This is a genomic window from Variovorax soli NBRC 106424 (assembly GCF_001591385.1).
Lineage (GTDB): Bacteria > Pseudomonadota > Gammaproteobacteria > Burkholderiales > Burkholderiaceae_C > Variovorax > Variovorax soli.
This window is the reverse complement of sequence record NZ_BCUU01000021.1, coordinates 1-55,069: the sequence shown is the minus strand read 5'-3', so window position 1 is coordinate 55,069 and position 55,069 is coordinate 1. Positions and strand designations below refer to the sequence as shown.

Below are 55,069 nucleotides of genomic sequence, written 5' to 3'. Positions count from 1 at the left end.
GCACCTGACGCAGGCACCCATGGAGCCGCCCAGCGCCACCGCGCGCATCAAGGACGGCGCCTGCGAGGTGTGGGGGCCGTTCCAGAGCCCGCAGGCCGTGCGCAACGACATCGTCAAGCGGCTGGAGCTGCCGCCCGAGAAGGTCACGGTCAACGTCACGCTGCTGGGCGGCGGGTTCGGGCGCAAGAGCAAGGGCGACTTCGCCACCGAGGCCGCGCTGCTGGCCAGGGAAACCGGCGGCAAGCCGGTGAAGGTGGTGTGGACGCGCGAGGACGACATCCACCATTCCTTCTATCACACGGTCTCGGTCGAGCACCTGGAAGCGGGGCTGGATGCCAAGGGCAAGCCGGTGGCCTGGCTGCACCGCAGCGTCGGGCCCACGCTGCTGTCGATCTTCATGCCCGACCCCAAGCTGGAGTCGCCCATCGAACTGGGCATGGGGCTGACCAACGTGCCCTTCGCGGTGCCCAATCTGCGCATCGAAAACCCGGAGGCGGCCGCGCACACGCGCATCGGCTGGTACCGGGCGGTGTCGAACATTCCGCATGCCTTCGCCATCCAGTCCTTCGTGGGCGAGATGGCGGCGGCCAGCGGGCGCGACCCGAAGGACTTCCTGCTCGAGCTGCTCGGCCCGCCGCGAAAGATCGATCCGCGCGAGATCAACGACACCTGGAACCATGGCGAGGACCCGGCGGCGTACCCGGTCGACGTCGGCCGCCTGCGCCGCGTGACGGAGCGCGCGGCCAAGGAGGCGGGGTGGAGCAGCAAGCCCCTGGGCAAGGGCCGTGGCCGCGGCATTGCCGCGCACTACAGCTTCACCACCTATGTGGCGGCGGTGGTGGAGGTGCAGGTGGACGCCAAGGGCGAGCTCAAGATTCCGCGCGTGGACATCGCGGTGGACTGCGGCGGCATCGTCAACCCCGAGCGGGTGCGCGCGCAGATGGAGGGCGGCTGCGCCATGGGCATCGGCAACGCGCTGTCGGGCGAGATCACCTTCAAGGACGGCCGCGTGGAGCAGGACAACTTCCACCAGTTCGAGGTGCTGCGCATGAACGCCGCGCCCCAGCGCATCGTGGTGCATCTGATCGACGGCAGCTACGACGCGCCGCTGGGCGGCGTGGGCGAGCCCGGCGTGCCGCCCATGGCGCCGGCGCTGTGCAACGCCATCTTCGCCGCGACTGGCAAGCGCATCCGCAGCCTGCCGATTCGCGACCAGCTCAAGGCCTGAGGAAGATCAGGCGTTCGAGCCGCGGTGCGCCCAGGCGGTGGTGCGCTTCTCGATGGCCGAGAAGAACTCGTACATCGCCATCGCCATGGCGCCCACCACCACCATGCCGGCAAAGGCCAGGCCCATCTGCATGGCCGAACCGGCCGAGATGAGCAGGTAGCCGATGCCTTCGTTGGCAGCCGTCATCTCCGACACCGTGGTGCCGACGAAGGCCAGCGTGATGGCGACCTTGAGCGAGGCGTAGAAGTAGGGCATGGAGCGCGGCAGGCCGATCTTCACCAGCACGTCCCAGCGCTTGGCGCCCAGCACCCGCAGCACGTCTTCCAGCTCGGGCTCCAGCGTGGCCAGGCCCGTGGCGATGTTCACCATGATCGGGAAGAAGCTGATCAAAAAGGCCGTGAGAATGGCCGGCCCGATGCCGATGCCGAACCACACCACCAGGATCGGCACGAAGGCCGCCTTGGGCAGGGCGTTGAAGGCCGTCATGAGCGGATAGACCGCCGCATAGGCAATGCGCGAGCTGCCGATGACGAACCCCAGCAGCACGCCCACCACGATCGCCAGGCCGAAGCCCGCCATCGTCACCCAGAAGGTGCGCCAGGCATGGCCGGCGATGACGGCCTTGAATTCCCAGAACTGGGTCCAGATGCGCCAGGGGCTCGGGAAGATGAACTCCGATACCGCGAAGGCCGAGCACACGATCTGCCACAGCGCCACGAAGGCCACCAGCAGCAGCCAGGGCGCCCAGCGTTCCATTTGCTTCTTGTCGTATTTCATGGGGCAAGCACCGGTGTGGTGGCAGCGCCGCCGCTTCGGATGGCACCGATGTGGCCGCGCAGCTCGTGCACGATGTCGGAAAACTCCTTGGTGTAGGTCACTTCCAGCTCGCGCGGGCGCGGCAGCTCGATCTCGCGCTTGACCACGAAGCGGCCGGGGCTCTTGCTCATCACGTACACCGTGTCGGCCAGGAACACCGACTCGCGCAGGTCGTGCGTCACCAGGATGACGTTGAAGCGCTGCTCGGTCCACAGGTCGCGCAGGATGCACCACAGCTCCTCGCGGGTGAAGGCATCGAGCGCGCCGAAGGGCTCGTCCAGCAGCAGCATCTTGGGCTCGTGGATGAGCGCGCGGCAGATGCTGGCGCGCTGCTGCATGCCGCCCGAGAGCTGCCACGGGAACTTGTCCTCGTAGCCGCCCAGGCCCACCTTCTGCAGCAGGCGCCGGGCGCGCTCTTCGTATTCCTTGCGCTTTTGCTTGAAGCTGGAGCGGTAGGGCTCCACGATCTCCAGCGGCAGCAGCACGTTGTCGACGGTGGTGCGCCAGGGCAGCAGGGAGGGCGCCTGGAAGGCCATGCCCGAGATCTTCAGCGGGCCGGTCACCGGCTTGCCGTCGATCAGGATCTTGCCCATCGAGGGCATCTTCAGCCCCGTGGTGAGCTTCATGAACGTGGACTTGCCGCAGCCCGAGGGCCCGACGATGGCGATGAACTCGCCCTGCCGGACCTTCAGGTCGATGGCCTCCACCGCAAAGTGATTGGCCCGCAGCAACTCCTCGTTGTAGGCGAGCCAGACGTCCTGGAAATCGACGAAGGATGCCGCCTCGCCAGCGGGTACCTGCGCCATCACTTCCTGGGCAGGATGTTCAGTTCGGCCGCCGGCGGCAGCATGGCCGAGGTCCACACCGCATCGGGGTTCACGCGCGACTTGGTGCCGAAGGCGTCGGACACCTGCGAAGCCATGAGCGACAGGCGCCCCGGGTTCACCGTGCCGAAGCCCTCGGCGCGCGCGTCGGGGCTGTTGATGACGGTGTCGATGGCCATCTTCAGGCGGCGGGTTTCCAGCGCCGTGTCGATGATGCCGTCGCGCGCCTTGACCGTGGCGATGCCCTGGGCCGGGTCGGCCATCACTTCCTTCGCGCCCTTGGCGAAGGCCGAGAGGAATGCCTTCACTGCCTCGGGCTTTTCCTTCAGCAGCTTGGGCGAGGCGATGACGACGTTCCCGTACAGCTTCACGCCGTAGTCCGGGTACTGCAGCACCACGATGTCGCTGGCCTTGACGCCGCGCGCCTCCAGGTTGAGCACCGAGGTGAAGGTGAAGCCGGTGATGGCGTCGATGTCGCCGCGCGCGAGCATGGTCTCGCGCAGCGTCGGGTCCATGGCGGTCCAGTTCACGCTGCCGATGTTGTTGGCCTTGGCGAAGATCGGGAAGGCGCGCCGGCCGGCGTCGAACACGGGCGCGCCCAGCTTCTTGCCGGAGAGGTCGGCCGGCTTGGTGATGCCGCTCTTCTTGAGCGCCATGACCGAGGCCGGCGTGTTGTTGTAGACCATCATCACCGCCACCGGCTTGTTCGGCGCGTCGGGGTTGTTGGCGTGGAATTCCATCAGAGCGGCCATGTCGGCAAAGCCCATGTCGTAGGTGCCCGAGGCCACGCGCGTCACGGTGCCGCCCGAGCCGCTGCCGGCGTCGATGCTCACGTCCAGGCCCGCGGCCTTGAAGTAGCCCTTGGAGGCCGGCAGCAGGAACAGGGCGGCCGGGCCTTCGAAGCGCCAGTCGAGCTGGAACTTGATGGGGGTCTGGGCATGGGCCGAGCCCAGGCCGAAGGAAAGTGCGGAGGCGGCAAGGAAGGACTGCAGCAGCTGGCGCTTGTTCATTGTTCGTACCTGAAAAAATGGTGACGAATTCAAGCAATTAGGGTGCCTGCACGCCATTGGTGCGAATCCGGAGGGAAAGTCCAACTCCGGTGCCTGTCGGACCCGGCATTGCACCGAGGCGAGGCGACCCCACGCGGGTCGCGCACCGTGTTGGGTCGCAGGCGGCGGGCTGCAGGCCGCCCGGCTTCCGCGTCCAGCGGCGGCGAGGACCGCCGCCGCTGCGCCTGGACGCCTACTTGGCTTCCAGGTTGGCGTTGGCCACTGCCAGCGCCGTCATGTTGACCACGCGGCGCACCGTGGCCGAAGGCGTGAGCACATGCGCCGAGCTGGCCGCGCCCAGCAGGATCGGGCCGACCGTCACGCCGTGGCCGCCCGTCATCTTCAGCACGTTGTAGAGGATGTGGGCCGAATCCAGGTTCGGGCACATCAGCAGGTTGGCATCGCCGGTCAGCGAGGTCTCGGGCAGGGCGGCGCGGCGGATGTCGGCCGACAGGGCGGCGTCGCCATGCATCTCGCCGTCGCATTCCACCTCGGGCGCCCTCTGCACGAACAGGTCGCGTGCCTGGCGCATCTTCTTGGCGGAGGCGCGGCTGGAGCTGCCGAAGTTGGAGTGCGACAGGAAGGCCGCCTTGGGCGGCAGGCCGAATCGGCGGATTTCCTCGGCGGCCATGACGGCGATGCTGGCCAGCATCTCGGCGCTGGGGTCTTCGTGCACGTTGGTGTCGGCCACGAAGAGGGTGTGCTTGTCCAGCGTGAGCGCGTTGAGCGTGGCAAAGCCCGAGGCGCCGGCCTTCAGGCCGATGATGTTGCGGATGTGCTCCAGGTGCGCGTCGAAGCGGCCCACCAGCCCGCACAGCATGGCGTCGGCATCGCCCAGGTGCACCATCAGCGCGGCGATGGTGGTGTTGGAGCGGCGCACCATGATCTTGGCCGCCTCGGGCGTCACGCCCTCGCGCGCCATCAGCTTGTGGAAGGCTTCCCAGTAGGTGCGAAAGCGCGGGTCGTCCTCGGGGTTGACGATCTCGAAGTCGGTGCCGGGCTTGATGTGCAGGCCGGCCTTCTTGATGCGCGCCTCGATGACGGCCGGGCGGCCCACCAGGATGGGCTGGGCGATGCCTTCGTCCACCGCCCACTGCGCGGCGCGCAGCACGCGCTCGTCCTCGCCCTCGGCATAGGCCAGGCGCTTGGCGCCGGCCACCTTGGCGGCGCTGAACACCGGGCGCATGAACATGCCGGTGTGGTAGACGAAGCGCGACAGGTGCTGGCGGTAGGTGTCCAGGTCCTCGATGGGCCGGGTGGCCACGCCCGAGGCCTTGGCCGCCTTGGCCACCGCCGGGGCGATGCGCAGGATCAGGCGCGAGTCGAAGGGCGTGGGAATGAGGTAGTCCGGGCCGAAGGACAGTTCCTGGCCGGCATAGGCGTTGGCCACTTCCTCGCTGATGTCGGCCTTGGCCAGCTCGGCGATCTCGCGCACGCAGGCCAGCTTCATCTCTTCCGTGATCTTGGTGGCGCCGCAATCGAGCGCGCCGCGGAAGATGTAGGGGAAGCACAGCACGTTGTTGACCTGGTTCGGATAGTCCGAGCGGCCGGTGGCGATGATGCAGTCCGGCCGCGCGGCCTTGGCCACCTCGGGGCGGATCTCGGGCTCGGGGTTGGCCAGCGCCAGGATGATGGGCTTGTCGGCCATGGTCTTGACCATGTCGGCGGTGAGCACGCCCGCGGCTGAGCAGCCCAGGAACACGTCGGCACCCTTGACCACGTCGCCCAGGGTGCGCGCGTCGGTGTTCTTCTGCGCGTAACGGGCCTTGGATTCGTCGAAGCCGCCGGCGCGGCCTTCGTAGATCAGGCCCTTGGAGTCGCAGGCGAAGATGTTGGCCGGCTTGGCGCCCAGGCCCACCATGACGTCCAGGCAGGCGATGGCGGCGGCGCCGGCACCCGAGACGGCGATCTTCACGTCGCCGATCTTCTTGCCCACCAGCTCCAGGCCGTTGAGGAGGGCGGCCGCCGAGATGATGGCGGTGCCGTGCTGGTCGTCATGGAACACCGGGATGTTCATGCGCTCGCGCAGCTTCTTCTCGATGTAGAAGCACTCGGGCGCCTTGATGTCCTCCAGGTTGACGCCGCCCAGCGTGGGCTCCAGCGCCGCGATGATGTCCACCAGCTTGTCGGGGTCGCGCTCGGCCAGCTCGATGTCGAACACGTCGATGCCGGCGAACTTCTTGAACAGGCACCCCTTGCCCTCCATGACCGGCTTGGCCGCCAGCGGGCCGATGTCGCCCAGGCCCAGCACGGCGGTGCCGTTGGTGACCACGCCCACCAGGTTGCCGCGGGCGGTGAACTCGAAGGCGGTGGCCGGGTCGGCCTCGATGTCCAGGCACGGGTAGGCCACGCCGGGCGAGTAGGCCAGCGACAGGTCGCGCTGGTTGATCAGCGCCTTGGTCGGCGTGATGGAAATCTTGCCCTTGGTGGGCGAGCGGTGGTATTCGCGGGCTGCATCGCGCAGCGCTTCTTCGGCGGGTGACAGGTTCTTGGACACGGTCTCTCCTTGTTTGTTGTTGGGTGAAAGAAAAAAGCGGAAAAAGAAAAGCAAAAAGAGAGGCTACCGCAAGCGGTGCCTCTCTTCGAGTGTGGAAGCTACGAAAAGGTGAATCAGGATGCGTCGGGCGCCACCTGGTGGTTGGCCAGGGCTTCCAGGGCGCGCACCAGCGCGCTGTGGTCTTCCTGGCCGTAGCCCAGGGCGGCGCAGGCATTCATCAGCTGCGCGGCATTGGCCGTCTGCGGCAGCGCAACACCCAGGCTGCGCGCGCCTTGCAGGGCCAGGTTCAGGTCCTTCTGGTGCAGCGCGATGCGGAAGCCCGGGGCGAAGGTGCGCTTGATCATGCGCTCGCCGTGCACTTCCAGGATGCGGCTGGAGGCAAAGCCGCCCATCAGCGCCTGGCGCACCTTGGCCGGATCGGCGCCGGCCTTGCTGGCGAACAGCAGCGCCTCGCCCACGGCCGCGATGTTCAGCGCCACGATGATCTGGTTGGCCACCTTGGTGGTCTGGCCGTCGCCGTTGCCGCCCACCAGGGTGATGTTCTTGCCCATCTTCTCGAGCAGGGGGCGCACGATGCCGAAGGTGCCTTCGTCGCCGCCGCACATGATGGTCAGGCTGGCCGCCTTGGCGCCCACTTCGCCGCCCGAGACCGGTGCGTCGATGTAGCCGCAGCCCAGCTCGATGATGCGCTTGGCGAAGCCCTTGGTGGCGATCGGGTCGATGGAGCTGCAGTCCACCACGATCTTGCCCTTGGACAGGCCCGCGGCCACGCCGCCTTCGCCGAACAGGACCTTCTCCACGTCGGGCGTGTCGGGCACCATGATGAAGGTGATGTCGGCCTTCTGCGCGACCTCGGTGCCGTTGGCGCACACGGTGGCGCGGCCTTCCAGGCTTTGCGGCACGGGGCCGATGGTGTTGACGAACAGCGTGTGGCCGGCGTCGGCCAGGTGCGTGGCCATGGGGGCGCCCATGATGCCCAGGCCGATGAAGCCGATTTTTTGTTGAGTTGTCATGAGAGATTCCTTGTAATGATCGTGAATTCGTTCAGTGCCAGGACTCCCGCGGAACCGGCTTTGCCGGGTCGCAGGGAGTGCCCCCTGCAAGGGGGGTGGCGGCCACACGAAGTGGGCAAGCCTGGGGGTGTGCTTATGGTCTCCAGCCCAGGCCTTCGGCCGTGGTGGCGCGCGGCTTGTATTCGCAGCCGATCCAGCCGGCGTAGCCCAGGCTGTCGATGTGCTTGAACAGCCAGGCGTAGTTGATTTCGCCCGTGCCCGGCTCGCCGCGGCCCGGGTTGTCGGCCAGCTGGATGTGGCCGATGCGCGCGAACTGCTTGCTGAGCGTGTTGCCCAGCTCGCCTTCCATGCGCTGCGCGTGGTAGATGTCGTACTGAACGAACAGGTTGCTCGAATCCACCTCGTCGAGAATGGCCAGCGCCTGGTCGGTGCGATTGACGAAGAAGCCGGGGATGTCGAAGGTGTTGATCGGCTCGATCAGCAGGCGGATGTTGGCCGCCTGCAGCTTCCTGGCGGCAAAGCGCAGGTTCTCCACCAGCGTCTTGCGCGCGTCGGCTTCGCTCACGCCGGCCGGCAGCTTCCCGGCCAGGCAGTTGACCTGAGGGCAGCCCAGGGCGGTGGCGTATTCGATGGCGCGGTCCACGCCGGCGCGGAACTCCTCCACCCGGTCGGGGTGGCAGGCAATGCCGCGCTCGCCGGCATCCCAGTCGCCCGCGGGCAGGTTGTGCAGCACCTGCTTCAGGCCGTTGGCCTGGAGCGCGGCGACCAGCTCTTCCTTGGTGAAGGGGTAGGGGAACAGGTACTCCACCGCTTCGAAGCCGGCCTTGGCGGCCGCCTCGAAGCGCTGCATGAACGGCAGCTCGGTGAAGAGCATCGTGAGGTTGGCAGCAAACTTGGGCATGGCGATCAGTCCAGCAGTGCGACGGCGGCGATCGAGGTGGGGGCGTCGGACGCGTCCTTGGCCAGTTCCTCGAACTCGGTGACGTTGTCGATCTCGGTACCCATGGCGATGTTGGTCACGCGCTCGAGCATCACTTCGATGACCACGGGCACGCCGAACTCGGCCATCAGCTTCTCGGCCTGCGCGATGGCGGGCGTCATCTGCTCCTGCCGGGTCACGCGGATGGACTTGCAGCCCAGGCCCTCGACCACCTTCATGTGGTCCACGCCGTAGCTGGCTTCCACGCCGGCGTCGGGGCCGGCATTGACGTTCTCGAAGCCCAGCTGCACGCAGTAGTCCATCTCGAAGCCGCGCTGCGCCTGGCGGATCAGGCCCAGGTAGCTGTTGTTCACCACGATGTGGATGTAGGGCAGCTTGAACTGCGCGCCCACGGCCAGCTCCTCGATCATGAACTGGAAGTCGTAGTCGCCGGACAGCGCGACGATCTTGCGCGAGGGGTCGGCGGCGCGCACGCCCAGCGCGGCGGGAATGGTCCAGCCCAGCGGGCCGGCCTGGCCGCAGTTGATCCAGTTGCGCGGGTTGTACACGTGCAGGAACTGCGCCGCGGCGATCTGCGACAGGCCGATCGTGCTCACATAGCAGGTCTCGCGGTCGAAGTTGCGGTTCATGCACTGGTAGACGCGCTGCGGCTTCATCGGCACGTCGTCGAAGTTGGTCTTGCGCAGCATGGTCTTCTTGCGCTCCAGGCACTCGCCGGCCCAGGCCTTGCGGCTGGGCAGCTTGCCCTTGGCCTTCAGTTCCTCGGCCACTTCGACGAACAGCTCCAGCGCGGCCTTGGCGTCGGACACGATGCCGAAGTCGGGCGTGAACACGCGGCCGATCTGCGTGGGCTCGATGTCCACGTGCACGAACTTGCGGCCCTTGGTGTAGACGTCGACCGAGCCGGTGTGGCGGTTGGCCCAGCGGTTGCCGATGCCCAGCACGAAGTCGCTGGCGAGCATGGTGGCGTTGCCGTAGCGGTGGCTGGTCTGCAGGCCGCACATGCCGGCCATGAGCGGGTGGTCGTCGGGGATGGTGCCCCAGCCCATCAGGGTGGGGATCACCGGCACGCCGGTGGCTTCGGCAAAGCGCACAAGCAGGTCGGCCGCGTCGGCGTTGATGATGCCGCCGCCGGCCACGATGAGCGGGCGCTCGGCCGCGTTCAGCATGGCGATGGCCTTCTCGATCTGGGCGCGGTTGGCCGCCGGCTTGTACACGGGCAGCGGCTGGTAGGTGTCGATGTCGAACTCGATCTGCGCCATCTGCACGTCGAAGGGCAGGTCGATCAGCACCGGGCCCGGGCGGCCCGAGCGCATCAGGTGGAAGGCCTGCTGGAACACCTGCGGCACCTGGCCGGGTTCGCGCACGGTGACGCTCCACTTGGTGACCGGCTTGGAGATGGACTCGATGTCCACCGCCTGGAAGTCTTCCTTGTACAGGCGTGCGCGCGGGGCCTGGCCGGTGATGCACAGGATCGGGATCGAATCGGCCCAGGCCGAGTACAGGCCCGTGATCATGTCGGTGCCGGCCGGGCCGGAGGTGCCGATGCACACGCCGATGTTGCCGGCCTTGGCGCGGGTGTAGCCCTCGGCCATGTGCGAGGCACCTTCCACGTGGCGCGCCAGGATGTGCGCGATGCTGGCCTGCTTGCGCAGGGCGGAATACAGCGGGTTGATGGCGGCGCCGGGCACGCCGAATGCCTGGGTGACGCCTTCCTTTTCCATCACCAGGACGGCTGCCTGGGCTGCGGTCATCTTTGCCATGGATATCTCCTTGAGTGCCTCTGATTTGGGTTGATGCGACTTTAGGGAGGGGGGCTTGCCGGCAGAAGACGCCGCAGGGCCATAAAAGCTATTCCAAACTGGAATGAATGCGCCTAGCATCGGCGCATGGATCGACTACTTGCCATGGAAATGTTCGTGCGGGTGGTGGAGACCGGCAGCTTTTCCAAGGCCGCGCGCGAGTTCAACACCACCCAGCCCACCGTCACCAAGCAGGTGGCCGCCACCGAGACGCGCCTGAAGGCGCGCCTGCTCAACCGCAACACGCGCGGCGTGAGCCTGACCGAGGCCGGCGCGCTGTACTACGACAAGTGCAAGAGCATCGTGCGCGACGCGCAGGACGCGGAAAGCATCGTGCGGCTGCGCCAGTCGCAGGCGCAGGGCATGCTGCGCATCGGCACCTCGGTGGCCTTCGGCCGGCGGGTGATCGTGCCGCTGGCGCTGGAATACATGGCCCTCAACCCGCAGGTGCAGGTGGACCTGAGCTTCGAGGACCGCTATGTGGACCTGGTGGCGCAGGGCATCGACGTGGCGGTGCGCATGGGCAAGCTGGCCGATTCGTCGCTGGGTGCGCGCTTCCTGGGCCGCAACCCGTGGATGATCGTGGCCGCGCCGTCCTACCTCAGGAAGCACGGCACGCCGCGCCGGGCGCAGGAGCTGAGCGGCCACGTGGCGCTGATCTACAGCAGCGTGGTGGGCGACGACGTGTGGCAGATGCACACGCCCAAGGGCGAGGCGGTGACGGTGCCGGTGACGGGGCGGCTGCGCTCCAACAACGTGTCAGCCGTGCTGGCCGCGGCGCGCGCGGGGCTGGGCGTGGCGCTGATGCCGCGCTATGTGGCCGAGGAATCGATCAAGGCCGGCACGGTGGTCGAGGTGCTGGCCGACCACGGCCTGGCCGAGCAGGAGATCCACGCGGTGTTCCCCTCGCCCAAGCTGGTGCCGGGCAAGGTGTCGAGTTTCGTTGCGTTTTTGCAGGGGCGGTTCGACGAGAACTGGTGGGCGCGTTAGGCTTGCGCCCACATCAAGGAGGAAGCCTCATGCGCATGCATCATCTGCTTTTGTCGAGTAGGCGCCCGAGGCGGCGGCTGCTCCTTCCCGCGCTGCTGCCGATTCTGCTGGCAGCCTGCCAGGCGCCTTCCGGTCCTCGCCCGCTGGGGCCCGACGTGCCGCCCCCGCCGCAGGTGGTGGACGCCTTCCGGTGCAATGCGGGTGAGTCGCGATTTGCGTTGGGGCAGGTCGTGACGCCGGCCCTGCTGGACGAGGCGCGCGACCGCACGGGTGCGCGCTCGGCCGTCACGGTCAAGGCGGGCGAGACGCCTTCGCCGGCCGATCCGCTGCGGCTCTTGATCCAGGTGGATGCGCAGGGGAAGATGAACGGGGCGCGCTGCGGCTAGAGCCCTGTCACCCCAGGGTCATGCGTTCGGCCCATGATGGCGTGTTTCCCTCCAACGCACAGAGATGGCCATGACCCTGCCCAGTTCCCTCAACGGCGGCGAGCGCGACTTGATGGAGCGCCTCGCCCGCGACCTGGTCGACAGCTATGACGAGGAGATCGAGCTCGAGCTCGAGGACCGCGAGATCGACGAGGCTGGCGCGGTGCGCGGCGCCGACAACAAGGAAGCCCGGCGCCTGTACTTCCGCGAGCTGTTCCGCCTGCAGGGCGAGCTGGTCAAGCTGCAGGACTGGGTGCAGAACACCGGCCAGCGCGTCGTCATCCTCTTCGAAGGGCGCGACGCGGCCGGCAAGGGTGGCGTCATCAAGCGCATCACCCAGCGCCTGAACCCGCGCGTGGTGCGCGTGGCCGCGCTGCCGGCGCCCAACGACCGCGAGCGCACGCAGTGGTACTTCCAGCGCTACGTGGCGCACCTGCCGGCCGCGGGCGAAATGGTGCTGTTCGACCGCAGCTGGTACAACCGCGCCGGCGTGGAGAAGGTCATGGGCTTTTGCACGCCGGAGGAGTACGAGGAGTTCTTCCGCAGCGTGCCCGAATTCGAGCGCATGCTGGTGCGCTCGGGCATCCGGCTCATCAAGTACTGGTTCTCCATCACCGACGACGAGCAGCACATGCGCTTTCTCGGGCGCATCCACGATCCGCTCAAGCAATGGAAGCTCAGCCCCATGGACCTGGAAAGCCGGCGCCTGTGGGAGGAGTACACCAAGGCCAAGGAAACCATGCTCGACCGCACCCACATCCCCGAGGCGCCCTGGTGGGTGGTGCAGGCGGTGGACAAGAAGAAGGCGCGGCTGAACTGCATCCACCACCTGCTGCAGCAGATGCCGTATCACGAAGTCGAGCACCCGCCCGTCGCCCTGCCGGCGCGCGTGCGCAACGCCGACTACCTGCGCCATCCGGTGCCGGCCGAGATGATGGTGCCCGAGGTCTATTGATTCGAACACAGACAGCGCAGGAGGGCGGGCGCCGTGGCCGGCGCAGAAGCTGCTAAGGTGCACTGACAGGTACCGACGCACTTCATGGCCCGCCGCCGATCATCCACTTCGCCCGCTTCCGTTCTGGCCAAGGCCTACGAGCGCAACTTCAAGGCCATGACGCGGGCCACGCTGGCGGGCGGCCGCAAGCTCGCGGGCCAGGTCAAGCGCGCTGCTGCGCAGATCAACCGGCCGCCGCCTGGCCCGGGCGACTGGCTGCCGGGCGTGGCGCTGGGCCCCGCAGGGGCGCGGCGCTATCACCTGTACCGGCCGCCGGCGCTTCAGCTCGCGCCCGGCGAGAAGCTGCCGCTCATGGTCATGCTGCACGGCTGCGCCCAGACCGGGCGCGACCTGGCCGTGAGCACGCGAATGAACCGGCTGGCCGCGCGCGAGCGCTTTTTCGTCCTCTATGTGGACCAGGACCGGCTGGCCAATGCGCACGGCTGCTGGAACTGGTTCGAGCGGCGCTCGGGCAAGGCCGACGCCGAGGCCACCACCATCATGGCGGCGTTCGACCAGGTTGCCATGCTGTACCCGGTGGACCGCGACCGCGTGGCGCTGGCGGGCCTGTCGGCCGGTGCCAGCATGGCGGCGCTGCTGGCCACGCGCCATCCCTTGCGCTTCCAGGCCGTGGCAGCGCATTCGGGCGTGGCGCCGGGCGCCGCCAAGTCGGCTACTACAGCCCTCAGTGCCATGCGCGGCAAGCACATGCCACCGGTGCTGGCCACCGCCGTGGGCAAGGCCATGGGCGCCGCCGCGCTCTTCACCACCTTGCCGCCGCTGATGGTGCTGCATGGCGATGCCGACGATGTGGTGTCCATCGCCAATGCGCAGAGCCTGGCCGACGTGTGGGCCACCGCCACCGGCGCGCGGCCGGGCACCTCGCGGGTGCTGCAGCGCGGGCAGCGCTATCCGGCGCGGCTGACCGAGTTCCGCCGTGCCGGCCGCACGCAGGTGCTGGTGTGCGAGATCGAAGGGCTGGGCCACGCCTGGAGCGGCGGCCTGGGCAGCCAGCCTTTTTCCGATCCGCGCGGGCCGGATGCCACGCGCATGATCTGGGCCTTTGCGCAGCGCGCCTTTCGCGAGAACAAGCCCACCCCCGTATCGGCTCACTCCGTGTAGCCGAGTACCCCCTCGAGGGGGCAACACCTGCGGCCTGGCAGAGCCAGTTCCGCGGTGTTTCCCGCTTGGGTTTTTGCCGATTCATCGATTGAGGGGCTTGTACGCCACCGGGCGTATTTGCGCCAAAGAGGTGCAGACCCAGACTTGAGTCACCGATTCATACACACAACCGGAGAAGACTCATGCATCTGCAACAACGCCGCTTCACCCTCAAGGCACTTTCCGCCGCGGCCCTGCTGGCCTCGGCGGGCATCAGCGCCCACGCGCAGGACACCATCAAGGTCGGCGTGCTGCACTCGCTGTCGGGCACCATGGCGATTTCGGAGACGGTGCTCAAGGACACCGTGCTCATGGCCATCGACGAGATCAACGCCAAGGGCGGCGTGCTGGGCAAGAAGCTCGAGCCCGTGGTGGTGGACCCGGCCTCCAACTGGCCGCTGTTCGCCGAGAAGACCAAGCAGCTGCTGGGCCAAGACAAGGTGTCCGTCATCTTCGGCTGCTGGACCTCGGTGAGCCGCAAGTCGGTGCTGCCGGTGGTCGAGGAGATGAACGGCCTCCTGTTCTACCCCGTGCAGTACGAGGGCGAGGAACTCTCCAAGAACGTGTTCTACACCGGCGCCGCGCCCAACCAGCAGGCCATTCCGGCGGTGGACTACCTGATGAGCAAGGAAGGCGGCGGCGCCAAGCGCTGGGTGCTGCTGGGCACCGACTACGTCTATCCGCGCACCACCAACAAGATCCTGCGCGCCTACCTCAAGAGCAAGGGCGTGGCCGACAAGGACATCGACGAGAAGTACACCCCCTTCGGCCACAGCGACTACCAGACCATCGTGGCCGACATCAAGAAGTTCTCGGCCGGTGGCAAGACCGCGGTGGTGTCCACCATCAACGGCGACTCCAACGTGCCCTTCTACAAGGAGCTGGGCAACGCGGGCCTCAAGGCCAAGGACGTGCCGGTGGTCGCCTTCTCGGTGGGCGAGGAAGAGTTGCGCGGCGTGGACACCAAGCCGCTGGTGGGTCACCTGGCCGCCTGGAACTACTTCATGAGCATCAAGAACCCGACCAACACCGAGTTCATCAAGAAGTGGAGCGACTATGCCAAGGCCAAGAACATCCCCGGCCACAAGGACAAGCCGCTGACCAACGACCCGATGGAAGCCACCTACATCGGCATCAACATGTGGAAGCAGGCCGTGGAGAAGGCCAAGAGCACCGACACCGACAAGGTGATCGCCGCCATGGCCGGCCAGACCTTCAAGGCGCCCTCGGGCATCGTCTCCAAGATGGACGAGAAGAACCACCACCTGCACAAGAGCGTGTTCATCGGCGAGATCAAGGCCGACGGCCAGTTCAACGTGGTGTGGAAGACCAAGGAGCCGGTCAAGGCCAAGCCCTGGAGCCCGTACATCGAAGGCAACGACAAGAAGCCCGACTACCCCGCCGGCAAGTCGATGTAACTGCTGCCTTTCTCCCTCCCCCGCTGGGGGAGGGCAGGGGTGGGGGCAGGCGGCGCTCGATGTCGCTGCTGCACTCGTTCTGGGACGCTGCGGTGCCCCCACCCCAACCCTCCCCCAGAGGGGGAGGGCGTGATGCCAACTTCTCTCAAAGATGCTTCGACGAATCCTCCATGGCGCATTCGCCGCCACTCTGCTTACGGCACTGGCCGCGCACGCGCTGACCCGCGACGAGGCGCTGGCCATTGCCACCGGCGACACCGAGGAGCGCGTTGCGGCCCTCAACAAGGCCGTGGCGCAGGCCGACGACAAGACGGCCGCCTTCATCCAGGCGCTGCAGGACGACGCCGTCAAGTTCAAGGACGAGCAGGTCTTCGTCATGAAGGACGACAAGGCCTTCGATCCGGTGAGCGGCGCAGCACTCAAGCTGCCCGAAGACGCCGAGGATGTGGTCAACAACAACCTCATGCGCGGTGCGCTCGATGCGGCGCAGGCCGCGCTGCAGCTGTCGAGCCAGGACGACGCGGTGCGCGCCGCCGCCGCGCAGGCCCTGTTCAAGGAGCCCGACGAATCGCGCGTGCCGCTGGTCGACAAGGCGCTGGCCGCCGAGACCAACCCCAAGATCAAGGCGCAGCTCGAACTGGTGCGCGCCGCGGGCCTGCTGGGCAGCAGCGACAAGGCCAGGCGCCTGGCCGCCGCCAAGGACCTGGGCAGCAACCGCAACCCCGAGACCAAGCTGCTGCTCAACCAGCGCCTGGCCGACGAGACCGATGCCGAGGTCAAGGCCGCCATCCAGCTCGCGGTGCAGAACATCGACGCCTCGCTGGTGTGGGGCGACCGGCTCAATGCCGTGTTCAGCGGCGTGAGCCTGGGCTCGGTGCTGCTGCTGGCGGCCCTGGGCCTGGCCATCACCTACGGGCTGATGGGCGTGATCAACATGGCGCACGGCGAGCTGATGATGATCGGCGCCTACGCCACCTTCGCCGTGCAGGGCGTCTTCCAGAAGTTCCTGCCCGCGTCGCTGTTCGACTGGTACCTGGTGGCGGCCATTCCGGTGGCCTTCTGCGCTTCGGCGCTGGTGGGCGCCATTCTCGAGCGCGGCGTGATCCGCTTCCTGTATGGCCGGCCGCTGGAGACGCTGCTGGCCACCTGGGGCATCAGCCTGATGCTGCAGCAGCTGGTGCGCTCCCTCTTCGGCGCGCAGAACGTGGGCGTGGAGAACCCGGCGTGGATGAGCGGCGGCCTGCAGCTCTTGAGCAACGTGACGCTGCCCTGGAACCGCATCTGCATCATCATCTTCGCTGGTCTGGTGCTGCTGGCCATGGGCTGGCTCATCGGCCGCACGCGCCTGGGCCTGTTCGTGCGCGGCGTGACGCAGAACCGGCCGATCGCCTCGTGCATGGGCGTGAACACGGCGCGCATCGACACCTACGCCTTCGCGCTGGGTTCGGGCATCGCGGGCCTGGCGGGCTGCGCGCTCTCGCAGATCGGCAATGTGGGTCCCGACCTGGGCCAGAGCTACATCGTCGACTCGTTCATGGTGGTGGTGATGGGCGGCGTGGGCCAGCTGGCCGGCACCGTGTATGCGGCGTTGGGCCTGGGCATCCTGAACAAGTTCATCGAAGGCTGGGCCGGCGCCGTGCTCGCGAAGATCGCGGTGCTGGTCTTCATCATCATCTTCATCCAGAAGCGGCCGCAGGGCATCTTCGCAGTCAAGGGCCGGAGCGCAGAGGCATGAGCAAGGTCGTACTCCCGACAAAAGGACCGCTCTTGAGCGGCAAGGGCTGGACGGCCTTCTTCGTGGCGCTGATCGCGGTGTGCGCGGTGGCACCGGTGCTCAACCTGTGGGTGCCCGCGGGCAGCGCCTTCCACATGAGCGACTACGCCGTGGCGCTGGTGGGCAAGATCATGTGCTACGCCATCTGTGCGCTGGCCATGGACCTGATCTGGGGCTACACCGGCATCCTCTCGCTGGGCCACGGCCTCTTCTTCGCGCTGGGCGGCTACATGATGGGCATGTACCTCATGCGCCAGATCGGCCGCGACGGCAACTACAAGAGCGACCTGCCGGACTTCATGGTGTTCCTGGATTGGAAGGAACTGCCCTGGCACTGGGCGCTGTCGGACAGCTTCGTGGCCACGCTCGTCCTCATCGTCGCGGTGCCGGGGCTGCTGGCCTTCGTGTTCGGCTTCTTCGCCTTCCGCTCGCGCATCAAGGGGGTGTACTTCTCCATCATCACGCAGGCCATGACCTTCGCGGCCATGCTGCTGTTCTTCCGCAACGAGACGGGCTTCGGCGGCAACAACGGCTTCACCGACTTCAAGCGCATCCTGGGCATTCCGATCGCCACGCAGGAAATGCGCATGACGCTGTTCGCGCTCACCGGCCTCACGCTGCTGGCCTTCTTCCTGTTCGCCAAGTGGCTCATCGGCAGCAAGTTCGGCCGCGTGCTGCAGGCCATCCGCGACGCCGAGTCGCGCGTGATGTTCTCGGGTTACAACCCGCTGCCCTACAAGCTCACCATCTGGGTCATCTCGGCCATGATGTGCGGCGTGGCCGGGGCGCTGTACGTGCCGCAGGTGGGCATCATCAACCCGAGCGAGATGAGCGCGGCGGCCTCCATCGAGATCGCCATCTGGACGGCGGTGGGCGGGCGCGCCACGCTGGTGGGGCCGATTGCCGGCGCCTTCATCGTCAACGGCGCCAAGAGCTGGCTGACGGTGGCATATCCGGAGTTCTGGCTGTACTTTTTGGGTGCGCTGTTCATCGCGGTGACGCTGTTCCTGCCTGACGGCATCGTCGGCCTGATCCGCAAGCTGACCTCGCGCCGCAGCGGCGAAGAGGCGGCCCTGCGTGCTGCTTCTTCCGCGCCCGCTGCGCCTGCGGATGCCGTCCGTCCGCTGCGCCGCGCCGTCGCGGCAGAAGAGGGCGCCGACACCGGCGCACTCGCACCGCTTTCCGCAGACCCGAAGGGAGCCCGCGCATGACGCCCGACCTGATGGACGCCGGCGCCGAGCGCATCGCCCGCCACCTGCACCCGCACGACCCGCTGCACACCGAGTCCGGCGGCCGCACCGCGGGCTTCGGCCGCGTGGTCGAACCCGGCGAGGTGGACGTGGCGCACGGCCGCATCCTGTACCTGGAAGACGTGAGCGTGAGCTTCGACGGCTTCAAGGCCATCAACAAGCTGAGCCTGGACATCGCGCCGGGCGAGCTGCGCTGCATCATCGGCCCCAACGGCGCGGGCAAGACCACGATGATGGACATCATCACCGGCAAGACGCGGCCCGACGAGGGCACGGTGTTCTTCGGCAGCACCATCGACCTGCTGCGCCACAAGGAAGCGGAGATCGCCCAGCTGGGCATCGGCCGCAAGTTCCAGAAGCCGACCGTGTTCGAGCACCTTAGCGTGTTCGAGAACCTGGAGCTGGCGCTGAAGACCGACAAGGGCGTGAAGGCGTCGATGCGCTTCAAGCTCGACTCGGCGCAGAGCGACCGCCTGGCCGAGGTGCTGGAGACCATCCACCTGGCGGCAAGCGTCTCGCGCATGGCGGGCAACCTCAGCCACGGCCAGAAGCAGTGGCTGGAGATCGGCATGCTGCTCATGCAGGACCCCAAGCTGCTGCTGCTGGACGAACCCGTGGCCGGCATGACCGACGAGGAAACTGCGCGCACGGCCGAACTGTTCCTCTCGCTCAAGGGCCAGCATTCGCTGATGGTGGTGGAGCACGACATGAGCTTCATCAAGACCATCTCGGACATCGTCACCGTGCTGTGCGACGGCTCGGTGCTGGCGCAGGGCACGCTGGACGAAGTGCAGGCCGATGAACGCGTGATCGAGGTGTACCTGGGACGATAAGAAATGCTGAGCGTCAAGAACATCCACCAGTACTACGGCGGCTCGCACATCCTGCGCGATGTGAGCCTTGAGGCCCGGCTGGGCAAGGTCACGGTCCTCCTGGGCCGCAACGGCGTGGGCAAGACCACGCTGCTGAAATCGCTGATGGGCCTGGTGCCGATCAAGAGCGGCAGCATCGAGCTGGACGGCAAGCCCATCCACAAGGCCACGCCCTACGAGCGCGCCCGCGCCGGCATCGGCTTCGTGCCGCAGGGCCGCGAGATTTTTTCGCGCCTGACGGTGGAAGAGAACCTGCGCATGGGCCTGGCCTACAAGAGCGCGGGCACGCCCATTCCGGCGGAACTGTTCGAGCTGTTTCCGGTGCTCAGGCAGATGATCAACCGGCGCGGCGGCGACCTGTCCGGCGGGCAGCAGCAGCAACTGGCCATTGCCCGCGCCCTGGCGCCCCGGCCCAAGCTGCTGATCCTGGACGAGCCCACCGAAGGCATCCAGCCGAGCATCATCAAGGACATCGGCCGCGTGATCCGCATGCTGGCCGACCGGGGCGACATGGCCATCATCCTGTGCGAGCAGTACTACGACTTCGCGCAGGAACTGGCCGACGACTACCTGGTGATGGAGCGCGGCGAGGTCATCGCGCGCGGGCTGGGCAAGGACATGGAAGCCCAAGGGGTGCGGCAGCTCGTGGCCATCTGAGGGGCCCTTCAAGCAAGGATATAGGGTTAACCCTAGAATTCATCCTTGCCTGCCCGGCAGCGCCGGGCTTTCGAAGAGAAATCCCCCTGGAGCCCGGCCTTGAACGCCTCACCGAGCGCGCCTTCCAACGACGACGCGGCGCCCGCCGTTTCCTCCACCGCCTTCCTGCGCGCCGTGCTGGCGCTGGGCATTGGCGGCTTCGCCATCGGCACCGGCGAATTCGTCATCATGGGCCTGCTGCCCGAGGTGGCGCGCGACATCGGCACCACCATTCCGCAGGCCGGCCACGTGATCAGCGCCTATGCGCTGGGCGTGGTGGTCGGTGCGCCGGTGCTGGCGGTGCTCACCGCCGGCTGGCGCCGGCGCGTGCTGCTGGTGGCCCTGATGGCGATGTTCGCCGTCGGCAACTTCGCCAGTGCCATGGCGCCGGGCTACCTCTCGCTCAACCTGCTGCGCTTTGCCACCGGCCTGCCGCACGGCACCTACTTCGGCCTGGCCGCACTGGTGGCGGCGGCGCTCGCGCCGCCGGGGCGTCGCGCCCGCGCGGTGGGGCTGGTGATGCTGGGGCTCACCGGTGCCACGCTGGTGGGCGTGCCCATCGCCGCCTGGCTGGGGCAGCACTGGGGCTGGCGCGCCGCCTTCGTTTTCGTGGGCGTGATCGCGCTCGTCGCCATGGTGATGATCCGGCGCGACGTGCCCGACATGGCCCCGGCTGCCGGCGCCAGCCCCTGGCGCGAACTGGGCGCGCTGGCCCGCAAGCAGGTCTGGTTCACCCTGGGCATCGCGGCCATCGGTTTCGGCGGCATGTTCGCGGTGTTCAGCTATGTGAAGCCGACGCTGATCGAGGTGTCGGGCATGCCGCTGCCCTACGTGCCCTTCGTGCTGGCGCTGTTTGGCCTGGGCATGGTCACCGGCAACCTGGTGGGCTCGCGCCTGGCCGACCGTTCGCTGATGAAGACCATCGGCGGCGTGCTGGCCTGGTCGGCGGTGGTGCTGGCGGCATTCACCTTCTCGGCCCACAACGCGGTGGCCGCCTCGTTCAACATCTTCCTCGTCGGCACGCTGGTCGCCATCGGCCCGGCGCTGCAGATCCGCCTGATGGATGTGGCCGGCGACGCGCAGGCCCTGGCCGCGGCGCTGAACCACTCGGCCTTCAACATGGCCAATGCACTGGGCGCGTGGCTGGGCGGCGTGGCCATCGGTGCGGGGCTGGGGTGGACCTCCACCGGCTGGGTGGGGGCGCTGCTGTCGCTGGCCGGCCTGGGGGTGTTCGGCTGGGCGCTGGCCAGCGCGCGGGCCGAGGGGCGGCGGGTGCGCGTGGCGGCTTGTTGAACGGGCGCAACGACACGCCCGTATTGGCTACCATAGGGCCTACTCGTTGGAGTTCCACTTGAAGCCATCCGAAGCACTCAGGTCCAACCGCGCCGCGATCCGCCGCGTGGTGGCCGCGCATCGCGCCTGCAATGCACGTGTCTTCGGCTCGGTGCTCCGCAAGCAGGACACCGACGGCAGCGACCTGGACATTCTTGTCGAACCCACGTCGGAGACCACGCTTTTCGATATCGGCGCGATTCGCCACGAACTGGCCCAGTTGCTGGGCGTATCGGTTGACGTGCTCACGCCCGGGGCCTTGCCGGCGAAGTTTCGCGACCAGGTGTTGGCGGAAGCGCAGCCCATATGAGCCGCGACAAAGGACCGTCCGCCACTCAGTTTTCGGTCAACGGCGGCGCAATCTCCTCCAGCGGCTTGCGCTCCGCATCCACCGCAAAGCGCAGCGCCAGCAGCCCGGCGCCGATGACCAGCACGGCGCCGATCGCGTAGCCCACGGCCACTGCGCCCTTGCTGCCGGTCTCGATCAGCGCGCCGAACAGCCACGGCGCCACGAACCCACCGATGCCCGTGCCCACCGCATAGAAGATGGCGATGGCCAGCGCCCGCATCTGCAGCGGAAAGACTTCGCTCACCGTGAGGTAGGCCGAGCTGGCCGCGGCCGAGGCCAGGAAGAACACCACCGACCAGCACAGCGCCTGGCTGCGCGCGTCGAGCCAGCCTTGCATGAAGGCCCAGCCGGTGGCCCCCAGGCCGATGCCCGACAGCACGTAGGTGAGGGCGATCATGCGCCGCCGCCCCACGTTGTCGAACAGCGGCCCCAAGAGCAGCGGCCCCAGCACATTGCCCAGCGCAAAGGGAAAGATGTAGAGCGCCACCTTCGAATCCGCCACGCCATGAAAGCGTGTGAGCACCAGCGCGTAGGTGAAGAAGATGGCGTTGTAGAAAAAAGCCTGCGAGATCATCAGCGCCAGCACCACGCCGCTTCGCTGGGGGTAGAGGCGCAGCAGCACATGCAGCACCTCGCGCATGGACGGCGAGCGGCCGGTTCTGCGAGAAGCGGCCGCCGCGGGAACCGCGCACTCCGACAAGGGGCCGCATTCGCGCCGCACCTGTTCCTCGATCTGCGCAATGATGCGCTCCGCTTCATCGGGCCGGCCGTGCAGCGCCAGCCAGCGCGGGCTTTCCGGCACGTCGCGGCGCACCAGCAGGATTGCCACGGCCAGCACCGCACCGAGTCCGAAGCACACGCGCCAGCCCCATTGCGGGCCCAGCACGCGCTCGTCCAGCAACAGCAGGCTCAGACCCGCGCCCAATGCTGCCCCCAGCCAGAAGCTGCCGTTGATCGCCAGGTTGACGCGCCCGCGCACGCGCGCGGGAATCAGCTCGTCGATGGCGGAGTTGATGGCCGCGTATTCGCCGCCGATGCCAAGGCCGGTGGCGAAGCGGCACAGCGCGAAGAACAGGAAGTCGGTGGCAAAGGCCGTGGCAAAGGTAGCGCAGGCATACAGCGCCAGGGTGAGCAGGAACAGACGCTTGCGCCCCAGCCGGTCGGCCAGCCGGCCGAAGAGCAGGGCCCCCAGGACCGCGCCGCCCACATAGAGCGATGCGCTGGCGCCGACCTCGGTGGCGCTCAGCGCCAGCGTGTCGCCGCGCTCCAGCACGCCGCCCAGCGAGCCGACCAGCGTCACCTCCAGCCCGTCGAGCACCCAGGCCACGCCGAGCGCCGTCACCACGCGCCAGTGCCAGCGCGACCAGGGCAGGCGGTCCAGCCGCGCGGGGATGTCGTGGCCCGTCGTCACGTCGGCATCAGACCTTGCGCGCGTCCAGCGCGGGCGGCGTCCATTCGTAGAGCCAGGTTTCGCTCAGGCTGCGCTGGCCCGTCTTCAGATACAGGCGGATGGTGATGGGGTCGAGCGCCTCGGACGGCACCACGTCGAACATCACGCGCGCACCCTTGAGCGCCGCCAGCGGCCGGGCCGAAACGATCTCGGCGCGTCCGCTGCTCAAGCTGATGCGCGGCTCGACCTTGGCGGTGCGCCAGTCGAGCGTGGCCAGCGGACCGCCCGCGAAATCGACCGCGAAGCGCCAGGCGTAGTGCGCGCGCTTCTTGCCCACCACGCCGCCCACGCCGGTGCGGGTGGCGACGCAGGTCGCGAGCGTGGACTGCACCGGCGGCCTGGACCCCCAGTAGAGGCGATAGCCGAACAGCGCCTCCTTGCCCGGTTCCAGCTTCTGCGCGGGGCTCCAGAAGGCGACGATGTTGTCCAGCGTTTCGTCCACGGTGGGAATCTGCACCAGCGACACGGCGCCTTCGCCCCAGTCGGCCTTGGGCTCCACCCACAGCGAAGGGCGCTTGTCGTAGAACACGCCGTCGTCCTGGTAGTGGTCGAAGTCGCGGTCGCGCTGCAGCAGGCCGAAGCCCTTGGGGTCGCGATCGGCAAACGAATTGAAGCTGAGGTTGACCGGGTTGGTCAGCGGGCGCCAGATCCATTCGCCGGATCCGCTGTTCATGGCCAGGCCGTCCGAATCGTGGATTTCCGGGCGCCAGTCGTTGGCCATGCGGCGGTCGTTCTCTCCGGCCAGGTACATGCTCGTGCATGGGGCGATGCCCAGCCGCTCGATGCGCTTGCGCGGATAGAGCGCCGCGTCCACGTCCATCACCAGCGGCTCGCCCGGCGTGATGGCCATCCGGTAGGCGCCGGCCACGCTCGGCGAGTCGAGCAGCGCGTGCACCACCAGCGTGGAGGAGTGCGGGTCGGGCTGCTCGAAATAGAAGTCGGTGAAGTCGGGAAATTCTTCCTCGCGCCCGAGCGCCGTGTCCACCGCCAGGCCGCGGGCCGACAGGCCGTACTGCCCTTCGCGACCCACCGCGCGAAAGTAGCTCGCGCCCAGGAAGGCCGCCACGTCGCTCTTGAAGCCGTCGCGCCGGGAATGCAGCCGAAAGCCCGCAAAGCCGAGGTCCCGCGGCTGCCTGGCGCCGTTCAGACCGCTCTTGCCATAGTCGAACATGCCGGGGTCGTAGGCCAGCTGGCGTGCCTGGCCGCCGGCTACCTCGAACATCCGCACCGGCCGCTTGTAGTACAGGCCCAGGTGAAAGAGGCTCACGCGAAACTGCAATGCCTTGTCGTTCCACAGGGCATGGTCGGGCTTGAAGCGGATGGCCTGGTACTGGTCCCAGTCGAGCGCCGCCACATCCGGCGGCAGCGGGCGCCCATGCGGCTCGTAGGGCCGCGATGCCAGGTTGCTGGCAGCCCCCTTGAGCCAGGCGTAGTCGAAGGGCTGCGCTTCTCCCACCAGCGCCTGCGGGCCGTCGGCCCGATCAGCCGCTGCCGCAAGCGTTGTTGCCACGCCCGCGAAGCCGGACCCGGCAATGGCACCGCCGGCGCCGGCCGCACCGAGAAAGGTCCGTCTTCGCATGCCGGAAAAGTCTAGGCCGCACGCCACGCGAACCCTGTCGGACGGGACGCCGGGCCGGCCGAGTCGTTTGTAGACAGCGCATCAGCCTTGCTGCCGCAGCAGGCGCTCGATCAGTTCGCGCTCGGACGTGGTGGCGGCGCGAAACAGCGAGTTGAAGGTGGCGCGAAGGCGCCGGCTGAGCTCGCGCGCGATGTTCATCTGCATCAGCGCGAACTGCCGCGTGTCATGCTCGAAGAAGTCGTGCAGCAGGCCGGTTTCCATCTCGAGCACCCGGCAGTCCTGCAGCGCCAGCACGGAGGCGCTGCGCTTGCCCAGATCCAGCAGGGCCATCTCGCCGAAGCATTCGCCCGCGTCCAACTCGCGCAGCAGCACCTCGTGGTCGTCCCAGCGGCGCTGCACGGCGACTCGCCCGTTCAGCAGTACGAACAGGCCGGTGCCGGTTTCTCCTTCGCGGGTGATGTGGCTGCCAGCGGCGTATTCGCCGGTGCGCGAGCGCGCCAGCAGGAAGTGCAGCGCGTTGTCGTCGACGCCGCCGAAGATCGCCATCTGCTGCAAGGCTTCGCACAGCGAGGTGTTGTCCTGCATCTGCCGCTCCCGTTCGCTGGTTGGGCGGCCAGTGTAGGCCTGCTGCGGGAATTCAGGTGGGCGGGCGCGCCAGCAGCAGCACCCCCACGATGGCGATGATGAGTGCGAGCACGATCCAGACGATGGGCCCGCGTTGACGCCGCGCGCGCTGCGGCCCTTCCAGCCGGCCGGGCAGCGAGCGGACGTCGTCGAGGCTCTGGTCGGCGTCGAAGCGCGTGTCGGCCTGGATGGCCGCCAGCTGGCGCTGCAGCAGCTCGGGCTCGCGCGCATCGTCTGCGCCGTGCAGCCTTTCGCCGCGCATGCGCCGGCAATAGGCCGAGAACACCCGCCCTTGCGTGGTCAGGCCGATGTCCTCGCCGCTCATGGCCAGGATGCCGTGGTCGATGAGTGCGTCGAAGCCGCGTCGCACCGCCGGGCGCTCGTGGACCGGAACGCGCATCTGCAGGCCGGTGCGCGAGGTGCGGGGCGTGCCCGCTTCCGCGCAGCGCTGGCGCACCAGGGTGACCAGCACGGCGGCAAAGGTCGCGCGCTCGGTCATTGCATCCATATCGTGGTTTCTGGAGGCCGTGGTGTCCATGGCAAGCAGCCGGGTGGCGCCCGGCAGGTCTTGCAATGATTTTGTCAGGGGCTTCGTCCAGAAGCTGTGTCCGAATGCATTCGCCCCCAAGGGCGGTGCGGCTACCGTTGGCTACATCGCCCAGATGCGCGGCGCCTTGGCTTCCATCTGCCAGAGCGTGGCGCGCCAGGCGCTCCAGACCTGCCGCAGCAGTTGCATCGCCGGCTCCACCACCGGAGCGAGCACGCGCAGCACGATGATTTCGGCGTGCGGGCTGGTCACGCCGGCGCTGGCGCGAAGGCCGCTGGCCCCGACGATGCCGCGTGCCGCCTCCAGCGCGGCTTCGCGCCGGCCGCGGTCGATGGGTGAGCCCGCCACGAAGAACAGCGACGCCAGGCAGCGCTGGCCCGCCAGGCCCAGCGGACTGTTCATGAGGCGCGTGTCCGCCGCGTCGATGCGCCCGCGCTCCAGCCACACGCCGGGCACTTCGATGTGCTGCAGCAGGCTGCCGTGCTCGAAGGGTTGGCTGGCATTGGGCAGGCCCAGCGCCACCACGTCCCAGCCGATGAGTTCGGCGCCCGGCGCGGGCTCGATGCGCAGGTGGTTCTCGGCCCGGCAGGCGCTGTAGCAGATGGCCTCCAGCGGCAGCCATTCGAGCCGCGTGCCGCCTTCCAGCACGAGCCGGGTGCGCTGCACCGCGCGCTCGCCTTCGCTGCGGTAGAAGCGGCTGGCGCCCGGCGTGGTGATCAGGCCGTGGCTGCCGCGCGCGGCGCGCACGTCGATCTGCAGCGTGTCGCCACCCACCAGCCCGCCCGGCGGATGGATGAGCACGTTGTGGCAGACGGCATCGCCTTCGGGGTAGAGGCTTTGCAGGATGCGCAGCGGGCCGTCGTGGCTGAAGCGGGCGATGCTGCGCGCGCGCGGTTCGTCGCGCTGGTAGTTCAGGTCAAGCCGGGCGTGCCAGGGCATGGATGCAACGGCTCATTCTTTCCACGCGCCAATGTGCGCGGCCAGGGCTTCGTCGACCAGCGCCGGCCCGATGCATTCGATGGCATGCGGCGAGGCGCCGAACACCTCCCGGCACGACAGCTGCGCATCGCGCTGGTCGGCATGGTCGCCGCGAAAGACCCGCAGCCGGGGCGCATCGACCCCGTACACCACGCGGCCGATGGCCGACCAGAAGATGGCGCCCGCGCACATCACGCAGGGCTCGGCCGAGGAATAGAGCGTGGCCCGGGCCAGTTCGTCGCGCGGGATCTGGCGCGCACCCAGCATGCGCACCGCATTGATCTCGGCATGGCCGGTGCAGTCGCCCGTCTCGCCGCTGTTGCAATAGGCTTCGGCCAGGATCTCGCCCGATTCGGACACGATCACCGCGCCGAAGGGCCGGTTGCCGCGCCGGCGGGCCGCGTGTGACCAGACGATGGCCTTGCGCAGGTAGCGGCCGTCGCGTTCATCGAGTTGTTTTTCTTCGGAAAAGCTCATGCACCGCAATCATGCACGAGGCGTGCCACCGGCCCATTCCGGGGCCCGGGCATGGCAAGCATGCGGCCGCTACTCGGCGCGAATGTCGTTGTTCTTCACCACATCGCCCAGCAGCTTGTAGTTCTCGCGCGTCATCGCGCCCAACTGCTCGGGCGTGCCGCCGCCGGGCTCGTCCCCGCGGTCGGCGATGGTCTTTTGCACCTTCGGGTCTTTCAGTGCGGCATTGGTGGCCGTGTTCACCTTGCGGACGATCTCCGGGCTGAGGCCGGCCGGCCCGACATGCCGATGAAGGAAATCACCTGGAAGTCCTTGATGCCGCGCTCGGTGGCTGTGGGGACGTCGGGGAAGGCCGGGATGCGCTTGGGACCGGTGGCCATCAGCGGCCTGAGCTGTCCCGACTTGATGAAGGGCGCCACCACCGAGGCCGCATCGAACATGCACGGAATGCGGCCGGCCACCAGGTCGGTCATGGCCGGACCGCTGCCCTTGTACGGCACGTGGCTCATCCTGGGCTTGCCGATGCGCTCGCGGAACAGCTCCATGGTGGTCTGCACCAGACTGCCGGGACCGCCCGAGGCGTAGTCGACGATCTTGCCTTCCTTGTCCTGCTGCTTCACCCAGGCGATGAATTCCTCGACTGTCTTGACCGGCAGCGAGGACGGCACCACCAGCAGCAAGCCGGACGTGAGCAGCAGTCCGATCGGCGTGAGCTTGAGCGGATCGGCCACCGGCGTGTTGCGGTAGGTGTGCGGGTTCAGCACCATGTTGCTGCCGTTGCCCACCAGCAGGCGGTAGCCGTCGGGCGCCGACTTGGCGATGTAGTCGGTGGCGATGTTGCCGTTCACGCCCGGCTTGTTGTCGATGACCACGCTTTGCTTGAGGCTCTCCTGCATCACGGCGGTGAGCACGCGGCCCGCGAAATCGGTCTGCCCGCCCGGCGGATAGCCCACCACCAGCGTGACCGGCTTGGTTGGCCAGGCATCCTGCGCCAGGGCCAGTTCGGGCAGCAAGGCCGCCGCGAGGCCGCCAAGGCCGATGTGCTGCAGCGCACTGCGGCGAGACGAAAGAGAGGGCTGGGGGTGCTTGAATGCCATCGCGTGTCTCCCCTTGGCAAGGCCAGGTGCGAAATCATAGGAGGGGCAGGCGATGCCCACAAGCGGACCTATGATCGGGCGGTTCGCGGGCCAACCCCATGCGCCCGCGCCAGCACGACCGCTTTTTTTCACGATGACCGACACCACCTCCAAGCCGCCGCTTCCCGACCACCTCTCCATCGACCCGCGCAGCCCGCACTACGTGGCGGAAATCTTCGAGCACGACATCGGCATCCGCTTCAACGACAAGGAGCGGCACGACGTGGAGGAGTACTGCATCAGCGAAGGCTGGGTGAAGGTGCCCGCGGGCAAGACGCTCGACCGCAAGGGCAACCCGCTGATGCTCAAGCTCAAGGGCAAGGTGGAGGCCTTCTACAAGGAGGCGTGAACTTGCGCCGTTGCCTGTGCAGGCCATACCATGCCCGCACACCATTCACAGGGAGCTGAATAGAAATGGCAACTCGCGGATTCACCGGCCGCCGCCCTGCTGCGGCCACCGCCAACCGGCTGCCGCCGGGGCAATACCTCACCGACGACTTTCCGGTGCTGGCCAAGGGGCCCACGCCGCGCATCGACATGGCGCGCTGGCGCTTCGAACTCTTCGACGGTCCGCGTCCGCTGGCCGGGTGGAGCTGGCACGATTTCCAGCAGTTGCCGCGCACGCGCTGGCAGGGCGACATCCATTGCGTGACCAAGTGGTCGAAGTTCGACACGCTGTGGGAGGGCGTGGGCATCGACGACCTGCTGGCCGCTGCCGGCCTGCCTGCCCCGCCCACGCCATGGGTGCTGGCCCTGGGCTTCGACGACTACGACACCAACGTCCCCATGGCCGACCTGGCCGGCGGGCGCGCCATGGTGGCCACGCATTTCGACGGCCGGCCGCTCGAACCCGCGCATGGCGGCCCGGCGCGCCTGCTGGTGCCGCATCTCTATTTCTGGAAGAGCGCCAAGTGGCTGCGCGGCCTGCGCTTCACGCAGCGCGACGAGGCCGGCTTCTGGGAGCTGCGCGGCTACCACATGCATGGCGATCCGTGGAAGCAGCAACGCTTCTCGGACGACGAATGAACGCCGCGGCAGGCAAGGCGGCCACTTCGTGGCATGAGGCCGTGATCGAGCGCATCGAGCCTCTCACCCCGCGCATCGCCAGCGTGCGGCTCAAGGCGCCGCTGGCGCAGCCGGTGGCCGGGCAGCATGTGGACGTGCGGCTCACGGCCGAAGACGGCTACAGCGCGCAACGCAGCTATTCCATCGCATCGGCGCCGTCCGCGCCGCACATCGAGCTGATGATCGAAAAGCTCGACGACGGCGAGGTGTCGCCGTACTTCCACGACGTGGCGCAGGCGGGCGACACCATCGAGGTGCGCGGCCCGCTGGGCGGCCACTTCATCTGGTCGCCGGCCGATGGCGGGCCGCTGCTTCTCATCGCGGGTGGGTCGGGCCTGGCCCCGCTCATGGCCATGGTGCGCGCCTGGCGCGATGCCGGCAGCGAAACGCCGCTCATGCTGGTGTATTCGGCCCGCACCTGGGCCGAGCTCGCCTTTGTGGAAGAACTGCAGCAGCTGCAGGTGCAGGCACCGGAACACTTCCTCTTCGTGGCCGTGACCACGCGCGAATCGCCGCGCCGCGCGGGCGACCTGGGGCGCCGCCTGAACGCCGCGCAACTGCAGGGCCTGTTGTCGCGCTGGGCGCAGGTGCCGCGCCATGTCTATGTGTGCGGCTCGAACGCCTTCGTCGAAGCCGTCACCGACGGCCTGCTGCTGGCCGACGTGGCGGCTGCGGCGATCCGCACCGAGCGCTACGGCGGCACCGAATCCACTCTCAACCCAAAAATAGGAGTCCAGACATGACCATTTCCGTGCGCCGCGACGACCTCGCCGGCACCCGCCACCGCGTGCAGATCCGCCAGCACAGCTTCACGGTGGATGCCTCGCCGGCCGGCGGCGGCAAGGACGAGGGCCCGAGCCCGCACGACCTGTACGACGCCGCGCTGGCTTCGTGCAAGGCGCTCACGGTGCTGCTCTACGCCAAGCGCAAGGGCATGCCGCTGGAAGACATCGAGGTGCAGGTGGAACGCGACGACAGCCAGGAGCGCCAGGGCACCTACAAGCTCAAGACCGTGCTGCATCTCACCGGCCCGCTCGACGACGCGCAGCGCGCCGAGCTGCTGCGGGTGGCCGGCAAGTGCCCGGTGCACCGCCTCATGAGCGAGGTCAAGACCGAGATCGAGACCGTGCTGGCCTGAAGCGCGGCAAAAAGGGGCGGCCCCGGGCCTCAGGCCCGGGCCAGCCGCCCGCCTGGCCGGCGCCGCGCAAGCGCCAGGTTGGCCGTGGTCATGGCCGCCACCAGCGTGACCAGCCACGAGAAATACACCCACAGCAAAAACATGGGCAGCGTGGCGAAGGCCCCGTAGACCGCCTTGTACGTCGGCACCTTGACCAGGTAGTGGGTGAAGCCCCGCTTGCCCAGCTCGAAGCCCACGCTGGCGATCACCCCGCCCACCAGCGCGTCGCGCAGCTGGACCGTGGTGTTGGGCACGAAGTAGAACAGGCTCGCCAGCGCCACGACGCCGAGCATGAGCGGCCCGAGATCCAGCACGAAGGCGAGCGACGGCGGCAGCGCCTTGATCAGGCCCATGGAGCTGCCCAGCAGGTACGACGTGGCCCACAGGCTCAGGCCCAGCACGAGCGGCCCGAGCGCCAGCATCAGCAGGTACATGCCCACCCGCCTGAGGAAAGGCCGGTTCCTGCGCACCTGCCACATCTGGTTGAGCGCGTTCTCCACCGTGAGCAGCATGGCCACTGCCGTGCACAGCAGGAACAGCGAGCCGACCCAGGTCAGGCCATGGGCGTTGATAGCGAACTTGTTCAGGTACTTGAGCACCGTGCGGGCGATGTCGGCTGGCAGCAGGCTGCCCAGCAGGACATGTTCGAGCGCGTCCTTCAGGCGCCGGAAGACCGGGAAGCGGGCGATGAGCGCCAGGCTCACGGCCAGCAGGGGCACCATGGACAGCAGCGTGGTGAAGGTCAGGCTGCCGGCAACCTGGGGCAGGCGCTCCTTTCTGGCGCGCTCGAAGGTCAGGCGGGTGAGGGCGAACATCAGATGAGGTTGCGCATGGCCTGCGCGGTTTCGCGCAGCACTGGCAGCACGCGCGCCACTGCGTCTTCGCTCGACTCGTGCCCCATGGGCATGGTGATGTTGAGCGCCCCCACCAGGTCGCCGCGCCGGTCGCGCAGCGGCACGGCGATGCCGCGCGAGTTCAGGTCCAGCTGCTGCTCCGACAGCGACCAGCCTTGGGCGCGGATGCGGGCCAGCTCCAGCCGCATGCGCTCCTTGCTCGAAATGGTGTGCGAGGTGAACACCGCCAGCTCGTGCGTGGCCAGCCACTGGGCCTGCTCCTCATCGCTGCGCATGGCCAGCATCAGCATGCCGGCGGCGGTGACCTGCGCCGGCACGCGCGCGCCCAGCACGTAGCCGGTGCTCATGCTGCGGTTGGGGCCGTTGCGCGCGATGTAGACCACCTCGTCGCCGTCCATCACCGAGAGATACGCGATCTCGTGCGTGCCCGCCGCCACCCGCTGCAGGAAGGGCTGCACGATGCGCGGCAGCCGCGCCGACTCCAGGTACGACTGGCCCAGCCGCAGCACGCGCGGCGTGAGCCAGAACAGCTTGCCGTCGCTGGCGACAAAGCCCATGTGCTGCAGGGTGAGCAGGTAGCGGCGCGCGGCGGTGCGCGTCATGCCGGTGCGCTGGCCGGCCTGGCTGGCGGTCATGCGCGGGTTGGCGTCGTCGAAGGCCTCGATGATGCTCACGCCGCGCTCCAGCCCGGCGATCCAGTCGCGCTTGTCCAGGCCCGGGGGCGGCTCCTTGCTGTCGTTGTCCATGGTGGCGAGGTATTCCCTTGATTTGCTCAATGTTCGCACAGCATTGTTCGATGATCGATCGCTGAGCGAATTTTATTGTTGCGATGCTCCCGGCTGCGGCTACAGTGCGAGCCTGCCACAACCGCGCCGAGCGATAGTCGAACAACGAAAGTTCTTCTTCATGTACACCATCCAAGGCTCCACCGATCTTTTCCTGATGCCGGGCGACCCGGTCACCAACGTGCGCGTGCCGCGCATGTTCAACGCGGTGTTCGAGCGCTTCGGCATCGACGCGGTGATGGTGCCGGCGCGGGTGCCGGTGCGCGACCTGGCGGTGTTCCTCAAGGCCAGCTTCCTCGCCAGGAACATCCGCGGCATGGTGATCGCGCCGCCGCACAAGCCGCTGGTCATCAGCCTGCTGGACGGCTGCGGGCTGCTGGGCCGCGTGGCCGGCTCGGTGAACATCGTGCGGCGCACCGAAAGCGGCGAACTGGAAGGCGACCTGTTCGACGGCGAGGGCTTCACCTCGGCGCTGGAGCACTTCAACATTCCCTATCGCGGCAAGCGCGTGCTGATCCTCGGCGCGGGCGTCACCGGCGCGGCCATGGGCGTGGCGCTGGCCGACGGCGGCACGGTGGACGGCGCGGCGCATGTGGCTTTCTACGACCCCGTGGCCGGCAAGGCCGCAGGCCTGGCGGCGCAGCTCGACGCCTTCTTCGACGCCACGGTCGTGGCGGTGGCCTCCAGCGACCCGGCCGGCTACGACCTGGTGGTCAACGCCTCGCAGATGGGCCTGGAGGCTGTGGACGGCCTTCCCTGCGACGTGGCGCGCATCGAGCCGCACGCCGCGGTGTTCGACGTGCTGCTGCGCGGCCAGCCCACGCCCTTCGTGCGTGCGGCGCGTGCGCGCGGGCTGCATGCGCAGCCGGGCTTCGAGATGCTGATCCAGCAGATTCCGTACTACCTGGACTACTACGGCTACACCGAGGCCGCGCAGGGCGTGCGCGAGGACAGCGGCTTCTTGCGCGACCTGGTCTACCCGGCGGCGCTGGCCCAAGAGGCGCGCAACCCGCAGCGCTACCGCTCGGACAGCGTGGCCTGAGAAAAGAACAGGTGCGATCCATCCATTTCAAGCACCCATCGACATGAGCATTTTCGAAGCCTTTCTTTCCACGCCAGAGGCCCTGGACGCCTTCAGCGACCACCATTTCGTCGACGCCATGCTTCGCTTCGAGGCGGCGCTGGCCCGTTCGCAGGCGCAGCTGGGCCTCATTCCTGAATCGGCTGCGCATTCCATCGTGGGCAGCTGCAAGGTCGAGCTGTTCGACGTGGCCAAGATCCTGCGCGACAGCGGGCGGGCCGGCAGCGTGGCCATTCCGCTGGTCAAGACCCTGAAGGACGCCGTGGGCGTGTTCAATGCCGACGCCGTGCAGTACGTGCACTTCGGCAGCACCAGCCAGGACGTGATCGACACCGCCATGGCGCTGGTCACGCGCGATGCGGTGCAGCTCATCGATGCCGACCTGGGCAAGGCCGCCGACGCGCTGCTGCAGCTGGCCACGCAGCATGCGCAGACGCCGGTGCTGGCCCGCACGCTGATGCAGCCGGCCTCGGTCACCAGCTTCGGCCTGAAGTGCGCCAACTGGGCCGCGCCGCTGGTGCGCGCGCGCACCCGCATCGCCATTGCGGCGAAGAACGCGCTCCAGCTGCAGCTGGGCGGCGCCGTGGGCACGCTGGCGCAGATGAAGGAGCACGGCCCGGCCGTGCGCGCGCGTGTGGCGCAGGCCCTGGGCCTGCAGGATGCCGGCAATGCCTGGCACACGCAGCGCGACGAATGGGTCGCGCTGGGCTGCGAGCTGGGCATAGCGGTGGGCAGCCTGGGCAAGATCGCGACCGACATCGCCCTCATGGGCCAGTACGAAGTGGGCGAGCTGGCCGAGCCGAGCGAGCCCGGCCGCGGCGGTTCGTCGGCCATGCCGCACAAGCGCAACCCGGTGGCCTCGATGGTGGCGCTGGCTGCATCGCAGCGCGCACCGCAGCGCGTGGCCGCGCTGCTGGCCACCATGCCGCAGCAGCACGAGCGCGCATTGGGTGCATGGCAGGCCGAGCTGGCCGAGTGGCCGCAGCTGCTGGTCACCACCCACGGCAGCGTGCGCGCCATGGCCGGGGCCTTGCCGGGCCTGCAGGTCGATGCCGCGCGCATGCGGGCCAACATCGACACGCTGCGCGCGCAGCTGCCGCGCGAAGCCGCCGACGAATGGTTCGATCCGGCGCTGGCCGAATCCGCCGGCGCGCTGGCGCTGGCCCAAGTCCAGGCGCTGCGCGCCGCCAAGTGAACAGGGAATCCATCCGATGAGCACCGACAAGAAACAAGCGCCGACGAGCGCCTACGACGCCGGCATGATCAACCGCCGCCGCGTGCTGGGCGATGCCTGGGTCGACAAGTCCCTGGCCAACCGCAACAGCTTCAACGCCGAGTTCCAGGAAATGATCACGCGGCACGCCTGGAACGACATCTGGGGCCGTCCGGCCCTGGGCGACAAGACGCGCCGCTTCATGGTGCTGTCGATGCTGCTGGGCGTGAAGTCCTTCGAGGAGTTCGTGATGCACGTGCGCGCCGCGCTGGACGGCCCGCCCGAGTCGCGCCTCACGCCCGAGGACATCAAGGAGATCATCATGATGTCCGCCATCTACGTCGGCGTGCCGGCGGCCAACCATGCCTTCGGCCTGGCGACGGCGGTGCTGAAGGAAAAGGGCCTGATTCCGGACGCTGCCCCGTGACGCCTGCGACCGCGGCGCCGATCGGCTTCGCGCTGCTGCTGCCCCTGCTGCTGGCGGCGCAGCCGGTGGCCACCGACAGCTACCTTTCCGCGCTGCCCGCCATTGCGACCGAGCTGGGTTCGGCCAGCACCAGCCTGACCATGTTCGTGCTGACCTTCGGCGTGGCGCAGATTCCGGTGGGCAGCCTGGCCGACCGCATCGGCCGCCGCCCGGTGCTGCTGGGTGGGCTGGCCTTGTACGTGGTGGCGGCCCTGGCCGGCGCGCTGGCCGCCAGCGCCGCCATGCTCGCAGGGGTGAGGGCGGTGCAGGGCGCGGCCATGGCCGCCATCCTGGTGTGCTCGCGCGCCGCGGTGCGCGACCTGTATCCGGCGCATGAAGGCATGCACGTGATGGCACGCGGCCTCACGGGCCTGGGCGTGGTGGCGCTCATCGCGCCGGTGCTGGGGGCCTTCGTCGTGCAATGGGCCGGCTGGCGCTGGGTGCTGGTGCTGATGGCCGTCTATGGCGCCGTGCTGCTGGCCATGTGCTGGCATTCCTTCGGCGAGACGCAGGCGCCGCAGGCGGCGGGCCAACCCGCGGCGCAGGGCGGGGTGCGCGAGGTGTTCGCCAGCCGCAGCTTCCGGGTGTGGAGCTGCCTGTCGGCATCCAGCTACGGCGGCATCTTCTGCTTCCTGCTGCTCTCGCCCATGGTCTACATCGGCTACCTCGGGCTCCCGCCGGCGTTGTACGGCTGGATTCCGTCGTTCGGCTCGGCCATCTACATCGGCAGCACCACTGCCTGCCGGCGCCTGCTGTACCGCTGGGGGCCGCTGCGTACCGTGCGGCTGGGTGCGCTGCTCAGCATCAGCGGCGCCTTGATCCAGGCGCTGGGCGCATGGCACCTGCCGGGCAGCGCCTGGCCGCTCATGCTCGGCCACGCCTTCTTCAGCATGGGCCACGGCATCCATCAACCCTGCGGCCAGGCGGGTGCTGTGGGCGACCTGCCTCGCCTGGCGGGGCGCGCGGTATCGTGGTCGGGGTTCATGATGATGGCGGTGGCCTTCTGCGTGGGCCAGCTGGCCTCGCGCTTCATCGACGAGCGCCACAGCCATGGCGCCTGGCCGATGGTGGTGCCCATGCTGGCCGCGGGCAGCGCCATCGTGCTCATCGCCTTCGTGTGGCTGCCGCGCGTGCTGGCGCACCAGCAGCAGCTGCAACACAAACCCAAGGAGAAAACGACATGATCCACCTCAACCTCGTGCGCGAAGGGCAGGGCCCCGTCGTGGTGCTGAGCCACGCGCTGGGCTGCGACCTGCACATGTGGGACGGCGTGGCGCCGCTGCTGGCGCGCGACTTCACCGTGCTGCGCTACGACCACCGCAACCATGGCCGCTCCGACGTGGTGGCCGGCGCGCTCACCATGCAGACGCTGGCGCAGGACGCGGCCGATCTCATCGCGCGCGAAGCCGGCGGCGCGCCGGTGCATTTCGTGGGCCTGTCGATGGGCGGCATGACGGCGCAGGCCCTGGCGCTGAGCCATCCGCAGCTGCTGCGCAGCGTGGTCATCGCCAACTCGGCTTCGTACTACCCCGACCGCGCGCCGTGGCAGGCGCGCGTGGAAACCGTGCAGGCCCAGGGCATCGCAGCCATCGCCCCCGGCGCGGTGGCGCGCTGGCTCACGCCCGAGTTCGCCGCCAGCGCCGACGGCGCGGCGCTGGCCCGCCAGCTGCACGACACCCTGGTGGCCACCGATCCGCAAGGCTACATCGCCGCCTGCCAGGGCGTGGCCGCCATCGACTTCCGCGAGAGCAACCGCAAGATCGCCCTGCCCACGCTGGTGATCGCCGGTGCGCGCGACGAGGCCACGCCGCCGGCCATGTCGCAGGAAATGGTCGCCGCCATTCCGGGCGCGAAGCTGGCCGCGGTCGAGGCGGCGCACCTGAGCGCGGTGGAGCGGCCGGCCGAGTTCGCGCAGGTGCTGAAGGATTTCTTCGCCACGCTCTGAAGGAGCGCCCCGTTCGCCGCGGCGCACGCGCTTTCTAGAATGGCGCGATGCACATCGCCATTCTCACCTTCCAGGGTTTCAACGAACTCGATTCGCTCGTCGCGCTGGGCGTGCTCCACCGGATCAAGAAGCCCGATTGGCGCGTGAGCCTGTGCTGCCCCGAGCCGCAGGTGACGTCGATGAACGGCGTCACCGTGCATGCGCAGTCGCTGCTGGAAGACGCACGCGATGCGGATGCGGTCATCGTGGGCAGCGGCATCCTCACGCGCGAGATCGTCGCCACCCCCGCGCTGATGGACCGGCTGGCGCTGGACCCGTCGCGCCAGCTCATCGCGGCGCAGTGTTCGGGCACCCTGATCCTGGCCCGGCTCGGCCTGCTGGGCCAGGTGCCGGCCTGCACCGACCTGACGACCAAGCCCTGGGTGCAGGAGGCGGGCGTCGAGGTGCTGAACCAACCCTTCTTCGCGCAGGGAAACGTGGCCACGGCGGGCGGCTGCCTGGCCTCGCCCTACCTGGCGGCGTGGATCATCGCGCGCACAGAAGGCGTGGAGGCCGCGGCCGCCGCCTTGCACTATGTGGCACCGGTGGGCGAAAAGGAGGCCTACGTGGCCAACGCAATGGGCAGGATATCGCCGTATCTTCCCGCTTGAACGCCGCCCGGGGGCCTGCCCGCCGCCCCGGTGAACACACAAACAAACACATGGGCGAAAGACCGTTCGCTGGCTGCGCCTGCTCCGCGGGGCGAGAATGCGCGGCATGAGCAACCACAATCCCACTCCCCATCAGCTGCGCATCGATTTCGTCTCCGACGTCTCCTGTCCGTGGTGCGCGGTCGGGCTGGGCGCGCTCGAACAGGCGCTCGAGCGGGTGTCGCCCGAGATCCAGGCCGAGCTGCACTTCCAGCCCTTCGAGCTCAATCCCGACATGCCGCGCGAAGGGCAGGATTCGGTCGAACACCTGGTCGAGAAATACGGCATCGACGAGGCGCAGGTGCGCGCCAACGGCGAGCGCATCCGCGAGCGCGGCGCGCAGGTGGGCTTCGACTTCAGCCTGGACCGCCGCAAGCGCGTGTGGAACACCTTCGATGCGCATCGCCTGCTGCACTGGGCCGAGCTGGAAGACGTGGCCAGGCAGCGCCAGCTGAAGAAGGCGCTGTTCAAGGCCTACTTCACAGACGGCCAGAACCCCTCCGACCCCGAGCTGCTGGTCCGCCTGGCGGGCGAGGCGGGGCTGGACACGGCGCGCGCCCGCGAGATCCTGGCCAGCGACGCCTACGCGGCCGAGACCCGCGCGCGCGAGCGGATGTACACCGGCGCGGGCATCCATTCGGTGCCGGCCATCATCATCGACAACAAGCACCTGATCTCGGGCGGACAGCCGGCCGAGATCTTCGAGCGCGCGCTGCGCCAGATCGCGGGGGCTGCGCCGCAGCAGACAGCGGAGGCTTGACGCCATGGCCCGGAACACCATCGCCCAGCTGCTCGGCACCGAACTGCCGCTCATCCAGGCTCCCATGGCCGGCGCGCAGGGCAGCGCCATGGCCATCGCCGTGAGCAACGCGGGTGCGCTGGGCTCCCTGCCGTGCGCCATGCTGGCGCCCGATGCCATTCGCGCCGAGATCGAAGCGATCCGCCAGGCCATCGGCAGCAAGCCCTACAACGTCAACTTCTTCTGCCACCACGTGCCCGTGCCGGATGCCGGGCGCGAGGCGGCATGGCGCAAGGCGCTGGCGCCGTACTACGCCGAGTTCGGCATCGACGCCGCGAACATCCCCGCCGGCGCCGGACGCAACCCGTTCAGCGACGCGGGGGCCGATGTGCTCGAGGCCTTCAGGCCGCCGGTGGTGAGCTTCCATTTCGGGCTGCCGTCCGAAGACCTGCTGGCCCGCGTGCGCGGCTGGGGCGCCAAGGTGCTGAGCTCGGCCACCACGGTGGAAGAGGCGCAGTGGCTGGCGGCGCGCGGCGTCGATGCGGTGATTGCACAGGGCCTGGAGGCAGGCGGGCACCGCGGCCATTTCCTCTCGCACGACCTGAGCCGCCAGGTGGGCACCTTCGCGCTGCTGCCGCAGGTGCTCAAGGCGGTGAAGGTGCCGGTGATCGCGGCCGGCGGCATCGTGGATGCGGCCAGCGCCCGCGCGGCCATGGCCCTGGGTGCGGCCGGCGTGCAGGTGGGCACCTCGTACCTGCTGTGCCCCGAGGCGACCATCACCGCGCCGCACCGCGCCGCGCTGTCGGGCAACGAAGAGGCGCGCCGGCACACCGCGCTCACCAACCTGTTCACCGGCCGGCCGGCGCGCGGCATCATGAACCGCGTGATGCGAGAGCTGGGCCCCCTGAGCGCCGCGCCGCCCGAATTTCCGCTGGCCACGGCCGCCATCGCGCCGCTGCGCGCCAAGGCCGAAGGCCAGGGCAGCGGTGATTTTTCTCCCTTGTGGTCGGGCCAGAACGCCAGCGGCTGCAAGGCCATCGGCGCTGCCGAGCTGACGCGCGAGATCGCGGCCGGCCTGCACGGCGCCTGACGACCCGACTTCAAAGAGAACAAGAGAAAGGATTCCCCAGACATGGCAGAGCGCGAGGACCCACGAGAATTCAGACCCGTTCGCGAATCGTCCGTGTGGACGGCCGTCATCCTGGTGGTGGTGCTGCTGGGCGCCGGCGCCTTGTGGTGGCGCTGGTCGCAGACACAGGCGCCGACACCCGTGGCCGCAACGACGCCGCAGGAGACGCCCTCGGCCAGTGCGCCGGCCGATGCACCCCCGCCGCCGCCGCAGGCCGAGCAGACCGCGCCCCTGAATCCGGTGGAGACGCCGCCCGATGCCGCGCTGCCGCAACTGTCCGAATCCGACGCGCGGGTCACGAGCGCGCTCAACGAACTGCTGGGCCGCAAGAACGTCGCCACCTTCCTCAACGTGGACGGCTTCGTGCGCCGCTTTGTCGCCACGGTGGACAACCTGCCGCGCGAGCATGCGCCGTCGCGCATGTGGCCGGCGCAGCCTGCCGGCCAGCGCTTTGCCACCACCGGCAGCGGCGAGCAGACCACCATCGCGCTGGACAACGCGCAGCGCTACACGCCGATGGTGCTGATGGCCGAGCAGGTGGACCCGGCCGCCGCGGCCGGCGTGTACTTCAAGCTCTACCCGCTGTTCCAGCAGGCGTTCGAAGAACTGGGCTACCCCGGCAAGTATTTCAATGACCGCCTGGTGGCCGTCATCGACCACCTGTTGGCCGCGCCCGAGCCCGAAGGGCCGGTGCGGGTGAAGATGGTCGAGGTCAAGAGCGACACCCCCGTCACCCGGCCCTGGGTGCACTACGAATACGCCGACCCGCAGCTCGAGGCCATGTCGGCCGGGCAGAAGATCATGGTGCGCGTGGGCCTGGTCAACGAGCGCCGGCTCAAGGCCAAGCTCAAGGCCTTCCGTGCGCAGCTGGTGGCCGGCGCCGCCGCATCGCAGCAGACGAAGAAATAAGCCGCATGAGTCACAACGCGCCCGTGCGTGTGGCCGACATGCAGGCCTTCGACACCCTGATCGACGCGAGATCGCCGGCCGAGTTTGCGCTGGACCACGTGCCCGGCGCCATCAACTGCCCGGTGCTCGACGACGAGGAGCGCCGCATCGTCGGCACGCTGTACAAGCAGCAGGGCGCCTTCGAGGCGCGCCGCGTGGGCGGCGCCATGGTGGCGGCCAACCTGGCGAAGCACCTGCGCGAGCGCTTTGCCGACCGGCCCGCCAACTGGAAGCCGCTGGTGTACTGCTGGCGCGGCGGCATGCGCAGCGGCTCCATGGTCACCTGGCTGCGCCTGGTGGGCTGGGACGCGCAGCAGCTGGCCGGCGGCTACAAGAGCTTTCGGCGCCACGTCATCTCGCAGCTCGACGCGCTGTGCCCGCAGCTGGACCTGCACGTGATCTGCGGCGCCACCGGCAGCGCCAAGACGCGCGTACTGCAAGCGCTGGCGGCGCAGGGCGAGCAGGTGCTCGACCTGGAAGACATGGCCTGCCACAAGGGCTCGCTGCTGGGCAACCTGCCGGGTGTGCCGCAGCCTTCGCAAAAGAGCTTCGAGACCGACCTGGCCACGCGCCTCGAGCGCTTCGACCTGGCCCGGCCCATCTACGTGGAAGGCGAGAGCGCGCGCATCGGCAAGGTCTCGCTGCCGCTGTCGCTGGTGGCGCGCATGCGCGAGTCGCCTTCGGTCATCGAGGTGGCGGCCACGCCCGAAGCACGCCTGGCCTTTCTGCTGCACGACTACGCCTACCTGGGCGACGACCGCGAAGGCCTGGCGGCGCAGCTGGCCAAGCTCAAGGAACTGCAGGGCAAGGAGACCGTCGCGCGCTGGCAGCAGTGGGCGCTGGCGGGCGATCTGGAGCCGCTGTTCGCGGAGCTGATGGCGCTGCACTACGACCCGCACTACGAGCGCTCGCAGGAGCGGCATTTCGCCGCTTGGGGACAGCGCCGCAGCGTGCAGGCGCAGTCGCTGGACGAAGCGGGGATCGAGGCGCTGGCGCGGAAGATTGCGGCCCGCTAGGCGCCTGCCTCAGCTGGAGGCCTGGGCGCCTGGCGAATTCCGGCTCAGCCCGCGTCCCCCAGGTTCGCCTTGAAGAACTCCATCGTGCGCGACCACGCCAGCTTGGCGGCGGCCGCGTCGTAGCGCGGCGTGGTGTCGTTGTTGAAGCCGTGCTGCGTGCCCGGATAGCGGTAGGCCGCGAAGCGCACGTCGGCTGCCTTGAGCGCGGCCTCGTACGCGGGCCATGCGGCGTTGATGCGTTCGTCCACATCGGCCTGCTGGATGAGCAGCGGTACCTTGACCTTGGCCGCCTCGGCCGGGTCGGGCGTGTTGCCGTAGAAGGGCACGCCGGCCGTGAGTTCGGGTGCGCGCAGCGACAGCTGGTGCACCATGCCGCCGCCCCAGCAGAAGCCCACCGCGCCGATCTTGCCGGTGGTGTCGGGGCGGGCCTTGAGCCAGCTCATGGCGGCAAGAAAGTCTTCGCGCGCCTTGCCCTGGTCGAGCTTGGCGAAGGCCGCGCGTGCGTCGTCCTCATTGCCGGGGTAGCCGCCCAGCGGCGTGAGCGCGTCCGGCGCAAACGCCATGTAGCCGTCCAGCGCCAGGCGGCGCGCGATGTCCTCGATGTGCGGATTGAGCCCGCGGTTCTCGTGGATGACCAGCACCGTGGGCAGCTTGCGCGTGCCCGCGCTGGCGGGGCGCACCAAATAGCCCTTGATGGTGCCGTTGCCTTGGGGCGAGGGGTAGCTGGGCCGGTCGATCTTCAGCCGCGAGTCGTCGGCCGGCACCTGCTGGCCCGCAGCGAAGTTGGGGCTGAGCGCGGCCAGCAGCCCCGCGGCCGTCATGCCGGCTTTGGCGAATTTCTGCGCGCTGGCCAGAAAGCCGCGCCGGTCCAGGTCGCCATGCACGTAGGCGTCGAAGAGGATGAGCAGGTCCTGGTCGAAATCCGCGGCGGTCAGGCGGGGCGTGGAGGTGGTCTGCATGGGCAAGGCTCCTTTCAAGCAAGTTGAGGTTGGAGAAGCAGGCTGGCACACGTGGCGCGCTGCATTACACAACAACAGGCAATTTGCCGCCGATGCCCATCTCCTGCGCTGCGTGGGGTTGTACGGTCGCGCGGTCCTTGCCCCCGGATCCTTCAGGGCGATGCCGGCAACGGCAGCGGCGAATACTCCGCCGGCACCCAGGCGTAGCCCTTGCCTTCGACCCGCGCATGGCCCAGCCCCGGGAAGGGCAGGTGCGCGCCGGCCACCCACCAGCCTTCGCGTGACGCGCGCTGCAGCATCGCGCGGCGCGACTCGATGGCCTGCGCGCGGTCGGCATCCACTTCGTAGCTGGCCTTGGGGTTGGCGAACTGCACCGCGTGGTAGTGCACCAGGTCGCCCCACACCAGCAGCTTGTCGCGCGGCGCGCTGCCGCCTGGGACGAGGAAGGACGCGTGGCCCGGCGTGTGGCCGTGGCTGGCCAGGGCCTCGATGCCGGCCGGCAGGCTGCCGTCGCCCGGCTCGAAGGTGCGCAGCCGCCCCGCGGCCGAATAGACGTCGAGCGGTCGGCGCGCAAGGGCCACGATGAAGCGCAGGTCCTTCGGCGTGTTCGCCTCGGCGCCGGGGCCCTGCCAGTACGCGGCCTCGGTGCGGTCCATCCACAGCGTCGCGTTGGGGAAGGCCGGCTTGCCGTCCTTGCCCAGTACGCCGCACAGATGGTCGGGGTGCGCATGCGTCACCAGCACGTCGTCCACCTGCCCGGGCGCGAAGCCGGCCGCCTGGAGGTTGTCCACCACATGGCCCAGGCCGCCGCCGAAGCAGTCGGCCGTGCCGGCATCGATCAGCACACGCCGGCCCTGCACCTGCACGAGGTAGGCGTTCACGGCGGTCTGCAGGCCGGCGGGGCTTTCGGGCACGTAGCGGCCTTGCAGCTGCTTGTCGACCTGGGCAGGCGTCATGCCCGCGATCTGCGCGCGCGGCAGCGGCACCACGCCGTCGAAGAGCGCGGTGACGCGCAGCGTGCCGATGACCTGGTGGTAGTAGCCGGGCACCTGCTGCTGCGTGTTTGCAGCCTGCTGCTGGGCCAGCGCATGGCCGGTGGCCAACGCCCCAGCGAACGCCAGGGCGGTCGTTGCCAGGCTGCGGGCCAGCTGCATGGACAGCAGCCGGGGTTTCGATAGCGGGAAAGTAGTAGTAGGCATGGCAGTCGTATCTCGGGTTGGATGATTGGCGCGGCCATGGGCTGCCGCACCCGGTCATCTTCCCGCCGCCCGCCTTCGCAGTTCGCTCAATTGCATGCGCGATCCGCTCGCGCTCGCGCTGGCGCTGGCGTCTGGCCGCTCAGCCCGCGTTGCCGATGTGGCCCGGCTCCAGCCCGTAGCGCTGCGCGAAGCGGCGCACGAAGGTGGGCGCCGACTGATAGCCCACGCGCGCGGCCACCGTCTTGACCGGCCAGCGCGTGGTGTAGAGCAGCTGCATCGCGCAGGACAGGCGGGCTTCGGTGATCACCTCCAGCAGCGATTGCTTCTCGGCCGCCAGGCGCCGGCGCAAGGTGGCGCCGCTCAGGCCCAGCGCATCCTCGAAGTCGCGCGAGCGCCAGCTGCGATCGGGCTGCGCGGCCACCAGCGCGCGGATCTGCGCCGCCAGCGTGGGCGGCGGCGGTGCCAGCACGCCGGTGTGGCCCAGCATGCACAGCTGCACCAGCAGGTCGGCCAGCGCCGCGCGTGCCGGACCATAGGCGCCGGCTCGCAGGGCGTCGGCCCATGCCAGCAGCTGCGGCGCCATGCGCTGCGCCGGCAGCGCCAGCACGTCGGGGCCGTCCTGGCTCACGGGCTGTGCCCACAGCATGCGCGCGGCGCCGATGACCTCGTCGCAGATCGGCATGGTGATCGTCAGGTACAGCCCGGTGTCGTCCGGCCAGTTGAAGGCGTCGAGCTGGCAGGGCCGCGCGATCATGAACATGTCGCCCGCCGACAGCGACAGCGCGTCCGCGCCCTTGGCATGCAGGCGCTTGGCGCCGCGCAGCACCACGCCGAAGGTGGGCTGGTCGATCTGCACGGAGCGCACGCCGTGCTCATGCCGCGCGCAGATGCACGCGTAGTTCTCGGACAGCGCGCTGTCGGTCGTCAGGGACAGGAGCCGCTCGATCAGCGGCGCGGGCGCCGGTGCCAGGGTGATCTCGTTCATCATCAGGGCGCCATGGTACGGGCGGCCCTGCGTCCGCCCCGTGCGTGGGGTTGCGCCATGTGTGGAAAATCATCCAACCCATGGCCGACACCCCTTCATCCGTGCTCGTCGCAAGCTGCCGCGAGGCATCGCTGGCGCTGCTGGAACGCAACCTCACCCCGCACGGCATCCTGGCCGCCAGCCCGACCGAGGCGGCGGTGGCGCGGCGCTACACGCGCATCTTCGGGCGCGACGCGGCCATCTGCGTGATGGCCATGTGCGGCAGCGGCCTGCCGGCGCTGGAGCAGGGCGCGGTGGCGAGCCTCGACGCACTGGCGGCCCGGCAGGCGGCCAACGGCCAGATTCCCAAGTACGTCGATCCGCAAGGGCACGACGCGGACTTCTGGTACCTGGGCTGCATCGACGCCACGCTGTGGTGGCTGATCGCGGTGCACCACGTGCGCAGGCACGGCGCGGTGGGCGGCGCGCATTGGGCGCGCGAGGTGCAGCTGGCGATCCAGTGGCTGCTGGCGCAGGAACACCAGCACTTTCGCCTGCTGCAGCAGAACGAGGCCAGCGACTGGGCCGACATCATGCCGCGCTCGGGCTACGTGCTCTACACCAACGCCCTGTGGTTCGAGGTCAAGCGCCGCTTCGGCCTGCAGCATGCGGACGCAACGCGGCACCACTTCAACCACCTGTTCAACCCCTTCCAGCGCGACCTGCCCGAGTACCACCGCGCGCGCCTGCTGCGGCACTACGCGCGGCGCGGGCGGCGCGACCCGGGGCTGTACCTGAGCTTCGTCAACCTGTCTTTCGTGGGCGACGAGGGGGATGTGTTCGGCAATGTGCTGGCCGTGCTGTGCGGACTGGCCGACGAATCGATGGCGCACAGCATCGTGCGCACCATCGGCGCGGCCGGTGCGGCGCTGCCGTGGCCGGTGCGCGTCACGCTGCACCCCATGAATGCCAGCCACGAGCTGTGGCGCGCCTACATGGGGCGGCATCGGCAGAACCTCACGCACCAGTACCACAACGGCGGCCTGTGGCCTTTCGTGGGCGGCTTCTGGGTGATGGCCCTGGCGCAGCTGGGCCTGCAGGACCAGGCACGGGCTGCGCTGCACAGCCTGGCCGAGGCGAATGCGCATGGCGACTGGCGCTTCACCGAATGGTTCCACGGCAAGACGCTGGCCCCCATGGGCATGGCGGGGCAGAGCTGGAACGCCGCCACCTTCCTGCTGGCGCAGCGCGCGCTGGAAGGCGGCGGCGCCAACAACGGATGGTGAGGCCTACATCGCCTCCAGCCCGACCTTCTTCATCATGGCTTCGGTAAAGGCCATTTCCTGCTTGAAGCCCTGCACGTAGGCGGCCGAATCCTGCAGGTCGACCAGTCCGCCTTGCTGCTGCAACTGGGCCACCACCTTGGGCTGCGCCAGCGCCTTCTCGAAGGCGGCGCGGATGCGTTCCACCACGGCATCGGGCGTGCCCGCGGGCACCGACAGGCCACCCCACGAGGTGAGCTGCGCGCCCTTGATGCCCTGCTCGGCCAGCGTGGGCACATCGGGCAGCACGGGGTTGCGCTTGCCGCCGGCCACCGCCAGCGCGCGCAGCTGGCCGCTCTGGATCAGCGGATACGCCACGCTGAAGATGGGTGCGCCGAAGCTCACCTGGTCGCCGATCACCGCATTGACCAGCTCCGAGGCGCCCTTGTAGGGCACGTGCGTGGCCTGCGCATTGGCTGCGCTCAGGATCATCTCCACGCCCAGGTGCGAGGGCGTGCCCACGCCGCCCGAGGCGTAGTTCATCTGCCCCTTCTGCGCCCTGGCCTGCGTCATCAGGTCCTGCACGCTGCGGATGCTCGACCTGGCATTGACCACGACCACGATGTCGGAGCTGGTGAGGCGCATGATGTGGCGGAAGTCCTTCAGCGCGTCGAAGCCCGGGTTCTTGTACATGTGCATGTTGGCGGCCATGGGCGCGGCCGAGTAGATCCAGGTGTAGCCGTCCGGCGCCGCCTTGGCCACCACGCGCGCGCCGATGTTGCCGGCCGCGCCGGCCCGGTTGTCGATGATCACCGGCTGCCCGAGGAAGGGCGCGACCGCATCGGCCAGGATGCGCGTGGTGGTGTCCGGCCCGGTGCCCGCCAGGTAGGGCACCACCCACTTGATCGCGCGGTTGGGAAAAGGCTCCTGCGCCAGCGCGAGGCGCGGCGATGCCAAGGGCAGCAGCGTGGCCGCCAGTGCGCCATGGCGCAGCACGTCGCGGCGGGTGATGTGGCTCATGTGTTGTCTCCGGAAATTTGTTCTAGGCGAAAGGGAAAGACCGCGTCGGCAGCGCCGTCAGCGCAGCGCGTCGCCGAGCAGTTCCTTGGCGATGGTGTTCTTCTGGATCTCGCTGGTGCCGGTGAGCACGCGGTACATGCGCAGCATGCGGAACAAAAACTCCACGCGGCGGCCCTGCACGATGCCTTCGCCGCCGTGCACCTGCACCGCGCGGTCGGCCACGCGGAAGGCCGTCTCCGAGCAGAACAGCTTGGCCATCGATGCTTCGGCGCGGGCCTCGCCGCCGGCGTCGATCTGGCGTGCGGTGCCGATCATCAGCGCGCGCGCCGCGGCCAGCTCGGTGGCCGCCTCGGCCAGCATGTGCTGGATGGCCTGGAACTGCCCGATGGCACGGCCGAACTGCTTGCGCTGCGTGGCGTAGTCGCGCGCATCGTGCAGCGCCACCGTGGCCAGGCCCACCATGGCGGGGCAGTGCAGCAGGCGGTTGACCGTGATGCGGCCCAGGGCCAGCGCCAGGCCGCGGCCCGGCTCACCGATGAGGTGGCTGACCGGCACGCGCGCGCCATCGAGCACGATGTCGCCGGTGCTGCTCTGGCCGGCCATGGTCTTGTAGCCCGACTCCACGCGCACGCCCGGTGCCTTCAGGTCCACGAAGAAGGCCGAGACTTCGCGCTCGCGCGCGGGGTCGGCGGCGGTGGATGCCATCAGCACCGCATAGTCGGCAAAGGGCGAACCCGAGATGAAGCGCTTGCGGCCGGTGATGACGAACTCGTCGCCATCGCGCACCGCGTGGGTCTGCACCGCGCCGGCGTCGGAGCCGGCCTCGGCTTCGGTGAGCGCGAAGCAGATGGCTTTCTCGGCCTGCGCCACCGGCATGATGAACTTCTGCATCTGCTCCGGCGTGGCCTGCCGCGCCAGCGCGCCCACGCGGGGCGGGCCGCTCAGCTCGCCGAACACGTGCGGCGCGAAGGGCGAACCGGTGGCGTAGATGGCTTCCTTGATCAGCACATGGTCGAGCACCGAGAGGCCCAGGCCGCCCATCTTCGCGGGCAGCGTCATGCCGTAGAAGCCCAGCTCGCGCGAGCGGCGCCACACGCGCTGCAGCAGCTCCCTGGGCGCGCCGTGCTCATGGTCCACGCCGTGCTCGCGCGCCAGCTCGGCCAGCTCGCCGTGCAGGTAGGCCTGCACGCGGGCGACGATGTCGGCGGCGCGCTCCGAGCCTTCGAAGGGGCCGGCGAAGAAAGGCGCCGGAACGTGGGTGGGGGTAGGGGTGGTCGCGTCCATGATCAGTTCACCATCCGTTCTTGCCCGGCCCAATAGGGTGCCTGCACCGCCTTGCGCATGACCTTGCCGTTGGGGTTCTTGGGCAGCTGCGCCACGAACTCGATGTGGCGCGGCCGCTTGAAGCCGGCCAGTCGCTCGCCGCAGAAGGCATCGAGCAGCTGCGAATCGGCCGGGCGGCCGGGCTTGAGCACCACATGCGCCGCCACCGCCTCGCCCCACTTGTCGTCGGGAATGGCGAACACGCAGGCTTCCTTCACCGCGTCGTGCTGGTAGAGCACCGCCTCCACCTCCGACGGATAGACGTTGAAGCCGCCGCTGATCACCATGTCCTTCTTGCGGTCGACGATGTAGACGAAGCCTTCGTCGTCCATGCGGGCCAGGTCGCCGGTGTGGTAGCGGCCGTTCTTCAGCACCTCGGCCGTGAGCTCCGGCGCGCGCCAGTAGCCGGCGAACACATCCTCGCCGCCCACCACGATTTCGCCGATCTCGCCGGTGGCGACGGGCTGGCCATTGTCATCGAGGATCTGCACGTCGCATTCGAGCAGAGGCCGGCCGCACGAGGCCAGGCGCTCGGGCCGGGCCGCGCGCGCATGCAGGTGGTCGGCCACGGTCAGCGCGCACACGCCCGAGGTCGTCTCGCCCGCGCCGTAGCCTTGCGAGAGCACCGGGCCGAACACGTCCATGGCGCGCAGGATGCGCGCCGGCGCCATGGGCGCGGCGCCGTAGCCCAGGCGCACCAGGTCGGGCAGCGGGCGGTACTGGCCTTCCAGCTCGGCCAGCAGCATGTTGATCATGGTGGGCACCATGAAGGTGTGCGTGACGCGGTCGGCGCGCATGTCGGCGATGAAGCGCGCCGGCTCGAAGCTGTCGAACAGGCGGATGGTCACGCCGCAGCACAGGGCCGGCACCAGCTGCATGCCCGAGGCATGGGTGATCGGGCCCACCAGGCCCAGCACCGCGCCTTCGTTCATGCCCTCGGAGCGCAGCAGGAACTTGCGCAGCTGCGCCAGGCGATTGCCGAAGGTCTGCATCGCGGCCTTGAGCACGCCCGAGGAGCCGGAGGTGTAGTGCAGCACCGCCACTTCGTCGGCCGTGACGGCGACGGGCGCGAAGGCGTCGCTGGCGCGGGCGAGGGCGCTTTCGTACGAAGAGGCGGCGCCGCCGCCTTCGCTGCCGGCTTCGTCCGTCACCAGCAGCAGCTGCGGCATGGCGCCGCGGATGTGCGGGCGGAAGGTGTCGGCGCGCGCGCCGGTGGTGACGATGACGGCGGCTTCGCTGTTGGCCGCGATCTCGCCCACCTCGGCGGGCGACAGACGCGCATTGAACGGCGCCTTGACCAGGCCGGCCTTGTAGCAGGCCAGCTCCACCTCGACGATCTCGGGGCGGTTGGGCAGGTAGATGCCCACGCGGTCGCCGCGTGAGAGGCCCATGCCCAGCAGGGCGTTGGCCAGCCGGTTGGAGCGCTGCTCCAGCTCGGCGTAGGTGAGGTTGCGCGCAGGCGTCTTGATCGCGATGCGCTGCGCATGGGCGCGGGCGCTGCGCGACACCAGGGCGCCGACGTTGGCGACCGGGCGCTGCGCTGCGGCAGCGGGGGCGTTGGGGGTGGTGATGGCTGTCTCCTGGAACGTGGCTTGAAGCGACTGTTCCAGAAGGCGGGGTATCAGGGAAATACTGTTTGGTGATCCACGGCGATCAAAGCAATTGATGGCCCCGGGGCCTCACGACGCTGGCGCGCGCGGCGGTGGATCCTGGGGCTCAGGCGGCGTCGGCCCGGTCGCCGGCGAGCAGGCGCTGCGGCAGCTGGCGAAAGCGCATGCCGCGTGCCGGGTCGCCGCTGAACAGCCAGATCAGGTCGAAGCGGTCGGTCGGCCAGCTGTCCGGCACGGGCTGCGACTTTGCCGCCAGTTCGCGGGCGATCTTCACGATGCCTTCGTGCTGCCACGCGATCAGCACCCAGTCGTCCAGCTGCGCGGCGGCCCGCGCGAGCGCACGTTCGTCTCCCACGGCGAAGTCCAGCCGGATCGGCAGGCCGAGCGTGTCGGCCAGCGGCTGAAGGGTATGCAGGCTCCGCTCGCTCGGCTTGTCCGAAGTGGGGCGCGGCGCGAACAGGTGGCGCGGCGGCTCCAACCCGTGCTGGCGCAGCGCGGTTCTGTCCCCCAGCAGCGCGGCCAGCGCCCCGGCGCGCTGCCAGCCGAGCACGCTGAGTTCGTGGCGGTCCGGGCAGCCGGCTTCGTCCACGCCCTGCACCGCATCGTCGGGCGTCGGCTTTTCCGCGTGGCGTATGACGATGATGGAGGCCATGCGAGCGAGCATGGACCGGTTTCGCTTCGCTGGCGGTAGGAGCGGGACGGGCGTTCATGCCGGACAAGCGGCGTGCGCAGCCCTTGCACTAAAGTCCGATGCCATTCGCGCCGCGCTGCGCCAGCATGCGGCGCCCGGCCGCATGCATGGCTTGCACTTGCGCGGCCATCGCCATGCCCGCTGCCCCTCGTCCATGAAACCACCCCTGCCGCCGTCATCCGCCGCCCCGGTGTTCGCCGCCCGCATGAACGCCTTGCGGCGCAACCTGCCCTTTGCCTTGCTGGGCGTGCTGCTGACCTCGGGGCTGGTGGCGACGGCCCTGCATGGCGCCATACCCACGGCGCAGCTGCTGCTGTGGGCGGGCGCCAACGTGCTCCTGACAGCAGCGCGCGGCTGGATCGCCTGGCGCCATTGGCCGCAGGACGGCCAGGACATTGCCGGCTTCAGGCGCTGGCACCGCCTGACCCTGGCGGGCACCGTGCTGGGCGGCCTGCTGTGGGGGCTGCCCACCGGCTGGTGGATGCTGCAGGCGCCGCTGGCGCACCAGATGTTCCTGGTGATCGGCCTGCTGACCATGGGCACCGGCGCCATCTACGCCTACTGCATCGACCTGGCGGTGCTCTACGGCTTCCAGGTTCCGTACTTCCTGCCGCCCATGCTGGCGATGGGGCTGGTCCCGCATCCGCTGCTGCAGGTGATGTCGCTGGCCGGCATGCTCTACCTGTTCGTGACGCTGGCTTTTGCGCACCGCATGTTCCGCACCCAGGTGGATTCGCTGCGCCTGCGCTTCGAGAACCTGGACCTGCTCAAGCGGGTGCAGCAGGAAAAGGAGGCCGCGGTGCGCAGCGACCTGGCCAAGTCGCGCTTCCTGGCGGCGGCCAGCCACGACCTGCGCCAGCCCATGCATGCGCTGAGCCTGTTCGTCGGCGTGCTGCGCGGCCAGGCCTTGCCCGCGTCCAGCCGCGAGCTGGTCGACAGCATCTCGCGCGCGGCCTCGGCCATGGGCGCCTTGTTCGAAGGGCTGCTCAACCTGTCACGGCTGGACGCCGGCGTGGTGGTGCCGCGCATGCAGCCGGTGGCGCTGGACGTGCTCATCGAGCAGCTGGCGCTCGAGTTCGGTCCGCAGGCCCAGGCGCGCGGCCTGCAGTTGCGGGCGCACCCCTCTGCCACCGTGGTGCAGTCGGACCCGGCGCTGCTCGGGCGCATCCTGCGCAACCTGCTGGACAACGCCATTCGCCACACCGCGCGCGGCGCGGTGCTCATCGGCTGCCGCCGCGCGGGCGCTGGCGCGGTGCGGGTCGAGGTCTGGGACACCGGCCCCGGCATTCCGCCGGAGGAGCATGAGCGGGTGTTCTGGGAATTCCACCAGCTGGGCAATCCCGAGCGCGAGCGCAGCAAGGGCCTCGGCCTGGGGCTGGCCATCGTGCGGCGCACGGCCGCGCTGCTGCGGCATCCACTGGTGCTGCGTTCGCGCGTGGGGCGCGGCACGGTGTTCGGCCTGACGCTGCCGCTGGCGCAGCTGCAGCCCGTGGACGACGTGGCCGACGCCGCCATGGCACCGGACGCGCCTGGCCACGCGCCGCGCCCGGCGCGGGTGTTCGTGATCGAGGACGATGCGCCCAGCCGCCATGGCCTGCAGCTGCTGCTGGAAGGCTGGGGCCACCGGGTGGTCAGCGCCGCCAGTGCCGACGAGCTGCTGGCGCTGGCTGCCGCCGTGCCCGGCAAGCCGGACCTGATCGTGAGCGACTACCGGCTGCGCGAGCACCTGACCGGCATCGACGCCATCGACCGCGTGCGCGAGGAATACAACGACGACGCCATCGCCGCGCTGCTGGTCAGCGGCGACACCGACCCGCAGCGGCTGATCGAGGTGGCGCAGCGCGGCCTGCCGCTGCTGCACAAGCCGGTGGACCCGGCGCACCTGCGCTCCACCATCGCCCGCCTGCTGGCGGACGCGGACGCGAGCAGCTAGCGCGGGCGCCCGAGCAGCCCCGCGCGGCGCGCCGCGATGACCGCCTGCGTGCGGCTGTCCACGCCCAGCGCGCCGAATATGGCCGAGATGTGCGCCTTGATCGTGCGCTCGGTGGTCTGCAGGCGCTGCGCGATGTCGGCATTGCGCAGGCCCTCGCACAGAAGGTGCAGCACCTCGGTCTGGCGCGCCGTCAGGCGGGCCAGCGGATCGGGCGCGCCGGCCAGCACCGGCAGCGGCGACGGGGCGGCGTCGCCCGTCCAGACCAGGCCGCTTTCGCCGGCCAGGATGCGGCGCAGCATGGACAGCAGCCGGTCGCTGTCGGCCGACTTGTGCACGAAGCCGTGCGCGCCTTCGGCCATGGCCGCCTCCACGTCCTGCGGGTCTTCGGAGGCCGACAGCACCAGCACCCGCAGCCCCGCGCGGCTGCGCCACAGCTGGCGCAGCAGGGCGGCGCCGCCCAGGTCGGGCAGGTAGAAGTCGGTCAGCACCGCATCGGGCGCGGTGGGCATGGCGGCCAGCATGTCCAGCGCCTGGGCGCCGCTGCCCGCGCTGTCGATGACCAGGCCCGGCTCCGCCTGGCGCAGGGCCAGCGACAGGCCTTCGCGAAACATGGCGTGGTCGTCGATCAGCAGGAGGGTGGTGGGCATCGGGGGGGCTGGACTGCGGGGTGCCGGGCCTGTTCGCCGCACCCAAAAAGGCGCCCAGCATACAGGCGGCGCGAATCGCCCCCGGCGGCCGCACAAATGTCCGGGCATTGGCCTTTGGTCCAATGCGCCGCCTCCGCACTCTTCCTAGCATTCGTAAGTAGATGTTGCTGAACGAGAGATTTCGTGTCAGCGGCCTCACGAACACGCGTCTTGCGCCGCCCGCCCACCGGGCTGGCGGACGCCTTCGAAAAGACAAGAAAGTTGCCATGACGAGTTGGAAGATGTGCCGGCTGGCCGCCGCCTGCCTGGCGGCGGCCGCGAGCGCCCAGGGCGCCTGGGCCCAGCAGCGGGACGCGGCGGGCGTGCTGCGCCAGAACGGGGTGATCGAGCGCCAGCAGCAGGACCGCCTGCGCGAAGAGCAGGAGCGCGCCCTGCAGCAGCAACCGGTGCGCCCCGGCGGCGCGGACTTGAAGAGCATGCAGCCGCAGGTCAGCGTGCCGGACCTCGGTGCGCCCTGCCGCGACATCAACGAGATCCGCATCGAAGGCGCCACGCTGCTGCCTGGCGGCGTGCGCGAGCAGATCGCGCGCGACTACGCTGGCCGCTGCCTGGCCGCCAAGGACCTGGAGGCCGTGCTGGCCGCGGTCACCAAGTTCTACATCGACAAGGGCTATGTCACCACCCGCGCCTACCTGCCCGCGCAGGACCTGCGCAGCGGCACGCTGGCCGTGATGGTGGTGGAAGGTCGCATCGAGCGCTACGAGGTGCGCAACACCGGCCGCACCGGCGCCGCCGTGTCCACCCGCGGCGCCTTTCCTGGGGCGCCCGGCGATCGGCTGAACCTGCGCGACCTCGAGCAGGGCATCGACCAGGTCAACGGCGTGGCCTCCAATTCCGCCACGCTGGACCTGCAGCCCGGCAGCCAGCCCGGCCAGAGCGTGGTGGTGGTGAACAACACGGCCAGCACGCCGGCGCACCTGTACGCCACCTACGACACGCTGGGCACGCCCAGCACCGGGAAGAACTCGCTGTCCGCCACCGTGAGCTTCGACAGCCTGCTCGGCCTGAACGAGGTGATCGCCATCACGCGCCGCCAGTCGGTGCCGCACGACGGCGAACACAACTCCGACCTCACCGCGCTGCGCGCCAGCGTGCCGTGGGGCTACAGCACGCTCAGCTACGACGCCAACGAGAGCAACTACACCAACACCCTGCAGCTGGCCAGCGGCAACAAGCTGGCCTCGCAAGGGCGCACGCTGACGCAGGCCTTCACGCTCGACCGCGTGGTGTTTCGCGACCAGGCCAGCCGCCTTTCGCTGTCGGGCCGCCTGCAGACGCAGGACAGCCGCTCGTTCCTGGCCGGCCAGTTCCTGGAGGTGGCCAGCCGCAAGCTCACCACGCTCGACATCGGCGCCAATGCATTCACGCAGCTGGGCAGCAGCATCGTCAATGCGCGCCTGGGCTACGTGAGCGGCCTGCGCGGGCTGGGCGCGCTGGAGGACCCGGCTTACCTCCCCGCCGACCTGCCGCATGCGCAGTTCGAGAAATACACGCTGGACGCCGGCTTCAGCAGCCGCTTCGACGTGGGCAGCCAGCCGCTGGCGTGGAGCACCCAGTTCAGCGGCCAGTACAGCCCGTACGTGCTCTACGGCGTGCAGCAGATGCTGATCGGCGGCTGGTCCTCGGTGCGCGGCTCGCTCCTGAACTCGCTCTCGGGCGACAGCGGCTACTTCGTGCGCAACGAGCTGTCGCTGCCCTGGCAGGTCACGGCGGCGCAGCAGCCGCTGTCGGGCCGGGTGTACCTCGGCTACGACTTCGGCCGGGTCAGCAACAACGCGCCTGGATTGGCCTCGGGATCGATGTCCGGCGCGACCGTGGGCATGGCCCTGCAGTGGCGCTCGCTCAGCGCCGAGGTGTTCGCCTCGCGCGCCTTGCACCTGCCTTCGTACTTCAGCAACGAGTCGACGCTGTACGGCGTGCGGCTGTCCTTCGCCCTCTGAGAAGAACCATGAACCACATCTATCGCGTCGTCTGGCGTTCGGCACTGGGTACCTGCGTCGCCGTTTCGGAAACCGCCCGTGGCCGGGGCAAGTCGGGCAGGGCCGCCGCGCCGGTGCGCCGGGGCGTGCCCGCGCT

Annotated in this window: 55 protein-coding genes (1 of these 55 cut by a window edge); 30 read left to right on the top strand and 25 right to left on the bottom strand. The window is 69.1% G+C overall.

The annotated features are described in order from the left end of the window. Positions 1-1,228: the 3' portion of a xanthine dehydrogenase family protein molybdopterin-binding subunit gene (locus VSO01S_RS09015; RefSeq protein ID WP_068641538.1), read on the top strand. The gene continues 1,091 nt to the left of window position 1, outside the view; 1,228 of the gene's 2,319 nt are visible here — the last part of the coding sequence; its start codon lies off the left edge, out of view; it ends in the stop codon at positions 1,226-1,228. 6 nt (positions 1,229-1,234) lie between these two features. Here VSO01S_RS09015 and VSO01S_RS09010 read toward each other — a convergent pair whose 3' ends face one another. From VSO01S_RS09010 to gcl, 7 genes are all read right to left on the bottom strand, one after another. Then, on the bottom strand, positions 1,235-2,005 hold the full coding sequence (locus VSO01S_RS09010; protein ID WP_068641536.1) for an ABC transporter permease: 771 nt from the start codon (positions 2,003-2,005) through the stop codon (positions 1,235-1,237). Further along, positions 2,002-2,850 carry an ABC transporter ATP-binding protein gene (locus VSO01S_RS09005; RefSeq protein WP_068641534.1) on the bottom strand — a complete coding sequence of 283 codons (849 nt, stop codon included), beginning with the start codon at positions 2,848-2,850 and terminating at the stop codon, positions 2,002-2,004. The genes VSO01S_RS09010 and VSO01S_RS09005 overlap by 4 nt, the downstream gene beginning before the upstream one ends. Next, positions 2,850-3,878 (bottom strand): ABC transporter substrate-binding protein, encoded by a 1,029-nt coding sequence (locus tag VSO01S_RS09000; protein ID WP_068641532.1) that lies wholly within the window; start codon positions 3,876-3,878, stop codon positions 2,850-2,852. The genes VSO01S_RS09005 and VSO01S_RS09000 overlap by 1 nt, the downstream gene beginning before the upstream one ends. Positions 3,879-4,110: 232 nt before the next feature. Further along, positions 4,111-6,414 (bottom strand): NADP-dependent malic enzyme, encoded by a 2,304-nt coding sequence (locus VSO01S_RS08995; protein WP_068641530.1) that lies wholly within the window; start codon positions 6,412-6,414, stop codon positions 4,111-4,113. Between the two features lie 113 nt (positions 6,415-6,527). Beyond that, a complete protein-coding gene (locus VSO01S_RS08990; RefSeq protein ID WP_068641528.1) occupies positions 6,528-7,427 on the bottom strand; it encodes a 2-hydroxy-3-oxopropionate reductase in 900 nt (299 codons plus the stop codon). 133 nt (positions 7,428-7,560) lie between these two features. Continuing rightward, positions 7,561-8,328, bottom strand: a complete 768-nt coding sequence (hyi, locus tag VSO01S_RS08985; RefSeq protein WP_068641526.1) for a hydroxypyruvate isomerase — start codon at positions 8,326-8,328, stop codon at positions 7,561-7,563. A gap of 5 nt (positions 8,329-8,333) precedes the next feature. Next, positions 8,334-10,130 carry a glyoxylate carboligase gene (gcl, locus tag VSO01S_RS08980; RefSeq protein ID WP_068641524.1) on the bottom strand — a complete coding sequence of 599 codons (1,797 nt, stop codon included), beginning with the start codon at positions 10,128-10,130 and terminating at the stop codon, positions 8,334-8,336. A gap of 126 nt (positions 10,131-10,256) precedes the next feature. Here gcl and VSO01S_RS08975 point away from each other — a divergent pair, with 126 nt between their 5' ends. From VSO01S_RS08975 to VSO01S_RS08930, 11 genes are all read left to right on the top strand, one after another. Continuing rightward, positions 10,257-11,159, top strand: a complete 903-nt coding sequence (locus tag VSO01S_RS08975; RefSeq protein ID WP_068641522.1) for a LysR family transcriptional regulator — start codon at positions 10,257-10,259, stop codon at positions 11,157-11,159. A 29-nt stretch (positions 11,160-11,188) separates the two neighbouring features. Then, on the top strand, positions 11,189-11,545 hold the full coding sequence (locus VSO01S_RS27075; RefSeq protein WP_153305187.1) for a hypothetical protein: 357 nt from the start codon (positions 11,189-11,191) through the stop codon (positions 11,543-11,545). A 70-nt stretch (positions 11,546-11,615) separates the two neighbouring features. Next, a complete protein-coding gene (ppk2, locus tag VSO01S_RS08970; protein ID WP_068641555.1) occupies positions 11,616-12,539 on the top strand; it encodes a polyphosphate kinase 2 in 924 nt (307 codons plus the stop codon). A gap of 84 nt (positions 12,540-12,623) precedes the next feature. Continuing rightward, a complete protein-coding gene (locus VSO01S_RS08965; RefSeq protein ID WP_068641520.1) occupies positions 12,624-13,700 on the top strand; it encodes an extracellular catalytic domain type 1 short-chain-length polyhydroxyalkanoate depolymerase in 1,077 nt (358 codons plus the stop codon). Between the two features lie 182 nt (positions 13,701-13,882). After that, positions 13,883-15,157 (top strand): urea ABC transporter substrate-binding protein, encoded by a 1,275-nt coding sequence (urtA, locus tag VSO01S_RS08960; RefSeq protein ID WP_068641518.1) that lies wholly within the window; start codon positions 13,883-13,885, stop codon positions 15,155-15,157. 151 nt (positions 15,158-15,308) lie between these two features. Then, positions 15,309-16,892: an urea ABC transporter permease subunit UrtB gene (urtB, locus tag VSO01S_RS08955; protein ID WP_068641517.1), complete on the top strand. Its 1,584-nt coding sequence runs from the start codon at positions 15,309-15,311 to the stop codon at positions 16,890-16,892. Beyond that, positions 16,889-18,142 carry an urea ABC transporter permease subunit UrtC gene (gene urtC / locus VSO01S_RS08950; protein WP_068641514.1) on the top strand — a complete coding sequence of 418 codons (1,254 nt, stop codon included), beginning with the start codon at positions 16,889-16,891 and terminating at the stop codon, positions 18,140-18,142. Before urtB ends, urtC begins: the two co-directional genes overlap by 4 nt. Then, entirely contained in the window at positions 18,139-19,014 is an 876-nt protein-coding gene (gene urtD / locus VSO01S_RS08945; RefSeq protein WP_068641512.1) for an urea ABC transporter ATP-binding protein UrtD, read from the top strand. Before urtC ends, urtD begins: the two co-directional genes overlap by 4 nt. Before the next feature lie 3 nt (positions 19,015-19,017). Next, positions 19,018-19,710 (top strand): urea ABC transporter ATP-binding subunit UrtE, encoded by a 693-nt coding sequence (gene urtE / locus VSO01S_RS08940; protein ID WP_068641510.1) that lies wholly within the window; start codon positions 19,018-19,020, stop codon positions 19,708-19,710. A 99-nt stretch (positions 19,711-19,809) separates the two neighbouring features. Then, positions 19,810-21,042, top strand: a complete 1,233-nt coding sequence (locus tag VSO01S_RS08935; protein WP_068641508.1) for an MFS transporter — start codon at positions 19,810-19,812, stop codon at positions 21,040-21,042. 58 nt (positions 21,043-21,100) lie between these two features. Further along, positions 21,101-21,391: a nucleotidyltransferase family protein gene (locus VSO01S_RS08930; RefSeq protein ID WP_068641506.1), complete on the top strand. Its 291-nt coding sequence runs from the start codon at positions 21,101-21,103 to the stop codon at positions 21,389-21,391. 25 nt (positions 21,392-21,416) lie between these two features. Here VSO01S_RS08930 and VSO01S_RS08925 read toward each other — a convergent pair whose 3' ends face one another. The 8 genes from VSO01S_RS08925 to VSO01S_RS08895 all read right to left on the bottom strand — a co-directional run bounded on the left by VSO01S_RS08925 (position 21,417) and on the right by VSO01S_RS08895 (position 28,179). After that, the gene (locus VSO01S_RS08925) at positions 21,417-22,841 is read right to left on the bottom strand and encodes an MFS transporter (RefSeq protein ID WP_068641504.1); all 1,425 of its coding nucleotides are present in this window, start codon (positions 22,839-22,841) and stop codon (positions 21,417-21,419) included. 7 nt (positions 22,842-22,848) lie between these two features. Beyond that, entirely contained in the window at positions 22,849-24,459 is a 1,611-nt protein-coding gene (locus tag VSO01S_RS08920) for an OpgD/OpgG family glucan biosynthesis protein (protein WP_068641501.1), read from the bottom strand. A gap of 81 nt (positions 24,460-24,540) precedes the next feature. Further along, positions 24,541-25,044 (bottom strand): cyclic nucleotide-binding domain-containing protein, encoded by a 504-nt coding sequence (locus VSO01S_RS08915; protein WP_068641498.1) that lies wholly within the window; start codon positions 25,042-25,044, stop codon positions 24,541-24,543. 52 nt (positions 25,045-25,096) lie between these two features. Beyond that, entirely contained in the window at positions 25,097-25,591 is a 495-nt protein-coding gene (locus tag VSO01S_RS27510; protein ID WP_068641496.1) for a hypothetical protein, read from the bottom strand. Between the two features lie 141 nt (positions 25,592-25,732). Then, positions 25,733-26,569 (bottom strand): urease accessory protein UreD, encoded by an 837-nt coding sequence (locus tag VSO01S_RS08905; RefSeq protein WP_068641494.1) that lies wholly within the window; start codon positions 26,567-26,569, stop codon positions 25,733-25,735. A 12-nt stretch (positions 26,570-26,581) separates the two neighbouring features. Continuing rightward, positions 26,582-27,085, bottom strand: a complete 504-nt coding sequence (locus tag VSO01S_RS08900; RefSeq protein ID WP_068641493.1) for a nucleoside deaminase — start codon at positions 27,083-27,085, stop codon at positions 26,582-26,584. A gap of 69 nt (positions 27,086-27,154) precedes the next feature. Then, on the bottom strand, positions 27,155-27,325 hold the full coding sequence (locus tag VSO01S_RS28245; RefSeq protein ID WP_308418048.1) for a hypothetical protein: 171 nt from the start codon (positions 27,323-27,325) through the stop codon (positions 27,155-27,157). Then, positions 27,322-28,179: a Bug family tripartite tricarboxylate transporter substrate binding protein gene (locus VSO01S_RS08895; RefSeq protein WP_308418047.1), complete on the bottom strand. Its 858-nt coding sequence runs from the start codon at positions 28,177-28,179 to the stop codon at positions 27,322-27,324. Before VSO01S_RS08895 ends, VSO01S_RS28245 begins: the two co-directional genes overlap by 4 nt. A gap of 133 nt (positions 28,180-28,312) precedes the next feature. Here VSO01S_RS08895 and VSO01S_RS08890 point away from each other — a divergent pair, with 133 nt between their 5' ends. The 4 genes from VSO01S_RS08890 to VSO01S_RS08875 all read left to right on the top strand — a co-directional run bounded on the left by VSO01S_RS08890 (position 28,313) and on the right by VSO01S_RS08875 (position 30,421). Further along, positions 28,313-28,567, top strand: a complete 255-nt coding sequence (locus VSO01S_RS08890; RefSeq protein ID WP_068641491.1) for a DUF3297 family protein — start codon at positions 28,313-28,315, stop codon at positions 28,565-28,567. A gap of 65 nt (positions 28,568-28,632) precedes the next feature. After that, positions 28,633-29,244 (top strand): sulfite oxidase-like oxidoreductase, encoded by a 612-nt coding sequence (locus VSO01S_RS08885; protein ID WP_068641489.1) that lies wholly within the window; start codon positions 28,633-28,635, stop codon positions 29,242-29,244. Further along, on the top strand, positions 29,241-30,026 hold the full coding sequence (locus VSO01S_RS08880) for an FAD-binding oxidoreductase (protein ID WP_068641487.1): 786 nt from the start codon (positions 29,241-29,243) through the stop codon (positions 30,024-30,026). Before VSO01S_RS08885 ends, VSO01S_RS08880 begins: the two co-directional genes overlap by 4 nt. Next, positions 30,023-30,421: an OsmC family protein gene (locus VSO01S_RS08875; protein WP_068641485.1), complete on the top strand. Its 399-nt coding sequence runs from the start codon at positions 30,023-30,025 to the stop codon at positions 30,419-30,421. Before VSO01S_RS08880 ends, VSO01S_RS08875 begins: the two co-directional genes overlap by 4 nt. A gap of 29 nt (positions 30,422-30,450) precedes the next feature. Here VSO01S_RS08875 and VSO01S_RS08870 read toward each other — a convergent pair whose 3' ends face one another. Together VSO01S_RS08870 and VSO01S_RS08865 are read right to left on the bottom strand one after the other, a co-directional pair. Further along, a complete protein-coding gene (locus VSO01S_RS08870) occupies positions 30,451-31,275 on the bottom strand; it encodes a YihY family inner membrane protein (protein ID WP_068641483.1) in 825 nt (274 codons plus the stop codon). Beyond that, on the bottom strand, positions 31,275-32,060 hold the full coding sequence (locus VSO01S_RS08865; protein WP_068641481.1) for an IclR family transcriptional regulator domain-containing protein: 786 nt from the start codon (positions 32,058-32,060) through the stop codon (positions 31,275-31,277). Before VSO01S_RS08865 ends, VSO01S_RS08870 begins: the two co-directional genes overlap by 1 nt. 160 nt (positions 32,061-32,220) lie before the next feature. Here VSO01S_RS08865 and VSO01S_RS08860 point away from each other — a divergent pair, with 160 nt between their 5' ends. From VSO01S_RS08860 to mnmH, 10 genes are all read left to right on the top strand, one after another. Continuing rightward, entirely contained in the window at positions 32,221-33,141 is a 921-nt protein-coding gene (locus tag VSO01S_RS08860; protein WP_068641479.1) for a shikimate dehydrogenase family protein, read from the top strand. A gap of 43 nt (positions 33,142-33,184) precedes the next feature. Beyond that, positions 33,185-34,375, top strand: a complete 1,191-nt coding sequence (gene pcaB, locus VSO01S_RS08855) for a 3-carboxy-cis,cis-muconate cycloisomerase (protein WP_068641477.1) — start codon at positions 33,185-33,187, stop codon at positions 34,373-34,375. 16 nt (positions 34,376-34,391) lie between these two features. Then, positions 34,392-34,820: a carboxymuconolactone decarboxylase family protein gene (locus VSO01S_RS08850; protein ID WP_068641475.1), complete on the top strand. Its 429-nt coding sequence runs from the start codon at positions 34,392-34,394 to the stop codon at positions 34,818-34,820. Further along, complete coding sequence (locus VSO01S_RS08845; RefSeq protein WP_068641473.1) at positions 34,817-36,043, top strand: MFS transporter; 1,227 nt, start codon at positions 34,817-34,819, stop codon at positions 36,041-36,043. Before VSO01S_RS08850 ends, VSO01S_RS08845 begins: the two co-directional genes overlap by 4 nt. Then, positions 36,040-36,804, top strand: a complete 765-nt coding sequence (locus VSO01S_RS08840) for an alpha/beta fold hydrolase (protein WP_068641472.1) — start codon at positions 36,040-36,042, stop codon at positions 36,802-36,804. The genes VSO01S_RS08845 and VSO01S_RS08840 overlap by 4 nt, the downstream gene beginning before the upstream one ends. 47 nt (positions 36,805-36,851) lie before the next feature. Continuing rightward, positions 36,852-37,454, top strand: coding sequence for a DJ-1/PfpI family protein (locus VSO01S_RS08835; protein ID WP_068641470.1), 603 nt, complete (start codon positions 36,852-36,854; stop codon positions 37,452-37,454). Between the two features lie 97 nt (positions 37,455-37,551). Further along, on the top strand, positions 37,552-38,253 hold the full coding sequence (locus tag VSO01S_RS08830) for a DsbA family oxidoreductase (protein WP_068641468.1): 702 nt from the start codon (positions 37,552-37,554) through the stop codon (positions 38,251-38,253). A gap of 4 nt (positions 38,254-38,257) precedes the next feature. Further along, on the top strand, positions 38,258-39,322 hold the full coding sequence (locus tag VSO01S_RS08825; protein WP_068641466.1) for an NAD(P)H-dependent flavin oxidoreductase: 1,065 nt from the start codon (positions 38,258-38,260) through the stop codon (positions 39,320-39,322). Between the two features lie 42 nt (positions 39,323-39,364). Then, complete coding sequence (locus VSO01S_RS08820; protein WP_068641464.1) at positions 39,365-40,270, top strand: DUF3014 domain-containing protein; 906 nt, start codon at positions 39,365-39,367, stop codon at positions 40,268-40,270. Positions 40,271-40,275: 5 nt separating this feature from the next. Further along, positions 40,276-41,325, top strand: a complete 1,050-nt coding sequence (gene mnmH / locus VSO01S_RS08815) for a tRNA 2-selenouridine(34) synthase MnmH (protein WP_068641462.1) — start codon at positions 40,276-40,278, stop codon at positions 41,323-41,325. 44 nt (positions 41,326-41,369) lie between these two features. Here the strand turns inward: mnmH and VSO01S_RS08810 are convergent, their stop codons facing one another. From VSO01S_RS08810 to VSO01S_RS08800, 3 genes are all read right to left on the bottom strand, one after another. Beyond that, positions 41,370-42,284 (bottom strand): dienelactone hydrolase family protein, encoded by a 915-nt coding sequence (locus VSO01S_RS08810; protein ID WP_068641460.1) that lies wholly within the window; start codon positions 42,282-42,284, stop codon positions 41,370-41,372. 152 nt (positions 42,285-42,436) lie between these two features. Further along, positions 42,437-43,483 carry an MBL fold metallo-hydrolase gene (locus tag VSO01S_RS08805; protein WP_068641459.1) on the bottom strand — a complete coding sequence of 349 codons (1,047 nt, stop codon included), beginning with the start codon at positions 43,481-43,483 and terminating at the stop codon, positions 42,437-42,439. Between the two features lie 139 nt (positions 43,484-43,622). Continuing rightward, complete coding sequence (locus VSO01S_RS08800; protein WP_153305186.1) at positions 43,623-44,468, bottom strand: helix-turn-helix transcriptional regulator; 846 nt, start codon at positions 44,466-44,468, stop codon at positions 43,623-43,625. 80 nt (positions 44,469-44,548) lie between these two features. Here VSO01S_RS08800 and VSO01S_RS08795 point away from each other — a divergent pair, with 80 nt between their 5' ends. Continuing rightward, positions 44,549-45,733 carry an amylo-alpha-1,6-glucosidase gene (locus VSO01S_RS08795; protein ID WP_068641457.1) on the top strand — a complete coding sequence of 395 codons (1,185 nt, stop codon included), beginning with the start codon at positions 44,549-44,551 and terminating at the stop codon, positions 45,731-45,733. A gap of 3 nt (positions 45,734-45,736) precedes the next feature. On the opposite strand, the gene VSO01S_RS08790 is transcribed toward VSO01S_RS08795, so the two are convergent. The 4 genes from VSO01S_RS08790 to VSO01S_RS08775 all read right to left on the bottom strand — a co-directional run bounded on the left by VSO01S_RS08790 (position 45,737) and on the right by VSO01S_RS08775 (position 50,326). Beyond that, complete coding sequence (locus tag VSO01S_RS08790) at positions 45,737-46,729, bottom strand: Bug family tripartite tricarboxylate transporter substrate binding protein (protein ID WP_068641455.1); 993 nt, start codon at positions 46,727-46,729, stop codon at positions 45,737-45,739. A 57-nt stretch (positions 46,730-46,786) separates the two neighbouring features. Further along, the gene (locus VSO01S_RS08785) at positions 46,787-48,013 is read right to left on the bottom strand and encodes an acyl-CoA dehydrogenase family protein (RefSeq protein WP_068641453.1); all 1,227 of its coding nucleotides are present in this window, start codon (positions 48,011-48,013) and stop codon (positions 46,787-46,789) included. Positions 48,014-48,015: 2 nt separating this feature from the next. Beyond that, complete coding sequence (locus tag VSO01S_RS08780; RefSeq protein ID WP_068641451.1) at positions 48,016-49,623, bottom strand: AMP-binding protein; 1,608 nt, start codon at positions 49,621-49,623, stop codon at positions 48,016-48,018. 145 nt (positions 49,624-49,768) lie between these two features. Next, positions 49,769-50,326: a histidine phosphatase family protein gene (locus tag VSO01S_RS08775; protein ID WP_245684147.1), complete on the bottom strand. Its 558-nt coding sequence runs from the start codon at positions 50,324-50,326 to the stop codon at positions 49,769-49,771. A 181-nt stretch (positions 50,327-50,507) separates the two neighbouring features. Here VSO01S_RS08775 and VSO01S_RS08770 point away from each other — a divergent pair, with 181 nt between their 5' ends. Continuing rightward, entirely contained in the window at positions 50,508-52,286 is a 1,779-nt protein-coding gene (locus VSO01S_RS08770) for an ATP-binding response regulator (RefSeq protein WP_068641447.1), read from the top strand. Here the strand turns inward: VSO01S_RS08770 and VSO01S_RS08765 are convergent. Beyond that, positions 52,283-52,933, bottom strand: a complete 651-nt coding sequence (locus VSO01S_RS08765; protein WP_068641445.1) for a response regulator transcription factor — start codon at positions 52,931-52,933, stop codon at positions 52,283-52,285. The genes VSO01S_RS08770 and VSO01S_RS08765 overlap by 4 nt on opposite strands. 266 nt (positions 52,934-53,199) lie before the next feature. Here VSO01S_RS08765 and VSO01S_RS08760 point away from each other — a divergent pair, with 266 nt between their 5' ends. After that, entirely contained in the window at positions 53,200-54,933 is a 1,734-nt protein-coding gene (locus tag VSO01S_RS08760) for a ShlB/FhaC/HecB family hemolysin secretion/activation protein (RefSeq protein ID WP_245684146.1), read from the top strand. Positions 54,934-54,941: 8 nt separating this feature from the next. Beyond that, on the top strand, positions 54,942-55,069 hold a 128-nt coding region (locus VSO01S_RS28260), incomplete at its 3' end, for an ESPR domain-containing protein (protein ID WP_084241762.1).

What these genes read in the sequence shown, in the direction of transcription:
- VSO01S_RS09010 (WP_068641536.1), bottom strand. Translation starts at nt 2,005, where the DNA reads ATGAAATACGACAAGAAGCAAATGGAACGCTGGGCGCCCTGGCTGCTG.
- VSO01S_RS09005 (WP_068641534.1), bottom strand. Translation starts at nt 2,850, where the DNA reads ATGGCGCAGGTACCCGCTGGCGAGGCGGCATCCTTCGTCGATTTCCAG.
- VSO01S_RS09000 (WP_068641532.1), bottom strand. Translation starts at nt 3,878, where the DNA reads ATGAACAAGCGCCAGCTGCTGCAGTCCTTCCTTGCCGCCTCCGCACTT.
- VSO01S_RS08990 (WP_068641528.1), bottom strand. Translation starts at nt 7,427, where the DNA reads ATGACAACTCAACAAAAAATCGGCTTCATCGGCCTGGGCATCATGGGC.
- hyi (WP_068641526.1), bottom strand. Translation starts at nt 8,328, where the DNA reads ATGCCCAAGTTTGCTGCCAACCTCACGATGCTCTTCACCGAGCTGCCG.
- gcl (WP_068641524.1), bottom strand. Translation starts at nt 10,130, where the DNA reads ATGGCAAAGATGACCGCAGCCCAGGCAGCCGTCCTGGTGATGGAAAAG.
- VSO01S_RS08975 (WP_068641522.1), top strand. Translation starts at nt 10,257, where the DNA reads ATGGATCGACTACTTGCCATGGAAATGTTCGTGCGGGTGGTGGAGACC.
- VSO01S_RS27075 (WP_153305187.1), top strand. Translation starts at nt 11,189, where the DNA reads ATGCGCATGCATCATCTGCTTTTGTCGAGTAGGCGCCCGAGGCGGCGG.
- ppk2 (WP_068641555.1), top strand. Translation starts at nt 11,616, where the DNA reads ATGACCCTGCCCAGTTCCCTCAACGGCGGCGAGCGCGACTTGATGGAG.
- VSO01S_RS08965 (WP_068641520.1), top strand. Translation starts at nt 12,624, where the DNA reads ATGGCCCGCCGCCGATCATCCACTTCGCCCGCTTCCGTTCTGGCCAAG.
- urtA (WP_068641518.1), top strand. Translation starts at nt 13,883, where the DNA reads ATGCATCTGCAACAACGCCGCTTCACCCTCAAGGCACTTTCCGCCGCG.
- urtB (WP_068641517.1), top strand. Translation starts at nt 15,309, where the DNA reads ATGCTTCGACGAATCCTCCATGGCGCATTCGCCGCCACTCTGCTTACG.
- urtC (WP_068641514.1), top strand. Translation starts at nt 16,889, where the DNA reads ATGAGCAAGGTCGTACTCCCGACAAAAGGACCGCTCTTGAGCGGCAAG.
- urtD (WP_068641512.1), top strand. Translation starts at nt 18,139, where the DNA reads ATGACGCCCGACCTGATGGACGCCGGCGCCGAGCGCATCGCCCGCCAC.
- urtE (WP_068641510.1), top strand. Translation starts at nt 19,018, where the DNA reads ATGCTGAGCGTCAAGAACATCCACCAGTACTACGGCGGCTCGCACATC.
- VSO01S_RS08920 (WP_068641501.1), bottom strand. Translation starts at nt 24,459, where the DNA reads ATGCGAAGACGGACCTTTCTCGGTGCGGCCGGCGCCGGCGGTGCCATT.
- VSO01S_RS08915 (WP_068641498.1), bottom strand. Translation starts at nt 25,044, where the DNA reads ATGCAGGACAACACCTCGCTGTGCGAAGCCTTGCAGCAGATGGCGATC.
- VSO01S_RS27510 (WP_068641496.1), bottom strand. Translation starts at nt 25,591, where the DNA reads ATGGATGCAATGACCGAGCGCGCGACCTTTGCCGCCGTGCTGGTCACC.
- VSO01S_RS08905 (WP_068641494.1), bottom strand. Translation starts at nt 26,569, where the DNA reads ATGCCCTGGCACGCCCGGCTTGACCTGAACTACCAGCGCGACGAACCG.
- VSO01S_RS08900 (WP_068641493.1), bottom strand. Translation starts at nt 27,085, where the DNA reads ATGAGCTTTTCCGAAGAAAAACAACTCGATGAACGCGACGGCCGCTAC.
- VSO01S_RS08895 (WP_308418047.1), bottom strand. Translation starts at nt 28,179, where the DNA reads ATGGCATTCAAGCACCCCCAGCCCTCTCTTTCGTCTCGCCGCAGTGCG.
- VSO01S_RS08890 (WP_068641491.1), top strand. Translation starts at nt 28,313, where the DNA reads ATGACCGACACCACCTCCAAGCCGCCGCTTCCCGACCACCTCTCCATC.
- VSO01S_RS08885 (WP_068641489.1), top strand. Translation starts at nt 28,633, where the DNA reads ATGGCAACTCGCGGATTCACCGGCCGCCGCCCTGCTGCGGCCACCGCC.
- VSO01S_RS08880 (WP_068641487.1), top strand. Translation starts at nt 29,241, where the DNA reads ATGAACGCCGCGGCAGGCAAGGCGGCCACTTCGTGGCATGAGGCCGTG.
- VSO01S_RS08875 (WP_068641485.1), top strand. Translation starts at nt 30,023, where the DNA reads ATGACCATTTCCGTGCGCCGCGACGACCTCGCCGGCACCCGCCACCGC.
- VSO01S_RS08870 (WP_068641483.1), bottom strand. Translation starts at nt 31,275, where the DNA reads ATGTTCGCCCTCACCCGCCTGACCTTCGAGCGCGCCAGAAAGGAGCGC.
- VSO01S_RS08865 (WP_068641481.1), bottom strand. Translation starts at nt 32,060, where the DNA reads ATGGACAACGACAGCAAGGAGCCGCCCCCGGGCCTGGACAAGCGCGAC.
- VSO01S_RS08860 (WP_068641479.1), top strand. Translation starts at nt 32,221, where the DNA reads ATGTACACCATCCAAGGCTCCACCGATCTTTTCCTGATGCCGGGCGAC.
- pcaB (WP_068641477.1), top strand. Translation starts at nt 33,185, where the DNA reads ATGAGCATTTTCGAAGCCTTTCTTTCCACGCCAGAGGCCCTGGACGCC.
- VSO01S_RS08850 (WP_068641475.1), top strand. Translation starts at nt 34,392, where the DNA reads ATGAGCACCGACAAGAAACAAGCGCCGACGAGCGCCTACGACGCCGGC.
- VSO01S_RS08840 (WP_068641472.1), top strand. Translation starts at nt 36,040, where the DNA reads ATGATCCACCTCAACCTCGTGCGCGAAGGGCAGGGCCCCGTCGTGGTG.
- VSO01S_RS08835 (WP_068641470.1), top strand. Translation starts at nt 36,852, where the DNA reads ATGCACATCGCCATTCTCACCTTCCAGGGTTTCAACGAACTCGATTCG.
- VSO01S_RS08830 (WP_068641468.1), top strand. Translation starts at nt 37,552, where the DNA reads ATGCGCGGCATGAGCAACCACAATCCCACTCCCCATCAGCTGCGCATC.
- VSO01S_RS08825 (WP_068641466.1), top strand. Translation starts at nt 38,258, where the DNA reads ATGGCCCGGAACACCATCGCCCAGCTGCTCGGCACCGAACTGCCGCTC.
- VSO01S_RS08820 (WP_068641464.1), top strand. Translation starts at nt 39,365, where the DNA reads ATGGCAGAGCGCGAGGACCCACGAGAATTCAGACCCGTTCGCGAATCG.
- mnmH (WP_068641462.1), top strand. Translation starts at nt 40,276, where the DNA reads ATGAGTCACAACGCGCCCGTGCGTGTGGCCGACATGCAGGCCTTCGAC.
- VSO01S_RS08810 (WP_068641460.1), bottom strand. Translation starts at nt 42,284, where the DNA reads ATGCAGACCACCTCCACGCCCCGCCTGACCGCCGCGGATTTCGACCAG.
- VSO01S_RS08805 (WP_068641459.1), bottom strand. Translation starts at nt 43,483, where the DNA reads ATGCCTACTACTACTTTCCCGCTATCGAAACCCCGGCTGCTGTCCATG.
- VSO01S_RS08800 (WP_153305186.1), bottom strand. Translation starts at nt 44,468, where the DNA reads ATGAACGAGATCACCCTGGCACCGGCGCCCGCGCCGCTGATCGAGCGG.
- VSO01S_RS08795 (WP_068641457.1), top strand. Translation starts at nt 44,549, where the DNA reads ATGGCCGACACCCCTTCATCCGTGCTCGTCGCAAGCTGCCGCGAGGCA.
- VSO01S_RS08790 (WP_068641455.1), bottom strand. Translation starts at nt 46,729, where the DNA reads ATGAGCCACATCACCCGCCGCGACGTGCTGCGCCATGGCGCACTGGCG.
- VSO01S_RS08785 (WP_068641453.1), bottom strand. Translation starts at nt 48,013, where the DNA reads ATGGACGCGACCACCCCTACCCCCACCCACGTTCCGGCGCCTTTCTTC.
- VSO01S_RS08775 (WP_245684147.1), bottom strand. Translation starts at nt 50,326, where the DNA reads ATGCTCGCTCGCATGGCCTCCATCATCGTCATACGCCACGCGGAAAAG.
- VSO01S_RS08770 (WP_068641447.1), top strand. Translation starts at nt 50,508, where the DNA reads ATGAAACCACCCCTGCCGCCGTCATCCGCCGCCCCGGTGTTCGCCGCC.
- VSO01S_RS08765 (WP_068641445.1), bottom strand. Translation starts at nt 52,933, where the DNA reads ATGCCCACCACCCTCCTGCTGATCGACGACCACGCCATGTTTCGCGAA.
- VSO01S_RS08760 (WP_245684146.1), top strand. Translation starts at nt 53,200, where the DNA reads ATGACGAGTTGGAAGATGTGCCGGCTGGCCGCCGCCTGCCTGGCGGCG.